This window comes from Algoriphagus sp. UBA3586, from assembly GCF_002376385.1.
GTDB lineage: Bacteria > Bacteroidota > Bacteroidia > Cytophagales > Cyclobacteriaceae > Algoriphagus > Algoriphagus ornithinivorans.
Map to the genome: position 1 here is coordinate 151,326 of NZ_DFMT01000013.1, position 44,208 is coordinate 195,533.

Below are 44,208 nucleotides of genomic sequence, written 5' to 3' on the forward strand. Positions count from 1 at the left end.
TAGATTTAGGTAAACCCAAAATATTCCCCATGAATCTTGCTCTCCTGCTTGTCCTTTCAGCCATCATTCTGATTCTTGCATATAAATTTTACGGAAGCTATGTGTACAAGAAATTTGGACTTTCCGATGAGAATAAAGCGCCTTCTCATACGCTCAGAGATGGTGTAGATTATGAGCCAAGCAAGCCAATAGTGGTTTTGGGGCATCATTTTGCTTCGATTGCAGGGGCTGGGCCTATCGTAGGCCCCATCATCGCAGTTACTTTTGGATGGGTTCCGGCAGTTCTATGGATTTTGATTGGGGGAATATTTTTTGGTGCAGTTCATGATTTGGGGAGTATGGCAGCTTCCTTGCGAACTGAAGGTAAGTCCATAGGTGTGATCATCAGAAAACAAATAGGCCTCCAAGGAAAGCAACTTTTTGTCATTTTCAGCTTCTCTACCTTAATTCTAGTTATTGGTGTTTTTGCAGATATTATTGCCAAAACTTTCGTCAGTAATCCCGGTGTAGCATCCGCCTCTATCTTTTTCATTTTTTTAGCCATTGCATTCGGAATGGTCAACAGAGCGGTAGGAGATAAAAAAATCACCTTTGTAATTATAAGTGTGGTAGGAGTTATATTAATGTACTTTTTTGTGTACCTCGGCATGCAAGTTCCATTTGTATTGGATTATAAAATCTGGATTTTAGCCTTGCTGGCTTATGCATTTATTGCTTCTGTCACACCCGTTAGTCTACTGCTTCAGCCAAGAGATTACCTCAACAGCTTTTTACTCTATGGGATGATGATCGCAGCCATCTTGGGTGTTTTCATTGCCAATCCTGAAATTAAAATGAGTTCGGAGGTGACAGTTTCCACGGAAAATCTTGGCTATATATTTCCTGTTTTATTCGTGACTATCGCCTGTGGAGCAATTTCGGGCTTTCACTCTTTAGTAGCCTCAGGTACTACTTCCAAACAATTGGACAAAGAATCTGATGCCAAGGTCGTAGGATTTGGAGGGATGCTAATAGAGTCCTTTTTGGCCATTATATCAGTTGGTGCAGTAGTGGTATTGACCAAAACAGAGTACTTGGAAAGACTGGCAGGAGAAGGGCCTGTTTCACTCTTCTCAACTGGTTTAGGTGGAATGATTGCCAGTTTAGGAATTTCTGAATCTTTTGCTGTAGGTTTTGTGGCCCTGACCGTATCCGCATTTGCCCTGACTACGCTCGACACTTGTACCCGTTTGGCTAGGTTTACCTTGCAAGAGTATTTTGAAGACCTTCCTCAGCCCAGTGCCAAATACATCTCCAATAATCGATTTATTAGCACAGGTTTAGTCGTAGTTTTTTCTGTTCTTCTGTTACTTTCGGGAGAGTTTACCACCCTTTGGCCAATATTTGGGTCAGCTAACCAACTGTTAGCAGCCTTAGCACTCTTAACGATTGCAGTGTGGATGATTCGAAAAAAGAAAAATGCACTCTTCGTTACGCTTCCCATGTTTTTCATGTTTACAGTAACATTGGCTTCTTTGGGTTTATTTGCATGGAAAAACTTTCAGGAAGAAGTCTATGTCTTATCCATCATCGCTGCTTTACTTTTTGTTTTGGCCATTTCGCTGTTGGTATTGGCAACCAAGAGTATCAAAAAAGAAATCAAAGAGCCTTCTAAAGCCCTTTGATTTCTACTTAATTTATAAAGTATTAAAAATCTGAGGCACCTTTTTAGGTATTCTCCAGGCTAGGGAAAAATTGATCACATAATCTGCAAAGGCAGCATCTCCATGTCTTTTGTTTTCAGGAGTAGAATCAGCTATATCAGTAAGACTTCTAGTTCTATTTCTTACCAAAGCTAAAGGCACAGTCAATGTCCCAGTTAGATTTTTGAGCATATAGCTTGCTCCCGGTTCTACCGAAATGACATAGCCAGGTCTACGAAAGCCATCACTTTCTCCCAATAAATCGCTAACCGGAATGCCCTCTATTCTACCACCAAGCAAGAAGCCTAAACCATGAATTTGTTTCATAGAATAAAAAGCCCCTCCCCGAAGCGCATATTGATCAGGAACGCTCATAATGAATTCACTTTCTCTGCTTCTAAAGGTCTTTGTACCATTGGTGTTTTTTGGGTTAAAGAGATAGAAACCACTGTAGTACGCGAAAAGGGAGGAGTTTATACTCCAGATACCCTGAAAATCCACATTGAATCCGAACCCACCATCTCCTAACTGTATAGATTGATCAACAGGCCGAATTTCAGGTTGACCTCCTACACCTACATTGTAGAATGTATCCTCTGCCCGGAAATTTCCACTGGGAATTTTGATCCCTAAACCGACAGCCATATTTCCTTTTCTTTTTTCTGACTCGGGAAACAACCAGTAGCCAGCACCAATTCTAATATCACCCAAACCCGAACTGTATGTAGTGTGACGTTCAGTTCTTCCATGTTCATATAGAGAGGAGCGTTCATTATATGCAAAAGGGATAGAAGCCAGCGCATAAATTCTTGAAGTAAAGGAATAACTGACAGTAAGGTCCATCCCATGAGACCAATTGATCACCTGCGTTCCATTCTCTATCCTTTCAGGCTCCTCATGAGTTCCCCGGAAATGACGAAACGATTTAAAATATCGGTAATTAGCACTGATGTTCCAATCTCCTTGATTTTGAAAATTACCTTGTCCCACAGCATTGCCAACTCCAGAAAATTGGCGAATGGCTACGCATCCTTGAGCATAGCCAAATTCCGGGAATAGAAACAAATAAGCTCCAATTATCCCGGATAGAAATAATTTTTTCATGATAAATAACGTAATAGGTTGAAAAGGCAACAGGATACTGAAGCCTTAAAAAGAAGTAGATAGAGCTAAATGCCCCGAAGATGAAGTTCAACCTAAAAACTGGGGAGGTGGGGAATCAAGTGTATAAAATGGATTTTGATAAGGTGAAAAAATAAACCCTAGTGTTGTAACAGAAGCCTTTGAATTGACCCCTTGAAATTCATGCGAAACTGTTTGAATATAGTCTTTTACAAAACTTTTGAATGATTTTGAATTAGACTGTTCTGAATCAAAATCGCCGTCTGTAACTGCAGAAATCCATTTTTGAACAGTGGATTCTAGTGATTTTCTAGCAGTATCTGGCACATAAATAATTTCCAAGGAATCATTTTGGTACCGCTGCTTAATAGCTCTATAAAATTTCCCGTCTTTTTCGAAGCGCGTATTTGTATTTTGAAAGTGCTCTTGATTGGACATGTAAGGTGCCGAAAGTGGAATGACCATCATTCGCTCTTCCAATCCTTCTATCTGATCTGTATAAATTTTTTCTATCCACTTGGATTCTAAATGGTATTGATGAGAATAATAAAATAGATAGTAGCCAAAATGATAACTGGCAAAGCAAACCAAAAGCAATATGGATACTACTGATCTCAAATGGATAAATTTTCAGAAATTACTTATAAAATTCTGACATTATCAAAGGATGTATATATAATATTCTGAAAATCCTTAATTACACCATTTACTATATTTTTTTGAATGACTGGACACTTCTACTTCGCTCAGAGCAGTCTATTGAAGACAGAAGACCCAGCCACGGTTGGCAGGCGAAGCTCCAGGATTCTAATCCTCTGAGCTGACAATAAGCGGTATTTCCCTTTAACGTTAGAAAAGCCTTTTATGCACGAAAAAGAAATAGCAAAAGAGATAAGATCAAAAAAGGTATTCCGTAGATCTTTAAAACCTTCAGCCTATTGAACCTATCTAAAAACCACAAAACGATAACTGGCCTAATCAAACCCAAAATCAATCCCAGTAGGGCTAATGCCCAAAGCATAATGATCAAAAAGAGTATAGCTTCTAACATCCTTCGAAAATAAAAGGGGCTGTCCCAAAAAATCGCTCAAATGTCAGCCTGAGTGGAGTCGAAGGCCATTTTTTTCGATATGGCTCATATTTCGACTTCCCTCAATGTGACAAAATCACTTTTGAGACAGCCCCTTACCTTATAAGTAATTACTTATTTTTTTCTTTTGATTTCTCTCATCTCATAACCTTCGATGGTATCATCCACTTCGATATTATTGAAGTTTTTGATGGAAATACCGCATTCGTAACCGGCTTTCACCTCAGCTACATCGTCTTTGAATCGCTTCAACTGATCGATTTCACCTTCATGAATTACAATACCGTCACGGATCACGCGGATCTTATTTTTTCTAGTGATGTACCCATCCGTTACATAAGAACCTGCAACCGTTCCAACTTTAGAGATTTTGAAGACTTCTCTCACTTGGATATTACCGGTGATCACTTCTTCAAACTCAGGCTCAAGCATACCTTCGATCGCATCCTTGATCTGGTTGATCGCATCGTAGATGATGGAGTAATGACGGATTTCGATTTCCTCCTGCTCTGCTAATTTTTTAGCATTGGAAGAAGGTCTTACTTGGAAACCGATAATAATCGCATCTGAAGCAGAAGCCAATAAGACATCGGATTCGGAAATTTGTCCTACACCTTTATGTATGATGGAAACTTTAACCTCCTCTTTGGATAGTTTCAGCAAGGAATCCGAAAGTGCTTCTACCGAACCATCCACGTCACCTTTGATGATGATATTCAATTCTTTGAAAGAACCGATTGCCAAACGACGTCCAATTTCATCCAAAGTAATGTGCTTTTTGGTTCGTAAGCTTTGCTCTCTTTGTATCTGTTCTCTTGAGTTGGCAATTTCACGGGCTTCTCTCTCAGAATCGTATACTTTCACTGTATCACCAGCTTGAGGAGCCCCACTTAGACCCAACACCTGTACAGGAGTAGATGGTCCAGCTTCTTTCATCTTCTTACCCTTGTGGTCAAACATGGCCTTCACACGACCATAATGTTGACCAGCAAGCATTACGTCTCCAACTTTAAGAGTACCCGCCTGAATCATCATGGTAGCTACATAACCTCGACCTTTATCTAAGGATGCTTCGATTACTGTACCAACAGCATTTTTATCAGGGTTGGCTTTCAGTTCAAGAATTTCAGCCTCTAGTAGAACTTTCTCAAGGAGTTCGTCTACACCTTGACCTGTTTTGGCAGAGATGTCTTGGGATTGGTATTTACCACCCCATTCTTCTACCAATAGATTCATATTGGCAAGTTCTTCCTTGATTTTATTTGGATTCGCATTAGGCTTATCCACTTTGTTGATTGCAAAAATCATCGGAACACCAGCCACCTGTGCGTGGTTGATAGCTTCTTTGGTCTGAGGCATGATGCTGTCATCAGCTGCAATTACAATAATGGCAACGTCTGTGATTTTAGCACCTCTAGCTCTCATCGCAGTAAATGCTTCGTGACCTGGAGTATCCAAGAAGGCAATTTTATGCCCTGTTTTGGTCATTACATCGTATGCACCAATGTGCTGTGTAATTCCTCCCGCTTCATCCGCAGTTACTTTTGACATTCGGATATAATCCAACAAGGATGTTTTACCGTGGTCAACGTGACCCATGATAGTGACGATCGGAGCTCTTTCCTCCAAATCCTCCTCAGAATCTTCCTCCTCTACTTCGATTTCATCTTCAATAGACTTGGTAAACTCTACATCGTACCCGAACTCATCGGCAATAATAGTAATCGCCTCAGCATCCAATCGCTGGTTAATAGAAACGAACATCCCCAAAGACATACAGGCGGAAATAATCTGGTTCACAGATAAATCCATCAATGCAGCCAGGTCATTAGCTGAAATAAATTCAGTAACCTTTAGGATTTTGGTTTCTTCGTTATCTACATCAACCTCACGTTCACGCTCGGCTTTTTTATCTCTTCGGCTCTTCTTACCTCCGGATTTATTTCCCTGAAGTCTAGCAAGAGTCTGTTTGATTTGATCTTGGATTTCCTTTTGGGTAGGTTCAGCCTTTTGGGTTCTACCCTGCTGTCCTCCTTTTTGTCCTCCCTTTTGACCTTGGTTTCTATTTCCTTGGTTATTCCCCTGATTTCTATTTCCGCCACTCTTATCTATGCGTTTTCTTGGACGCTTCTTATCTCTGGCTCTTTCATCAGAAGAGGCTACAGGACCTCCTTTTTTCTTAGATTTCTCAACCGGCAATTCAATTTTGCCTAAAACAGTCAATCCTTTCAAGGAGTCTGCCTTTGCGGAAATCACTTCGCTAGGAGCTGGCTTTTGTACCTCTTTTTGCTCTTTTCTCTCAACTTTAGGCTGAGGAGGAGTTTCTTTCGGCTTTTGTTGATGTTGCGGTTTTTGAGCTGGTTTTGCTTCTGTCTTCGGCGCTTGAGGCTCTTTTCTGGCCTCAGGTTTTGGTGATGCTTTTACTTCAGGAGCCTTCGCAGGTGCCGCAGGTTTAGGAGCCGGATTCGGCTTCTTATTCAAATCAATTTTTCCTAGAACTTTGATACCCTCGAGCTTTGGAGCTTCAGGAGCAACTTTTTCAGGTTCTGGACTTGGAGCCGGAGCAGGTTTTGGCTCTTCTTTCTTCGCCTCAGGTGCAGGCGCAGGTTTTGGCGCAGGTTCCGGAGTTGGTTCCGGAGCTGGCTCTGGCTTGGTTTCAGTCTCAAGGGAGACTGTTTCATGCCTCTTCCCTATCGAGAGGTGGGAAGCCTCTTCCTTTTCAAGTGCTGAGGACTTGAATTCCTTGGTCAACATATCTACCTGCTCCATGTTGATTTTAGAATTCGGATTGTCCTGCACATCAAAGCCTTTTTTGGCCAGTGTCTCGACGATGGTTGCCGTACCCACGTTGAGTTTTCTGGCTATTTGGCCTAATCGCATCATTTTTTCTTCTGACATAAGCAAAAACCTCTTTCGAAATCTTATTTAAAATTGGGTAATTATTCGGGTATTTAACCCATTACTGTTCAAATTCTTGTCGGAGAATTCTGAATATTTCGTCGATTGTTTCTTCCTCCAGTTCAGTTCTTCTCAACAAATCTTCTTTGTTCAGAGCCAAAACACTCTTGGCTGTATCTAAACCGGTTTTCTTCAACTCATCGATGATCCAAGCCTCGATTTCATCATCGAATTCTGCTAGGTCTACATCTTCCTCCTCATTTTCGTTCAATTCACGGAACACATCAATTTCGTAACCAACCAAACGGCTGGCCAACTTGATGTTATATCCTCCTTTACCAATTGCCAAAGACACTTGGTCTGGCTTCAAGAAAACAGAAATTCTCTTAGTCTCTTCATTGACAGTCAATGAGGAAACTTTGGCTGGACTCAATGCTCTAGATACATACAAGTCCAAGTTGTCTGTGAAATTGATCACATCGATATTTTCGTTCTGAAGCTCACGCACAACTGCATGGATTCTGGAACCTTTCATACCAACACATGCTCCAACTGGGTCAATTCTATCATCATAGGATTCAACCGCAACTTTCGCTCTTTCTCCTGGTTCTCTCACGATTTTTACGATGGTGATCAAGCCATCATAGACTTCAGGAACTTCGTTCTCAAAAAGTCTTTCCAAAAAAACCGGAGATGTTCTGGAAAGGATAATTTTTGGATTTCCGTTCATCATATCCACTTTGTGGACAATTGCCTTCACGGTATCACCTTTTCTAAATCTATCCTTCGGGATTTGTTCTCCTTTAGGTAATATCAATTCATTTCCTTCACCGTCCATCAAAAGGACTTCTCGACCTAGGATTTGGTATACTTCAGCAGAAACGATTTCTCCAACCTGCTCTTCGTATTTATTGAAAAGGATATCTTTCTCCAAATCTTTGATTCTTTGGATTAGAGTCTGACGAGCCATCTGTACTGCTCTTCTTCCAAACTCTTCCAATTCAATTTTTTCATATACCTCTTCACCGATCTCAAAATCAGGTTCAATCTTGCGGGCATCTGTTAAGCTGATTTTATCAAAATCCCAGATATCCTCAGAGTTATCGTCAACTATTTCCCTAATACGGAAAATCTCCAAGTCTCCCTTGTCCGCATTGATTGTCACATCGAAGTTCTCATCAGTTTCGAACTTCTTGCGAATCATGGCTCTGAAAACATCTTCCAGAATACGGATCATGGTTGGTCGATCCACATTTTTAGATCTCGCAAATTCAGCGAAGGATTCTATTAAGACTTTGGCATCCATTTTATTTATTTAAAAGATACTTGTACAACTGATTTTTTTATGTCTTCATAGGAGAGGCTCACTTCCTCTTCCTGGGCTTTTTTTCCTTTTTCTTTTTTGCTCACCAACATGGTGATGTTGACATCGTCAGCTTCTTTGAGTTTCCCTTTTACTTCCTGTCCTGACACCAATAATACTTTCAATGTTCTACCGACATTTTTTATATATTGCCTCTTGCCGGTCAAGGGGAAATCCACTCCAGGTGAAGAAACTTCTATTCTATATGCATCCTCTATCAAATTCTGCGATTCAATTTCATCCGAAACCGCCCGGCTCACCTTGGCACAAGTCTCAATAGTTACCCCCTGATCTGCATCAATGAGGATATTGAGGGTACTTTGATTCCCCTTCTGCCCCAAACTTAAGTCCACAAGAAAGTGGCTTTCATCTGGAAGATGCTTCTCAACGATTTGTGCTAATGTTCCTTTTAAATCCGACATAGTATGCATAATGAAAGAGGGGACATGGTGTCCCCTCCAGAAACTTTCGAATACGGCACAAAGGTAAAATAATTTTATTCGAAAAACAATTAGCACTAAAAATCAAGCGAATGAATTAAATGTAATGGAGTCTTTTCCAAAAAGGATTGATTGCTAAAAGATTAATTAACTTGCCTTAAAGAGATTTCTTTAAATTTAAATTCAAAAAATATCGGGAATCACTGCATTTTATGGGATGAACATAATAATTTTGCCGACCCTCGTTTAATATGCATCGATTCATGTTATATTAAACCATAAACCTCAATTTCAAAAAGCCAATCATACAAAATGGGATTATTTGATTTTTTCTCAAGCGATATAGCCATTGACCTAGGTACTGCCAATACCCTGATCATACACAAGGACAAAATCGTGGTCGACGAACCGTCTATTATCGCAATCGACAAAACCAACAACCGTGTACTCGCTGTTGGTCGCGAAGCCATGAACATGCATGAGAAAACCCATGAAAATATTAAGACAATCCGTCCATTAAAAGACGGAGTAATTGCTGATTTCTACGCTGCAGAGCAGATGATACGAGGCTTGATCAAAATGATTCCAGGCCAGAAAAAGGGAATGTTTCCGCAGTCTCACCGCATGGTGATCTGTATTCCTTCCGGAATTACTGAAGTTGAAAAAAGAGCCGTTCGTGACTCAGCCGAGCATGCCGGTGCAAAGGAAGTCTATATGATTTTTGAGCCGATTGCAGCTGCAATTGGTATTGGTATTGATATCGAAAAGCCTATGGGCTCCATGATTGTAGATATTGGAGGTGGAACTACAGAAATCGCTTTGATTGCTTTATCGGGAATTGTAGCTGATCAATCTATTCGAGTGGCGGGTGATACTTTCACCAAAGACATCTTGGATTACATGAGACGCCAGCACAATTTATTGATCGGTGAGAGATCTGCTGAAAAAGTAAAAATTGCCATCGGGTCTGCATTGACCGAGTTGGATGATGCTCCAGAGGATTACGAAATCAGAGGTAGAGACTTGATGACCGGAATTCCGAAAGTGATAAAGGTATCCTACTCAGAGATTGCTTTTGCTTTGGATAAATCTGTTTCAAAAATCGAAGAGGCCGTTCTCAAAGCTTTGGAAATTGCACCACCAGAACTATCCGCTGATATCTATGACAACGGTATTCACTTGACCGGTGGTGGAGCACTTTTAAAAGGTTTGGATAAGCGATTACATCAGAAAACCAAACTTCCAATTCACATTGCCGAAGATCCACTTAGAGCTGTCGTAAGAGGAACAGGCACTGCATTGAAAAATGTACAGAATTTCAGAACCGTATTGATGACCTAAACCCTGAATGCTACGCATCCTCCAATTCCTTTATAGTCTCAGGTCTTTTCTTCTTTTTGTTTTGCTAGAAGTAGTGGCAGTCTGGATGATTGTCTCTAATAATTCCCCCCAGGGCGCAGCTTTCTTTAATTCTTCAACAGCTCTGACAGGTTCAGTCTTAAAAACCCAATCCGATGTTGTAGATTTTTTTACTTTGGCTGAAGCAAATAAGGAACTGACAGAACAGAATGCTGCCTTGCTTGAAAAGCTGACTCGGATTAATCCTCCTGTGGACAGCGTTACCTTTGAACTTGACTCCGCCTTTGAAGCAAGCTTTAAGTTTAAAAGTGCTCGAGTAATTAGTCAAACCCTCCGTTTTGCCCAAAATCACATCACCATTAATAAAGGTGAAAAGGATGGCATCAAGCCCGGAATGGGAATCTTCAATCAGGATGGTGTCGTAGGAAGAGTCAAAACTGTTTCTAAAAACTATTCCGTGGGGATTTCCTTATTGAATACCGGCTTATTGATATCCTCCAAAATCAAGTCTAATGACGTTTTTGGTTCGGTGAATTGGGACGGCAAAAATCCGGACGAGGCAAAATTGCTCTATGTACCTAGACACGTAAAGGCAAGTGTAGGAGATACAATTATTACTTCTGGTTTCAATTCCATCTTTCCTAGCGGGATACAAATTGGAACCATCAAAGAGATTAACCCTGGAAAAGAGCAAAACTATCTGGATATCTTGATTGCACTGAGTGCTGACTTTAGCAGAATCAATTATGTGTATCTGGTAGAAAATACTCAGATTGGGGAATTAGACTCCTTATATCAACAAGCAGAAATCCGCAATGAATATTAGAACCTTCATTTCCTTTTTCCTGATGGGACTGATATTAGTCGCAGTACAGATTTTCCTTCTTAAAAATCTGGCACTCTTTGGGGTAGCTCTTTGCTTTCTCTATTTATTAGTCATCTTTTCCCTTCCGGTTTCTATTGGTCATATTTCATTAATTCTCTTAAGTTTTGGAATTGGATTGTTTATTGATGTGTTCTATGATACAATGGGTATACATGCAGCTTCAGCTACATTCATAGGATTTATTAGGCCGTATTGGCTGAAAGTTATCAGTCCTACGGGAGGTTATGATGACAATAATGAACCTACCCTGAAAGAAATGGGTATGGGATGGTATTTTACCTACGCGGCACCTATGATTTTTTTCTTTTCATTGATCTTTTTCTCAATCGATCAATGGGGTACAGGAGGATTTTTTGGAGTATTGAACAAAAGCTTCTTTTCCTCGACTTTAACTTTCCTTTTGGCTATACTTGTACAGTTGCTTTTCTTTAAAAAAAGAAGGGGTATTTAATGAACGATCAGAGACCTGTAGTTATTCTAATCTTCATTTTCCTGGTTGGCGCAGTTTTATTGACAAAACTGTTTATGATTCAGGTGGTGGATGACAGCTTTATGAAAAAGGCTGAACGGAATGCTATTCAGCGTGTGGTAGACCATCCCTATAGAGGCTTAATTTATGATCGTAATGGGAAATTATTGGTTTACAATAATCCTATTTTCGACTTGATGGTTGTCCCGAAAGAATTTCAAGTCAAAGATACGACCCGGTTTCTGGAGCTATTTGGCATTACCAAAGAGCATTTGATAGAATCCTATAATGCAGCTAAAAAATATTCATGGGTGAAACCCTCACCTATGATTAAGCAAATTTCTACCACAGATTTTGCAAAGATTCAAGACTTTTTGATTGACTATCCAGGCTTGTTTATAATGACCCGCTCGGTGAGATCTTATCCAGAGCCCATTGCCGCACATGCCTTGGGATATATTGGGGAAATCAGTGCCGGGCAACTCGAGCGTGATACCTTAAAATATTACTCTCAAGGAGATTATGTGGGCCTAAGTGGAATTGAGCGCTATTATGAAAAAGAGCTCCGTGGAGTCAAGGGGGTCAAATACAAAATGGTCAATGTGCGGGGGATCGATAAAGGACCTTTCAAAGATGGTGAATACGATACCGCTTCTGTAGCAGGAATCAACCTGACTTCAACAATTGATCGGGAGCTTCAAATGTATGGGGAAATGCTCATGCAGGGCAAAACAGGCTCTGTGGTTGCGATCGAACCAAAAACAGGAGAGATCCTGGCTATGATCTCAGCGCCTTTTTATGACCCCAATCAATTGACTGGATCAGATTTTGGAAAAACCTATACTAGACTCAACAGACTAGAGACAAAGCCTCTTTTCAATCGCCCCATCATGGCAATGTATCCTCCGGGCTCTATTTTCAAAATCGTGCAAAGTTTAATCGGATTGCAGGATGGAATTCTAGTTCCTGAAACAACCTTTGCCTGCAATAGATCTCTCGTTGCTTGTCACAATCACCCATCGCCTGTGAATTTATTCGGAGCGATTCGAAACTCCTGTAATCCTTATTATCACCAGGCATTCCGGAAAATCATCAATAGAGAGATTTCCAGCAACACCTTCAAAGACACCGAAATCGGCTTGAATGATTGGAGAGAAAAGGTAATGAAATTTGGACTAGGCTCGCCTCTAGGAGTAGATATGGTTGGTGAGAAAGGTGGAGATGTACCTTCCAGCAAACTTTACAATAGAGTCTATGGAGAAGGAAGGTGGAAATACTCTACCATTTATTCTTTATCTATTGGACAGGGGGAATTACAGGTAACTCCTTTACAGATGGCCAATTTGGCAGCGATTTTTGCAAACAAAGGATACTATTACACCCCTCACTTGATCAAAGCAGTAGACGGAGATCCATCTAAGATACCTGCCCAATATAGATACAAAAATGAAGTGGGGGTTGATGCCAGACATTTTGATCTGATTCAAAATGCAATGGCAGAGGCGCTTTATGGAACAGCCAATAGAGCTGTGATCAAAGATTTGGTCATTGCCGGAAAAACAGGAACTGCTCAAAATCCACATGGTGAGGACCACTCAGTTTTCGTGGCTTTTGCACCCAAGGATGATCCTAAAATTGCCATCGCGGTATATGTGGAAAATGCTGGCTGGGGGGGTAGAGCGGCCGCGAGTACTGCTTCCTTGATGATAGAAAAATATATCAAAGGAGAAATTACCAGGCCTGCGCTGCAGGAATATGTCTTGGCAGGAAATTTTATTTATTAAATGAGAGAGTCTGATATCCATATCAACCGAGTCGATTGGGTGACCGTATTACTATACTTTGCTTTAGTAATGATCGGTTGGTTCAATATCTATGCAGCGGTGTATGATGGACAGGCTGAGAAAAGCATTTTTGATTTCTCGATTAACTCCGGGATGCAGTTGGTTTGGATTTTCACTGCAATCGCCCTGATTACAGTAATCATGGTCGCAGACCATAGGTTATTTGAAAACCTATCCATCATCATTTACCTCATATTCATAGGGATTCTGTTAGTCACTCCATTTTTTGGGAAAGAAGTGAATGGCCAAACTCTGTCCATAGGGTTTGGATCATTTAGAATTCAACCCGGGGAATTTGCAAAATTTGCTACTGCGCTCGCTCTGGCAAAAATCATGGAGCGCCCCACTTTTGATCTCTCTAAAACTAAAAATCAGCTAGTAGCATTCGGAGTGCTTATGCTACCTGTACTTTTAATCCTTTTACAACCGGATACAGGTACTGCGATGGTTTACTTTTCCTTTCTAATCATGTTTTATAGAGAGGGACTTCCACAGCGATACTATATTTTAGGCTTGGCATTTATTGCTTTGAGTTTACTTTCTCTGGGAATAAAAGAGAACATTTATATCGTCTTCGGAATTACCGCCCTCGTAATCTTTTTGATTTTATTGGGCAAAAAATCCTGGCAGAGAATTGTCGCTTTTTCCTTAATTGGCCTAGGAGCAATTGCCTATAGCTACAGTATCGACTTTGTTGTATCCAAACTTCCGGAACACCAGCAAAACCGGATAATGGTTCTGTTCAATCCTGATTTGGATCCTCTGGGTGTAGGTTGGAATGTGACTCAGTCAAAAATTGCCATTGGATCCGGAGGGCTTTGGGGAAAAGGTTATTTGCAGGGCACGCAAACCAAATTTGACTTCGTTCCAGAACAACATACTGATTTTATCTTCTGTACTTTGGGAGAAGAATTTGGATGGATTGGAAGCTTAGTAGTGATTTTACTCTTTCTCGCCCTACTCTACCGTTTGGTAGTCATGGCTGAGCGCCAAAAAACAAGATTCTCCAGAATCTATGGGTACTCAGTGATTTCTATCCTGCTATTTCACTTTATGATCAATATAGCTATGACCATTGGGCTTTTCCCGGTAGTTGGAATTCCATTGCCTTTCTTTAGCTATGGAGGTTCTTCTCTTTGGTCTTTTACGGTATTGCTATTTATTTTTATCAAGCTTGATTCTTCCAGAGCTCAGCAGCTTGGAAGAATCAATTGATAAGTTTTAATCCAGAAATCTTCTGTAAACGAGTTGCAGAAACTCCTGAACCTCTTCACTGGAGCCTTCCCAACCCAATTCATTGACATAACGCTGATTGATCAATTCAATGGCCTGATCAAAAGAATTGCAGTTATCGATGGATTTCAAGGCATGGTTTAATAGGTCAGCGTTTCCATCAAAGAGCTCTTTAGTAAACATAAAGCGCTGATTGATAGCTAAACCCTCAGACAATTCGCCAATAACACCCTTCATCCCTCTGTAGGTTTCTGCAGAGAATCTATGCTTGAGTTCTGATGAACTGATAGAAGAAGAAGCACTTTTTGGCGCAGGCCTTTCCATAGTAACAACCACTTTAGGCTCTTCTTTGATCTCAGTTTTGGGCTTCTCTGGGGAAGGTGAGGTTTCTTTCTCTACCTCATCAAAAAATGAATGCTCTTCTTTATTTGACAACTCTTGCTCGGGTTCTTTTCCCAAATTACCAGGTGCGTCATTTTGAATGAGATAGGCATCGAGGTCAAAAACCTTAACATCTCCCAATGTGGCAATCAATAAATTAACTGATTCCAAATTTTCAGAAATCACCTGATAATTTGCAGCAATTGCTCTTTTGTAAGCCGACTCATCATGCCCGAATCCCGCTTTGTCAATCAAAAAAGAAATTACCTGAGTATTCCATTTGTAATACTTTTTATTCTCTTTTAAATACTCATTGATTTTTCCAGATGGAGCTTTTTCTATTTCTTTTTGATAAAAAGATACAGGATCTGTGGCTACCTGAACTGACTGCATTAAAGCATACTTGACCAGTGGCTGAAGATGACCTTTTTCCACTTTGATTCTTCTGGAAAGCACATTCATAAACTGAGTCAAAGCCTCATGTACGCTGATATCTCTGTAATCAAAATAAGGATTACTCTTGAGCTTATTCAATTCTTCCTGCCAAAGCTCAAATAGCCTTTTGATCACGAAAAAGTTAACCTGAATGGAGCTGGTTAACTGAATGATATCCTGACCTGTGATAAACTGTTTGCCTGAATAATACCGCTCACAAACTATGGAGGCGTACTCTTCTGCATATTTTTCTAAATAATTGCTGTTAATTTGAACTGTCATTGAAGATAGCGTTTACAAAAGTCAACGAAGAAATGCCCAGAATAGTCATAGAAAATCTATTTAATCGTGAAATTAATTTCGAGGCAATTGATCGTAAAGTTATTGAATTAATTCATGAAAATAATATTGACTGGATGCATGCCTGTGGGAAAAAAGGGAGATGCACCAGTTGTAAAATGATAGTCTTGTCCGGAATGGAAAATCTAAACGATCCCAACGAACGAGAACTTTTTTATCGGAAACAAAACCGATTAAGACCCAACGAACGATTATCTTGCCAATCCATTTTAAAAAAGGGCGAGCTACATATCAAAGTAGCTGAAATCAATAAGTTTCCTCACGTAGAATATAGCGAGTAGGCATGTTCATAGAACCTTCCATAGGCAGAAAAAACAATCCTGAGAAAAAAGGTCAGATAGAAGTGATTTGTGGATCCATGTTTTCTGGAAAAACAGAAGAGCTGATCCGAAGATTAAACAGAGCAAAAATCGCCAGACAAAAAGTTGAGATTTTTAAGCCTAGCATTGACAAACGATATCATGAGGAAGACGTGGTTTCTCATAATGAGAACAGCATTCGCTCCACTCCGGTAAATTTCGCAGAAGACATATTATTACTCAGTGGCAACTGTGATGTCGTGGGGATAGACGAAGTTCAGTTTTTTGATGATCAGATTGTCACGGTTGCACAAAAATTAGCCAATCAAGGGAAAAGAGTGATTCTAGCTGGATTAGATATGGATTTTGAAGGCTTGCCCTTTGAGCCTATGCCCAAATTAATGGCAGTGGCAGAATTTGTCACAAAAGTTCATGCCATCTGCATGAAATGCGGCGACTTAGCAGCTTTTTCCCTGCGCCTTTCTGATGCGAGGCAAAAAGTGATGTTAGGCGAAAAAGACAGTTACGAGGCGAGATGCAGAAAGTGCTTTTTTGAGGATAAAAAATAAAAAGCAAAATGCTGAAGAAGACAGAGGGAGTTGTATTGAGTGCTATTCGCTACAAGGAAAGCAGCATCATTGTCAGAATCTTCAGCCGTGAATTAGGCCTTAAATCTTATATTATTAATGGGGTCAGAACTCAGGGTGCCAAATCTAAAGCAGCCTTATATCAACCCATGACCCTTTTAGATTTGGTTGTATATGAAAAAGAAGGAGCTGGTTTGCAAAGAATATCAGAAGCAAAAATAGATTATGCCTATCAGCTAATCCCGTTTGACTTCGTACGATCAGGCATTTTGATGTTTATGGCGGAGGTTTGTTCCAAAACACTCTATGAAAACTATCAAAACGAATGGCTCTTCGATTTTTTAAAAAGTAGCTTAAAACAATTGGACCAAAAGAATATTGATATCAAGCACTTCCCATTGGTATTTTTAATCCAAGAAGCCAACTATCTAGGCTTCGGTCCGGAAATAGCCTCAGAATATTTAGAAGAGAGTAGAACTCTTCCATTCAGTCCAGAAGAATTACCCTTAGTCCATGAATATTTGGAAAAGTTGATAGAGGAAGGTTTTTTATGTGACTTTAAGGTAGGAATCCAGATCAGGCGAAAATTATTAGACTATTTGCTCAATTTTTATAGTGAGCAACTCGATAATTCAAGTCCTTGGAAATCAATGGCTATCCTTAGGCAACTGATGGCTTGATCAAAAAGATCTTATTTATTTCTCCTTGTAATGCCAAAAATTTGCGTATTAAAATTGGAAGGCTTAATATTGTGCTATCACCGTGAATGAGCAAGTCAGCCCACTTTGACTTGAGTTTTTCCTGCAGACCTTTTTTGCTCAGAAAATCATCCACGATTCCATATTCGCATTTTACCACAAATTATTTATTTCATACTCTCTTTATGTACAACATAGAAGAACTCAGAATCAGGCTTTTATCTGAACTGAAGGAGATCGCTGAAGAGTTAGGTGTCAAAAACCACAAATCACTCAAAAAAGACGAATTAGTCTACGCCATTTTGGATCAACAAGCAATCACCCCAGAGCAGGCCCTCCCTAAGAAAAAGCCCTCCATCGCAGAAGCTCAAGAACCTGAAGCTTCCCAACCAGAAGAAAAAAAGTCTGGAAAGCCTGAAAGCAAAGAGGAACCTGAATTCAAGCCTAAGTTTAGAAGACAGAACGTAACAGAAATTCAGGCAGAAGAAGACTCAAAAAAGGAAGAAAAAGCTGAAAAGCCAAAACACAATCCAGAGCCAAGGCCGAAAAAGGAAGCAGAGCCTGCAAAAGCTGAAAAGAAAGAAACTCAGGATAAGGCTGTTGAGGAAAAAGAAAACAAGACTTTTCGTCCGAGAAGAAAGGTTTTTGAAGAAGTAAATGTCTCCGAAGACACGGAAACTGAGGAAAAACCGAAGGCGCAGGAGCAAAAACAGCGAGAACCAAGGCCTGAACAGGAAGTGGAACTTCCAAAAAGAAAAAACTTCAAGTCTCAGGATGAAGTAATGGCACCTGCGGCAGAAACCAGTCCTCAAGGCTCTAGAAAAAAGACCTTTGTCAATCCGCGTGAATTTGATGGAGTTATTGAAAATGAGGGGGTTTTGGAAATGATGCAGGAAGGTTATGGTTTTCTGAGATCTTTGGATTACAACTACCTCGCTTCTCCTGATGATATTTATGTATCTCCTAGTCAAGTGAAACTTTTTGGCCTTAAAACAGGCGATCATATCAAAGGATCCATCAGACCTCCTAAAGAAGGTGAAAAATATTTTGCCTTGTTGAAAATAGGCACTGTCAATGGGAAGACTACTGACGAAATCAGAGACAGAATTCCTTTTGAATATCTTACCCCATTATTCCCTGAAGAAAGATTAAATCTATCCACCAAATCTGATGGGTATTCCACCAGAATTTTGGATTTGTTTGCTCCTATTGGAAAAGGACAAAGAGGGATGATTGTAGCTCAGCCTAAAACTGGTAAGACGGTTTTATTGCAGCAGATTGCTAATGCCATCACACAAAACCATCCTGAAGTTCACTTGATGATCTTATTGATTGATGAGCGTCCTGAAGAAGTGACAGATATGGCTAGATCTGTGCGTGCGGAAGTGATTTCTTCCACATTTGATGAGACCGCAGACAGGCACGTCAAAGTATCCAATATCGTTTTGGAAAAAGCGAAAAGAATGGTGGAAGTCGGGCATGATGTTGTAATTCTATTGGATTCAATCACCAGATTAGCGAGAGCGCATAACACAGTGGTTCCAAGTTCTGGAAAGATCCTTTCCGGTGGAGTGGATGCGAATGCATTACACAAACCAAAAAGATTCTTTGGGGCTGCCCGAAACGTAGAAAATGGAGGTTCATTAACCATCATTGCGACCGCCCTTGTGGAAACAGGTTCGAAGATGGATGAAGTAATATTTGAGGAGTTCAAAGGTACTGGTAACATGGAACTGGCCTTGGATCGAAAGCTTGCGAATCGAAGAATTTATCCGGCTATTGATGTTCTTAGCTCAGGAACGAGACGAGAGGACTTATTGATGGATAGAGAAGAGATGCAAAGAGTTTGGATTTTGAGAAAACTGATGAGCGATATGACCTCTCAGGAGTCTATGGAATTCCTGCTTCAGCGAATGAAAGGTACCCGTGACAATGCTGAGTTTTTGATCAGTATGAATGGGTAAGGAAAAGAGAGAGAAGACGGAAGACGGAAGACGGTAGATGGAAGACAGAAGACGGAAGACAGGAGTCGAAAGTCTGAAAAAACCAAAGGCCAAAGCTTCTCTTTCAAGTTTCAAAATCTAGACTTAATTACTATTTATAAACCGGCTCGGAAGAGTCGGTTTTTTTTATAAATGGTAATACGAAAAGCTGAAATATTATCTAGATGTAAACTTTCTTTATTCCCAGAATTGGAAATTCTTTCTTTGACAAAAAGTAATTTAGATTAGTCGGGAGCATTTTTTAGGATTAGAGGATACTTTTAGCAATAATAGATAATCGCAGTTTTTTTCTATAGTTAGAAATCCAATATCAAGTAAATTTGGCAGGAAAGACTATTTAGTCCCGTAACCCATCAAATATGTAAATTTATTAGGCACAAGTTTTGGTACAAGGAAAAAAAATTGATCAATCAATTTTAAAGAAAAATAAACCTGATTTACTCTTCTCCAATTTTAATAGGAAATCACAATAACAAATTAAAAATTTTGAAATACGTTTTTTTGTACATTTATAGTATTCCTCACTACTCGGAGATTAAAAAAAATGCAGTTGTCGAATTACATATTAGCAATGGTAAACCTTTTCTTCCGATCGCATTTCAACTGTGTGTTTGGAATTAAAAGTAATTTTTGCGTGATTGGACACAATAATTTGGTTTGCATGCAGTTAAGGGAATTTTTTGGAGAGAAACTCAAGGCTTACATTTTTTCAAAAGTTAGCTTGATTTCTCTTTTTTTGGGCTTGGTATTTTTAAGTGGAGCTGGAGAAGTTTGGGGGCAGATAGCTCAAAGAGGTACTGCGACAACTGCAACCAGTGGTAACAATACACTTACCATCGCTCGACCCAGTGGACTTCAAGTTGGTGATTTGATGATTTCGACAATTCATCAAACAGATAATGATGACGAAACACTCAATCAGGCCACACCTCCTGCGGGATGGACATTTATTGCTGGTTCTAGATATCGTACTGATGATGATGACGAATGGAGGGTAGACTTTTTCTATAAAATAGCTACCGGAGCCGATTTAAGTGCGGCTAATTTTGGATTTGACGGTGATGGAGACGCTGACGATATGCAAGGTGCAATAATTGCTTTTTCAGGGGTGGATACTACCAATCCATTCGATGCCACCGGAGTAATTCAAACTAATGGGAATTCCCAAACTGTTACCGCAAGTTCAATAACAACAGTTACAAGTAATGCTGCAGTGGTGATGTTGGCGGCAATCAACGACAACAGATCATTTAATGGTAATTGGTCCACAACCGATCCTGGGGTATTGACAGAGGTATTTGATGAACCATTCAATGCTGATTTGGATATGGGGATCGGGGGAGCCTGGGCAATAAAATCAAATCCAGGGTCTACAGGAAATGGCACTGTAACCATAAGTAATAATGCTCGAAGTGCAGCAATTTTATTAGCCCTCAGACCTGGTTGCACAGCGATAGCCAATTCCGGCTCAGCTATGGCGGCAATTTGTCAAGGTGGAACTTCCATCGCCTTGGGTGGAAGTGTCTCAGGATCGGCCACCGGTGGAACTTGGTCATCCAGTGCAGGAGGAACTTTCAGCCCAAATGTGAACACTCTAAATGCAACTTGGACTCCACCTGCAGGTTATTCTGGTACAGCTACCCTAACCTTGACCACAACAGGTGGCAGCTGCAGCGATACCGATTCAAAAAACATTACCGTCAACCCCAACCCAACCGTTAATGCGGGACCTGCTTTGGCAGCCATTTGTCAAAGAGGTACTTCCGCTGAATTAGGAGGTTCGGTTGGAGGTAGCGCTACTGGTGGAGTTTGGTCTGATGGAGGAATTGGAGGAACTTTTAGCCCTAATGCAAATTTTCTAAATGCCACCTGGACTCCACCCGCAAGCTACAGCGGTACAGCTACTTTAACTTTAACTTCCTCAGGCGGCTCATGTGGCACGGTAAGCGCCTCGAAAAATATCACTGTAAACCCAGGAGCAACAGCAAATGCTGGAGGGGCACTAGCTGCGATATGCCAAGGTCAAACATCAGCTCAGATGGGTGGAAGTATTGGAGGGGTAGCCACTGGAGGAACTTGGTCTGGTGGAGCCGGTTCATGGACCAATGCAAACAATCCTGCTACCGCTACTTATACCGCAGCACTAGGAGAATCCGGTTTAATCACACTCACTTTAACTACCTCGGGAGGAACTTGTGGTTCTACATCCGTATCAAAAACCATTCAGGTCAACGCCCTTCCCCAAGCCAACCCTGGCCCGGCTTTAGCGGGTATATGCCAAGGCCAAACTACTCCTGCCATGGGTGGATCTGTAAGTGGATCTGTCTCTGGGGGAATTTGGAGTGGAGGAACTGGTACTTGGACAAATCCTACGAATCCAGCAAATGCCACCTACACGGCCGGAGCCGCTGAAACAGGAACTATAACCTTAACTCTGACCACTACAGGAGGAGCTTGTGGTGTTGCTACAGCTACAAAAACTCTTACAATTACTTCCGGTCCAACAGCAAACCCCGGCGCAGCCTTAGCAGAAATATGTGATGGAGAGACTTCAGTCCCAATGGGTGGAAGTATTGGTGGAGCCGCTACAGGTGGTGTTTGGACTAACCTAAACGGAACTGGAACTTGGACCAATGCCAATAGCCCGGCCAATGCTAGGTACACCGCCGGAGCAAATGACAGTGCATTGGGCCTTATCACCTTACAACTTACAGCGAGTGGTGGATCTTGCAGTCCCGCTGTAGTAACAAAAACCATAAGAGTAAACCCAGGAAAATCGGTAACTCCTGTAGCTTCAGAAACCGTCTGCTTTTTTACTGGAAATATAAACCGTACCCATAGTACTACTGGGGTAACGGGGATTGGAACAATCACCAATCTTCCTGCAGGTGTCAGTGCGACATTTAATTCTTCTACCGGTCAAATTAATATCACTGGTAATCCCACCGAACTCGGTACATTCAATTATAGTATAGAATTATTGGGCACCTGCGGAGTGGCTTCTGCAACAGGAACTATCATTGTTGAAGATTGTGGCTGTGTAGAGACCTTGGATTTCGCTACCAATCCTTCAGGCACATGGGTTGTTCCTAATGGAGTAACACAAATTATCGTGGAAGCCTGGGGAGGTGGAGGAAGAGGTGGACTTAGAAGTGGAAATGAAGCTGGAGGCGGAGGCGGAGGTGGTTACTCAAGATCAATTTTAACTGTAAGCCCGGGAAATTCATTTAATTATTCTGTTGGAAGGGGTGGAAATAACTCCAACATAAATGGTGGCAATACTACCTTTGGTACAGGCTTACTTGCACGGGGCGGAACCGGTGTTGGTAATTCTGGAACTGGAGGTGCTGGAGGTTCCGTTGGAACTGGAAATGATGTTGCCTATGCAGGAGGACGAGGCGGCGACCAATCCGGATCAAGTAGTGGTGGTGGTGGATCTTCCGGCTATGCTAATTCAAATGGGGCAAATGGTGGAGTAATTACTCCAGGAACAATTCCAGCTGGAAGAGAAGGGGGAAATGGGGGTGCGGGAACCAATACACAAAATACTAGTGGTCAGCCAGGCCAAGTTCCAGGAGGTGGCGGAGGTGGTGCCAGATGGGATGGGTCAAGTTCTTCGGTTTTTGGTGGTGAAGGTGGTGCCGGTCGAATCAAAATTTCTTACACCTTAACAGCCGGTATTGTTAATGGTTCGCAATCTATTTGTGAAGGTGGGACTACCACCTTTACTTCCACCATGGCAGGGGGAGTTTGGTCATCAACTAATCCTTCCATAGCGACAGTAAATCCCTCCACTGGCGTAATTACCGGAGTAAGCGCAGGGGCAGCGACCATACGCTATACCATTACAGGCTGTAGTGTGGCTACCTCTTCCAGAACAGTTTTCGTAAATAAGCCCATCAGTCCAGGAACTATCAGTGGAAATCAAAATATCTGTATAGGAGGAAATACTCAACTTTTATCATCTACAGCCTTCGGTACCTGGTCCTCGGCAAATCCTTCTATAGCCACAGTTTCCACAACAGGTTTAGTGACGGGAGTTTCTGCCGGTACCGCTGTTATTATTTACAGGCTTCCTGCCAGTGGTGGTTGTCCAGCTCCCGAAACAAGCATTAGCATCACGGTCACAGCACCACCAGATGCAGGAACCTTGAGTGGAACCCAAGAGGTATGTGAAGGGGGAACTAGAACCTTTTCCTCAACAGTTTCAGGCGGTATCTGGTCATCTGGAAATCCTGCAGTAGCAACAGTAAACCCATCAACTGGAGTTGTGACAGGTGTGTCAGCAGGTTCAGCAATCCTGACCTATACAGTTGCCGGTTCAGGAGGTTGCCCGGATGACTTTGAAACCCGATCTATTACCGTAACTAGAGCGCCCAATGCTGGGACATTAAGCGGAGCAAATGAACTTTGTGTAGGACAGAGCTCTACGTTTTCCTCCACTTCGCTGGGAGGAACTTGGACTTCAAGTAATCCAGCTGTAGCCTCCATAAATAGTTCTACAGGTGTTGTTACCGCTATTTCTGCTGGAACAACAACTTTTAGCTATACAGTTCCAGGATCGGGAAGCTGTGCCTCTGTTGTAGCTACCCGTAACCTTATAGTGAATGCACTACCAACTCCTACATTTACTGCACAACCCACCGGTGTCGTTTGCATTGGAGAGGAGGTTACGTATACTACTCAATCCGGACAATTGAATTATGATTGGCAGATATCCGGTACTGCGGGGGTTGATTATTCCATAAATTCAGGCGGTACCAGTACAAGCAATTCCCTCACACTAACTTGGTTAACTCAGGGTACAAAACAGGTATTCTTAAGATATTCTAATTCCAATGGATGTTTGGCTTCCGCCTATATTAATAGTTCTGTTTCCGTTAGTCCTCTACCAAGCCCTTCATTCAATATCGAGCCATCAGGCGATGTTTGCTTAGGCCAGATAGTGACCTATACCACACAATCAGGACGTGCAAATTACTCTTGGAATATTACAGGGATTCAAGGATCGGATTATAACATAACTGCAGGAGGGACCAATACCAATTCTATTTCTATAGAATGGTTAACGACAGGATTCAAAACCGTTACCGTTAATTATGAAAATGGAAGTGGATGTGCTGGAACAGGTCCCGCATCAAGTACTATCGATATTTTTTCATTGCCGAATCCAACATTTACAATTGCACCTTCAGATCCAGTTTGTATAGGTCAAGAAGTTACCTATACTACCCAATCTGGCTCAGATTTTTCAGATTATGATTGGACAATTTCAGGGGATGAAGGAACTGACTATTCTATTGTCTCTGGTGGAACTCATGAAACAATCACACTAATTTGGCTTACTGATGGGCAAAAAACCGTATCGGTGAATTATGAAAACTCCAATGACTGTGAAGGGATCTCACCTGCAATTAGCACCATCAATTTAGACCCACTTCCTGTCCCAACCTTCACTACTGAGCCTTCAAATCCAGTTTGTATTGGTGATCAGGTCACTTATACCACTCAAGCGAGTCAGTCAAACTACATCTGGACAGTTTCTGGAGTTTCTGGAACGGATTATAACATTACCGCTGGCAGTACCGGGACTGGTAGCAATACCGTCACCATTGAGTGGTTGACCGATGGGGATAAGACGGTGACGGTCGGTTATACCAACCCAAATGGCTGTGTAAGTGCAACAGAAGCTTCGAATACAATCACACTGGATCCTCTTCCAGTTCCCACCTTTACTGTGGAACCATCGGATCCTGTATGTATCGGAGAAGATGTCACCTATACCACAGAGTCAGGACAGTCGAATTATAGCTGGACCATATCCGGTACAGCGGGAAGCGATTACAACATAACTGGGGGAAGTATTGCTACTGGTAGCAATACGGTAACTATTCAGTGGTTGACTGATGGAGCTAAAACGGTTACAGTAAATTACACGGATGCAAATGGATGTACTGGAATTGCCCCAGCTTCAAATACCATTAATCTGGCCCCTCTTCCCTCTCCAAGTTTTACAGTAGAGCCATCCAACCCGGTTTGTCTGAATGATGCCGTGACCTATACCACCCAGAGTGGTCAATCGGACTACACTTGGAATATTTCAGGTTCAGAAGGAGTTGATTACACTATTACAGGGGGAGGAATCGGAACAGGAAGTAATACCGTCACTATTCAATGGTTGACTTCAGGAACCAAGACAGTGACCGTCAATTATACAGATGCAAATGGTTGTTCGATTCCAACTCCAGCTTCGAATAGCATTGAAATCAGCACACCCGTTTCCATCGATCCTGAGATTGATCCGGGTCAGTTAGGGGATACTGAGTGTTTTGGAGATGGATTTGACCCTATCAATATTACCGCCACAGGTTCAGCTCTATCTTTCCAATGGTATCGCAAGCCTGATAATTCAGACATCAGTATTAATCCGGGTACAGCAATATCCGGAGCTACTTCAGCCACCTTTATTCCTCCTTCTTCTCCTGAAGGTATTTCATACTATTATGTGGTGGTGTCAGGAATTTGTGGAGCTGCACAAACGTCTGACCTAACCGGCGCCTATATCGTTTCTCCGTCCGGAACAGCGATTAACCTAGACCTTGACTCGTCAGCTCCCGATGAAGTATTCTGTTTAGGAGCAGGAACTTTCTCCCAACTAACAATAGCCGCGACAGGTGATGGTGGCGTACCAGCAACTTACCAGTGGTATCAAAATACAACTCCCGATAACACTTCTGGCGTTTTACTTTCCGGCGAAACAAATTCTACTTTCACCCCTCCTTCTGACGCGAGTGTGGCTGATGGGTTGCCAAGATACTATTATGCCACTGCAACTAGCCCAAGCTGCGGAACAGTTACATCATCCATATCAGGTGCTTTTATTGTCAATCCTTTGACGAATATCGATTCTGAGGATCTTGTCGGAGATACAATTTGTGAAGGTCAAGGTCCATTTAGCCCAATTTATGTCAACGCTTCAGGGACTGGTTCATTGTCCTACCAATGGTACACCAACACTACCGGAGTGATCAACCCGGGTGTTGATACTCAAGTAGGATCTGATTCAAATGAGTTTACTCCTCCATCTGACAATGCCGACGGAATTCCAAAGTATTATTATGTGGTAGTCTCAAGCTCTGGAGGATGCGGGCCGGATCAGACATCCAGTATTTCTGGAGCTTTTGTGGTAAATGAATTGCCTGTTCCGACTTTGACTCCTGCTCCTTCAGGTGAGATTTGCGTTGGTTCCTCAATAACCTACACCACCGAGTCAGGACAATCCAATTACACTTGGACTGTTCAAGGAACACAGGGTACTAACTATAATATTACCTCTGGAGGATTAGGCTCTTCCAGCAATACAGTGACGATAACTTGGTTGACCGCCGGGACAAAGGTAGTGTCCATCAATTACTCCAATGCAAATAATTGTAGCGCGGCTTCTGCAGTCAGCAGCTCTGTGATTGTAAATCCTCTACCCGTACCGACTTTCACGTCAGCTCCACCTTCTGCAGTTTGTGTGGGAACTTCAGTCACCTACACGACAACTACCGGTCAAAGCAATTATATTTGGACCGTTCCAGGTGTGGCTGGCACTGATTACAACATTACATCCGGAGGTATTGGGTCTTCCGACAACACAGTTACATTAACTTGGTTGACAAGTGGAACTAAAATTGTATCGATCAATTATACCAATGCCAACAGCTGTACTGCCGCCACTGCCACCACCAACTCTACTCTGGTAAATGCACTTCCAACACCAACTTTCACTTCGCCTCCTCCTGCGCAAGTTTGCGTAGGTTCTCCAGTAACTTATACCACTCAATCTGGTCAATCCAATTATATCTGGACTATACCGGGGACTGCTGGTACTGATTATAACATCACAGCCGGAGGAATCGGAACGTCAAGTAATACGGTAACACTTAGATGGCTGACCGCAGGTACAAAAGCTGTTTCGGTTAATTATAGAAACGCAAACAATTGTACTGCTGCATCAGCTGTGGTCAATTCAACAATTGTCAATCCGCTTCCTACGCCTACTTTCACCACAGCTCCGCCAGCTCAAGTTTGCGTGGGTACCTCTGTGACCTATTCCACTCAATCAGGACAATCAAATTATACCTGGACCTTACCGGGCACATCGGGTACAGACTATACCATTACGGGAGGAGGAATTGGACCATCAAGCAATTCAGTAACGCTGACTTGGTTGACGGCTGGTTCAAAAAATGTTTCAATAAATTATACCAATTCCAATAATTGTACAGCGGCAGCTGCAGTGGTCAATTCTACCATCGTTAATGCACTTCCCGTACCGACTTTCACGACACAACCTACCTCGGATGTATGTGTGGGAACTACGGTAACTTATACTACTCAATCAGGTCAAAGTAACTATGTATGGAGTGTTCCGGGTGTTGCAGGTACTGACTTTACGATCACTGCTGGAGGAATAGGCCCATTTGATAACTCAGTTACCCTGACTTGGAGGTCAAGCGGCACCAAAAACGTTACAGTCAATTACAGTAATTCCAATAATTGTACAGCAGCTTCAGCGGTTTCTAATACCTTGAATGTAATCGCACTTCCTACTCCATCATTTACCAGTGCCCCCACTACCGACTTGTGTGTAGGAGCTCCTGTTACCTATGCCACACAACCTGGGCAGACAAACTATATTTGGACCATACCTGGAACTGCCGGAACTGATTATACCATTAATTCTGGTGGTATAGGAGCTACCAACCATTCAGTTACCCTAACCTGGTTAACAAGCGGTACTAAAGACGTTTCAGTCAACTACAGCAATGCTGGAGGATGTACGGCGGTATCCGGAATCACAAATTCCATCGATGTCAATGTTACTCCGGTGATATCCAACATCACTGGAACTACTATTTGTAGTGGAGCAACATTTAGTGTCACTCCTCTTAATGGCACCAATGGTATAGTTCCTGCTGGCAATACTTACACATGGACTGTAACACCTAATAGTAATATAACCGGCGAAACTAATGTTGCCAGTCCTCAAACAAGCATTTCCCAGACATTGACCAATACTTCATTGGTGGATCAAACGGTTACCTATACTGTTACACCTACCACGCCAGATGGCTGTACTGGAAATACCTTTGAAGTGGTTGTGTTGGTTCGTCCTCAACCGACAGTAAATGCAATTCCCAATCAAGACATCGGTTGTTCTGGTCAATCTACGACGGCTGTGAATTTTACTGGCAATGGAGTTGCAGGAGTAGTTTATAATTGGACAAACAGTAACCCATCTATAGGCTTACCTGCCTCCGGTACCGGAAATATTCCATCATTTGTGGCTGAAAACCCAAGTTCTGGACCGATAACGGCCACTATTACCGTGACACCTACTGTGAATAATTGTCCGGGTCCATCACGATCATTCACTATTACAGTTGACCCTACACCGGTAATTACCTTGCAGGCTGATTACTGTGCAGTAGATGGAAGTGTACTTTTGGTTGCTAGTTCAAATGTCACTGGGACTACTTGGCTATGGAATACCGGAGAAACAACTTCTTCGGTGCTTGTCAATATCGCTGGATCTTATTCCGTGACAGCCACATCACCTGATGGATGTACCAGTACATCTTCAATCAGCATTGCAGAGGAATTAATTGTGGATGGTTCATTTACAAACTTTGATCCTGCAAATCCTAGTTTCTTTACGGAGTACACTCAAAATCAAGCTTATTATGTAAATGGTAATCCTGCAACGGGATTATGGCCAGAAGGATATTATGCCGTAAATGTCAATGCACACGGAAGCACCACTACAACTCCTCAGGGATATCATACTAACTTTTTTGGAAGGGACCATACGAATAATGCTACTGGGCCTAGGAATTTCATGATGGTGAATGGAGGTGCTTTAATCGGCAGCCCGCTTAGACAACCAGTTATTTGGAGGCAAGAAGTCACCGTGGAGCAGTTTACGGAATACTATTTCTCAGCTTGGGCCATGAATTTAAATCCAGCATCAAATGCTAGACTTCAATTTAAAATCAATGGTCAATTAGTTGGAACGGTATTGGACTTATCGACTGCCCCTGAACCAACTAGTCAAGCTCAGGTAAATTTGAATAACTGGAGAGAGTTTAGGTCTAATCCAAGCTGGAGTTCGGGAACTGCAACGACGGCAGTAATTGAAATTGTTAACTTAAACACCGCTCTAGGAGGCAACGATTTTGCATTGGACGATATTTCATTCGGTACCCTTTCACCATTCATTAGACTCACTTCTGCCGTAGGCACTGATGATAGCCAGGTGGTGTGCGAGGATTCTCCAATTGTAGATATTGAATATGCCGTTGGGGGAGGATTGGATGGTCCAGTTGTTACCGGTTTGCCAGTAGGAGTGACCGCTACTTGGAACGGTAGAAATTTGAGAATCAATGGCTCTCCAACCACACCAGGAGAATATGCCTATGAGGTATTTACTACAGGTTCATGTCAACAAGTTCGGGCCGAAGGGTTAATCATAGTCAAAGATGTACCGGATGCAGGTATTATAGCAAGTGATCAAACTGTTTGTGAAGGTGATATTCCAGCTACAATTACCGGAAATACATATACTCCTCAAGACGCGGGAGCTGTTATTTCCTACCGTTGGGAACAAAATACCAACCTAGGAACTCCAAACTGGGTAGACGTACCCAGCAATCCTTCAGGAGCCTCCTTTGATCCTCCTTTACTTTCAACTACTACACAATACAGGAGGTACACGATTTCTACTGTAAATGGCCTTTCTTGTGAAGGTCCTCCCTCTAACCCGGTTACCATTACCTTGCAAAGCGAACCTTTGGCAGGAACTATTGCAGCAGACCAATCCATCTGCGAAGGAGATGATCCAGCAGCTTTTACCAGCACCGCATCTGGTACAGGAGATGGAAATATCAGCTATATCTGGGAGTATAGAAATTCATCTAACTCAACTTGGACATCTATCCCGAGTGCAACAGGAGCTACTTATGATTCACCGGCCTTAACAGAAACGACAGAATTCAGAAGAATAACCGTCTCAACTCTGAATGGTGTTCACTGTGTTTCCTCACCTTCTAATACAGTTACCGTTACCGTTACTCCAGAGAATACCGTAGACCCGGTTAATCCAGATCCACCATTGTGCCTGGATGTGCCTCAACCTGTTACCATTATTCACACCTCAACTGGGGCGACGGGAATTGCAAATGCAGGAGTAGCAGGCGCAAATGGTTTACCACTGGGTGTGAGCGCCGCGTTCAATTCGTCTACCGGAGATATAACCATCTCGGGTACTCCAAGTGAGGTGGGCGTTTTCAATTATAGTATTCCTTTGACCGGTGGTTGTGGCACAATCAGCGCGACAGGAACCATCACTGTGGATAATCCAACCTACCCTATTTCGAGTATAGAGGTGGACAATCCTGCAGTCGGCTCTACCCCTCCATACGTTTCCACATTTACGTTATTTAGCACGGAACTCAGTCCTGGAGATTATGAAATAAATTACAGCACAAGCGGTGCGAATCAGGTGGCAGATCAAACGATTACCGTTACGGTCACCACAGCTGGTCAATTTACATTTCAGTCTCTCCCATATTCTAATGAAGGGACAACTATCCTTACCATCAACTCCATCCAAGGAGTGGGTGATCAATGTCCTTATTCAGTACCCAACAATAATACCACTCCATTTGGGATCAATTGCAGCACGGAATATCTCCAAGCAGGTGGAAATGCAACCTACTCTGCTCCTGCGGGAGTATCCGAAATCACTATTCAAGCATTTGGCAATGGCACAGGTGGAAATACCGCTATTGAGACAATTACAGTAATACCTGGTGGCCAGATTTTCTTGGTATTTGCAGGCTCGGATATCTTTGCGACACAAGTACCGCCTTCTGAGCCTTTAGCCGACCGGTTAGCTCAAGCCATTGTGTCAACTACTGGCCCAAGTGGTAGGTTTGTCATTACCTATGATTGTCCAGACCCATCTCCCTGTAGTGGAACAGGAGATGTATACCAATACACAGACTCTGAAGGCTATACAGTCATTCGAATTACTGGTGATTGTTCTTCTTGGACATGGAATGCGCCTGATGGATTGGATGAGTTTGAAGTGATGGTAGTCGGCGGCGGCGGAGGCGGCGGTTTTGGAAATGCTGCTGGCGGTGGCGGCGGAGGAGCTGTTATTTATCAGCATTATACCGCTATCAGTATGAATGGCCAACCGGGATTACAAGGTGCTGTATTCCAAGTAAGCCCAGGTGGACAAGGTTTAGGTGCGACCAGTGCTAATCAACAAGGTGGAGATGGAACTGGGTCAACTTTTACCGGTCCAAGCTTTACCTATTCAGGTGGAAATACTTTCAATGACCTAAGTGCTGCAGGTGGCGGAGGTGGTGGCTCCTCCAATACAGACTCAAATTTACGAGAAGGAAGAGCTGGCGCTTCCGGAGGTGGTGGAGCAGCCAGTGGAGCCAATCCTTCATCTGGAGGTGCAGCAATGTCTGCATATGGAAGCGATGGCGGTAATGCATTTGTTCTAAGTGCCGGAAGCTCTGGAGCCGGAGGAGGAGGAAATGCTTCAAGTGGTGGTAATGGTACTGGGAATGCATCTTTAATGAGTGCAGGTTCAGGAGGAAATGGAGTAGAACAACGCATCTCAGGTGAGGCCGTTTTCTATGGTGCCGGAGGTGGAGGCACCTCTTCAGGTGCTACTGTCAATGCACCGGGTATGGGAGGAAGTCCTTATACCGGAGCTGGTGGGGCTACCTTCTATGCAGGGGGAAGAGGAAATAATACTGGTTTAGGTCTACCTGCCACCACCTACGGGTCGGGCGGAGGTGCCGGGAGGACAGGAGGAAGCAATGGCTTCCAAGGAGTAGTCTATATCCGCTACCCTAATTTCAGGATTTTACCTCTGGATTACCTTTATTTTACAGTTATCTACAATTCTTCCCACAGATCTGGCGATCTGGCCTGGGCCACTGCAAAAGAGTGGGAAAATGACCGGTTTGAAATTGAGCGTTCGGACAACAATGTTAAGAATTGGAATAAAATCGGGGAAGTAGAAGGCGCTGGATATTCAGACGGATCAAAAGAATATCAATTTAGAGATTTTGACCTTCCACTGGCCGGCGGTCTCCTTTACTATCGCTTAAAACAAGTGGATTTTGACGGAAGCTTTACCTACAGCAATACCAAGTCCATTCAGGTTGAAGCCTTGCCAGGAGTAACTAGATTTAGAGTGTTCCCGAATCCGACTTCAGGTTATCCATTTGAAATAGAATTGATGGATGACAGTTTTTATAATGATGAGGAGATCACTTTGCGAATCATCGCTGCCACAGGCCAATATCAAAGCTTTAAGGTCGAGGGACTGAAGGATATGGGAACTCAAATATCTGAATGGTTCCAAACCAAAGCTGCGAGCGTTTATACCTTAGAAATCTCCTGGGGCGATCAAAAAGAATATCACAAAGTAATTCTTCAAAGGTAAATCCGAAACTGATTTCAGTCTCGTAAGTCTAGGTGTGCTTATCTTAATTTAGTAGAAGAAAGCAAATTGGATTGATCTATACCTAAAACATTTTCTCTTGGTTCAAAATTTCTAGGACTTCTATGATCAATAGCGAAGTTGGAAGGTAATCGATCTACAAGATAACTCGAAACTATGCATCAGTCTTGACTTCAATAACATTTCAGGTCAGAAGCTGAAAGAACTAGGTTTTCAAATTCCAAAACCTTTGAACTAACTCTATGAGCCACTCTTTTCGAATTATCAAAATGTGCACCAGCCAATTGCTTTTTCATCAAGCCAAGTACTATCTGGGCTTAGATATCAAAATTTTGAGGAATAAAAAGAACCGTTCAGTTAACTGGCTGTTATTTAGATATAAATTCTACTCTTCCGGAGGATTTCCAAAGAAAGTTTCAATCTTACGAGGTTTGTCAGCAGGGATTTCTTGTAACTTACTAAACAACAGGCTACTCAAATTTCTGAAAAGAAATATTTATACTTTCATCACTATTTTTTTTGCATTTTATATTGCTATATTTGTTCCCGAAACAAATCACCCATTTATTTGTTTTCATAACACCCTGTTATTCTTATAACTTCTTACCAGTCAATCAAGCGAAAGCATGAAAAAAGGAATTTTCCTATTTTTTCTAATTTTTGTTAGTACCCATTTTTTGGGTATGGAAAAAGCGTGGGGGCAATGTGGGCCATGCACCATTACTTTTTCTGGGAATGGAAATCCTACACCAAATCGTAATATTCAAGATGGTGATGTAGTATGTATTTTAGGAAATAGATCCAGCAGAATCAATCTTAGAAATAGAGACGATCTGACGATTTGTATTGCAAACGGTGTAATCTATTCAAATGATTTTGCCAATTTAAATGGGGACGATATTACAATAAACAACTATGGGCAGTTTGGAGACCCTGGCACCAATAGAGACCTTCGAATTAGAGAAAGTCAGGTCCTAAATAATTTTGGCTCAGTCTTTTTTAGAAATGTAACCAATGAAGGCTTAATCAATTCAAGTAGCGGCACCTTAACCGTTGAGCGAGATTTAGAGAATGATGAAGGTATCCTAAATCTAGGTAATACCTCTGTAGGAGGGGATTTTATAAATAATAATCTAGTCACTTTAGCAGGATCATTAACCGTTGAAGATGACCTTGACAATGATGATAACGATGCAATCATTCGACCTCTAAACACCAATCAGTGTAATACCATATCCGTTGGTGGTGATATTGATACTGATGATGGAAGAATAACTGGAAACAATCTTACCGGACCTTTTAAAGCACCCTTGCTAGTAAACAAATCACCAGATGATGGAAATCTGACAGGGGGCGCAATCGTAGACCCCAGTCTTGATTGCTCTGACACTAATGGACCACCTAGTGGCGGCTGCTGGCAATATATTGACGACGGAACTGTCTCAGGTATTGTAATTATTGAATTTTTTGATGACTGTGTTTGGGAAGCGCCTACTGGATTATTAGAATTTGAGGTACTTGTAGTAGGAGGCGGAGGCGGGGGTGGAGCCGATGCTGGAGGAGGTGGCGGAGCTGGGGGTTTAGTCCATGCCAGGGCTTTAGTATCTGAAATTGAGTCGGAGGGACTTCCAGTTAATAGTTCGTTTAATATTGATATAGGACCAGGCGGTGATGGATCAACTACCGATGAGGATCCAGGTCAGGATGGCAGCTCAACGACATTTGATCTCGGTGGAATTTATGAAGTCATAGCTGCAGGCGGTGGTGGAGGTGGTTCATCTGATAGTGAAGGAGCTAATGATGGATTCGATTCATCAATCAGTTCCACAACTGGTTTTTCGGTTGTAGGTGGAAATCTTTTTGGAAGCTCCGGGGGAGGTGCGGGAAATGATGGAAACAATGGTGATAGAGGACAAGGGGGTACTGATGGAAATAGAGGAGGTAGAGGGGATGAAAATGCCGGTGGCGGAGGTGGTGGAGTTGAAGGAGATGGTCAAAACGCTGATGAAGAAGAAGGTGGTAACGGTGGTGGAGGAATACAAATAATGATCTTCGATGACAGAATATATGCTGCGGGGGGCGGCGGTGGAGGTGTAGATAGTGGCGGCACCGGCGGCAGCTCTGTCGGAGGAGATGGAGGAGAAGAGGATGAAGATGGTGAGGATGGATTAACGCCTGGTTCTGGTGGTGGTGGTGGTGGAGAAGATGCGAATGGAGGAGTTGGTGCTGATGGAGTGGTTATCGTCAGATACGAAATTGCAAGAATCCTTCCTGTCGAATTCCTATCGTTTCAATCAACCTATCATCTAGCCAAAAGAACAGGTCTTCTTGAATGGTCTACTTCAAAAGAATGGGAAAACTCCCACTTTGAAATCGAGCGGGCAATTAACACTGTAAAAGAGTGGGAAACTATTGGGAGAGTTGAAGGTCAAGGGTATAGCCAAAGTCCTGTTTCATATTCTTTCGAAGATACCCAGCTACCTGCAGCGGGAGGTATGGTATATTATCGAATCAAGCAGGTTGACTTCGACGGAAAATCCTCTTATTCGGTCACTCGGTCAGTGCGAGTAAATCCCGTAGCAAGCAACCTTTCTTGGGTAGCATACCCAGTTCCAAGTCAGGTCGGAACTGCTATCCAATTAGAACTTTTAAATCCGGAAGCTTACCATGATGAGTTAATAGGTGTTACAGTCTCTTCCGTCACTGGAGTAGCTGAAACCTTTCTTTTCAGAAATCCTAATGAATTGCAAGAGTCAATGGCCCAAAAACTGGCACAAATGCCTAGAGGGCTTTATTTAGTAAATATTTCTTGGGGAGAAAAATCCCAGCAAGTGAAGCTGTTAATTCAATAAAAATTTCGGTCGGGCTAAGGTAATTTTCCACACAAGATTATTCCGCTTTTATTTCCTTAAAAAATAGAATTGACCTAATAAATAGCCTGAATTCATAAGCATCTGAATATAGGATAAACTTGCAAAATACACACGGATTTGATCTCCACAGCAGGTTTTCCATTTTTGAGTTTCTAATTAGTACTTGGAGAAGTATTTTATTCCTCCTCTTTTCTTTTTGGCATTTGTGGTTGCCCTAACCCCATACTTCCTTTCAATCCTGTAAGAGTTGCTTTCCACCAAGTGTTGAAAATAAACTTGGTTTTATCTCTTTTGAAATAAATATCAGAGGAAACGATATTTCCCAAGAGCCTTCTTGGGTTGTTATTCTTAATTAAGGTATTGGCTAAAAATGATTCAAATGCCACTTTCCCTGTTCCTTTTTCCAAGGTCAGGGAATCCAATAAATCCACCTTCAATCCTTCGTATAGAAAGGTCATTTTTCCAATTGCCTCTTCCTCTGTCAATTTGAAATACCAATCAGCCGAATTCACTTTTCCCGATCGAGCCTTTACAAATGCTCCTTTACTTAAAATATCATTGACATATTCCAGTGGCATTTCTCCCATTTTGAACGATAAATTAATGGGAGATCCATCTGAAAAATAATAAGTAGAATTCATTTCAACTTTTCCTTCTCCCATCAATTCGCTTGTAGCTATTACTTTGAAAGAGTCAATAGGATGCTTTTCCCCTTCCAAGCTCATTGCAAATGGGACAATGGAAGCATTCATGTCATGAAAACTGACTTGACCTGGAAGCTGAGCTCCCGGACTGAATTCATGATATCGTATTAAACCGTTTCTTAATTGAATGGAGTCTACTAAAGCACGGATGGACGCATTCTTTAATAAGTCTTGAGGCATAGGTTTGTAAGCATTAGGTCGGATAGGCAATCGCTTATCCCTGAATACATCCAAACGCATCCCTTCTACATTAAGCTTTTTTGCTTGGTAGCCTTGGTTGGCAAAGATGCGTTCAAAATTTAAGCCTTCAACAGTTACTCTATCCAAAAAAAGATCAATTGCATCAGTCTGATAGCCCTTTTTCCTCAAGTAATTATACCTTCCCATCGCTGGCCTAAACCTCACTTTATCAAATACTAAATTCTCATCCGAGTAGGAAAAGCTACCAATGGAAAACAACTCCATACTATCCGGTAAATAATAATTATAATCTTTGAGACTAAACTCCAACTGCTTCTTGAAAAGTAATTCTGGACTGATATTTTCTTCTAAATCCAATAAATCCAGATCCAGCTTCTTTAATGAAAGGTCAACATCCTTGAAAGCTAGTCCATTTAATGGAGTATTTGATTTTGAAAAAAACTCAAAATTGCCCTGATTCAAGTTGATGTTTTGCAGCAATATTGAATTAACCAAACCATCTTTGATCCTGAACTCTTTCAGGTTTTCTTTATTTATTTGGGTGGATGTACTGTCCAAAAAGATTTTAAAATCAGGTTGCAAAATCCTTAATTGGGTTAAATCAAAAATTCCTGACTCCTGAATTTGCTCTAATTCATTATTTCTTAAGCCAATCTCCTGGATTTTCCCTTGAAAAACCGGTCCATCAGTCAAATTCAAAGGCTTTAATGGCAGGATTTCTATTCCGGATAGAATGGTCTCATCTTGCTCTGTATCAAACGTCAAATTGGATAGTCTTACAGAGTGCACACTATCTGGCAGGGCAAAAGAAAAGTCATTGATCCCTATTGAGATTTGCTTAAAAAGCCCGGATAAATCCATCTCTCGATTGGCTTGCTCATCCAAATAGAAGTCTGCAACTGTAATATCAAAGGAGGTTTGTAGGGATTGGAGATCGGTTTGGCCTTGTATGTAATTCAATCTGAAATCAGAATTCAACGCACTAATCTCTCCAACCTTGATAAAATCTAAACTCCTTCTAACCCGCGGATTTATCGGGCTGTTTTTTGACTCTATAGCAGGATTGATTTCCAAACTGATCGTACTGCCGACTACATTAAGTTTGTCTAAATCCAATCGGTTATCGAATAAAAAGTCCTCCAAATCGATCCCTTCAAAGCTCACCTTCGGTAAAATCAATGACAAAGACAACTTACTCCTCAGATTGTCACCCGGCATCAAGCGCAATGTATCAATAACCAGCGTTCGGTTTTTTGTATTAAAAACCAAATTACTGGTCGTAACATCATAATCTCCTCTTGCCAGAGAAAAGGAATAATCAGCCAAATTCAAAATGATCTCGTCCGAAAAGAAGGTCTTGGATTCATCATAATTACCAAGATTATCCATATAAAAACCCTTCAGCGTAAGGGATAAATCTTCTTCCACGAAACTAATCTCCCTTCTCCCCGAAAGATCTGAAAAGTTGAATTTCCCTTCCTGGAAACTGACAGAATCAATGGAAACTATGGCAAAATAGGACTCCAATAATTCTCTTATCCCTTCAGCAGAATCCAACTGATTTGCTTCTCTTTTTTGAGAACGATCTCTGTACTTGGTGTAGGTAAGTTCAGGTCTAGGAACCAAAATTTGCTTGATATATAATTCCTGATCAAGCAAAGCCTTTTTGATATCAACTCCCTCTACACGAAATGAAGGCACCTTCAAATCAACTGCCACAGTTTTTTTATAGGTGTCAAGCACAGATTGGATATTCGCCCGAGATTCGGGTTTCAGAGAAAAATTCTGAACATCGATCAGTGATTTTTTAGAGTCAATAATGATTTTATCAGCACTGAAAATGTGTAAGTTATCTCTCAGTTTGAGCTTGTATTTATCCAAACTTAAAATCATTTCATCTGCCAAAAGTATATCCCGAAGTTGCATGGCAGTATCAGGAGAAAAGCGGACATTTTCCAAAAACAAACTGAATTGGTCAAAACCAATATCATCAGACCGAATACCTGATTGATTTTGAAACTGCACCTCTCCTTGCCTCAAATCAAATTCACCAATATTCAACTCATTCAGATAGCCCATTAAAAGAGAAGCCCCCCTCCCCTTTCTTTCCTCTATTCCTGAGTCCGCTTCCAAATCAGTTACCTGTACTTTGGGGGAGATAATTTCCAACTTCTCCACATCCAAGACTCCCTGATTATATAACTTTTTCAAATTTGCCTCAGAAAAAAGTAATTCATTCAGCCTAATATCAATTAACTGATGTGGTCTTTTGGTTAAAATAGTACTGTCTCTCGGTTTTATTTCAAATCCCTGTACTTGAATTCTATCTAAAAAAGAGGAGGCCATAACTTTTTCTCCCTTGATCAAATGAACCTGATCCGACAAGTACAAGGTTAAATCTCCCAACTCCATGGAAGCATCTTCTCCATAGAAAAACTGATTTTTCTTTCTGGTCTGGTCATCTCCCAAGTAAAACTTGACCATTTTGAAATTCAGATCCGAAACCTCAATTCTATTTTCCAGAGAATCCTCCAAGTGATAGGTCAAGAATTTTCCTTTATTAATGGATAATTCCTTCACATAGAACGACTTTAACAAGCCAGAAATCAGATCATTTAAGTCACCATTTTGATTTTGATTGTTTTTGGGATTATCAGATCGGATCACCTTAAAATCCGGGCTGTTCAAAATAATCTCATCGATTTCCAAGTCCGATTCCATAAAGGCCTTATTCAACTCTACATTACCTACCCGAAGTTGATCAAGGTCCATATCATAATATGCAAAACTCTCTATCGACTTATCTGATCTAAGCTGGAATTTCTCAATCTGAATTTGATTCTCCAGTGAAGTCACGAAGACCTCATCGGCATAAATGGTGTGGATGCCATCAGGCAAAAGAAACTCAACCTGATCCAAATCAAATTCAAATCCCTTTGCATTGAAAGGAGTCTCCCATTCTTCGGAACTCGTCCAATCAATATCCTCAATGATCAATCGAGTATTTTTTGCATTGATAGACTTTTGACTCAAAAAGTTTAAAAAGAATAAGTCTGCATGATCTATTTCTACTCTATTGATAAAAATCCCTCCAAAAGGAATTCTTTGAATACTTTTCTTGATTTCATTTTCTAGTCTCTTTACTTGGGAAACTTTTAAACTATCTCTCTCTTTTGCATTGGAAATGGTAGACTCTGAAAGCTCTAGGTTGAGGTTTGGATTATCCAGTTTTATATTTCCTATAATAAAAATCTTTTCAGACCAATCGTACCAAATATTTTTAAGGGCTAATTCGTCAAGAGTAAAATCAAATAGCACTTGGTCTTCACCGGCATTTTCAAGACTCACTGGCCTCATAATAATCCCATTCAGGAAAACACCTCTGCGAAGTAGGGAAAAGTTCAACCGATTGAAATCAACCTCATATACTCCGCCAGTTGCTTCATTCAATTTTGTTCTAGTCCAATTGACTAAGAGGAGGTTAGAACCGAAATAGATTAAAAATTCCAGGAAAATTAAAGCCAGAAAAACTATCATCAACACCCTCAATACCTTCTTTCGAAGAGGATGCTTGGATATTTTTTCTTTGAAGCTCTTGATCATAGCAGGATTTTGGACCAAAATAACTAAATACTCCAACAAAAAATAAAAAAAGCAGCCCTCATCAGACTGCTTTTAGCTGTAGGAGAAGGATTCGAACCTCCACGGGGTAGTTAGGCAATAGTCCGGTTTGTTCCATGCTTTATTCCGATTTCCCCACCCCCGAGACAGGAGGGCTTGTCTGCCAATTTCAACATCCTACATTATATCGTTTCGCTTTTCACAGCGATTAAATTCAAATGAAGGCGAAGATTAACTCACATTGTCTGATTGCTCATCAATGTCTCCACTGCTTAATCTTCGCTTCTTTTTCCCTGCTTTTTACAGAGAAGTGATAAATGGTTTGAGAGCTTCATATTTATTAGATGAATAACAAAACTCATTAATCGATACGTCAAAATTAGAAAAACCTCCTATTTATTAAAATTTTGATAACAAATTAATCAATTTTTTACAGTATTTTTATTTAAACACATTTTTTGTTAATCTTTTTATAACTAACCCTAAGAATTTCACTTGATGATTATGGATTTGTTAATTCCTATTTTGAAAATCGTGAATGAAGGGCGTTTCTTTTAAAAAAGGGCATAAAAAAAACCATGAAACATAATCTCATGGTTTTAGTCAATTAACAATAAACCCAAAATAACCTGCTGTAGGAGAAGGATTCGAACCTCCACGGAGTAGTTAGGCAAATTTACGAGCTCGCTAAAATGCTTTATCCCACGGCCTCCACCCTCGAGACAGGAGGGCTTGTCTGCCAATTTCAACATCCTACAGTATGTGTGTGAACTTTTAGCTTATTTGCTGTTTCAAATATACGGCGATCAAATTGTTTTTTGCAAATTATTTAAAGTTTCTGTTGTTTTTTTACAGATTATTTAATGAAATCGATTGAAAATTAGTGATTAGATAATTATAGGCTTGAATACATCGCTCTTATTGCAATATTTTTAATCTGAATCTCGATTTTTACATTATTTGCATTAAACAGGGGGTTATTTTTGATTTATATCAAAAGAATGTAATCTTAACTGTGGTTTTTTGCTTATTCGTGAGTCACATAGGATTCCCACTTTTCCAAAACTGCCAAAAAATCCTCCGGCAGTTCAGATTCAAAGAATAACTTCTCCCCTGTCTTAGGATGGATAAAACCCAGAGACTTTGCATGCAAAGCCTGGCGTGGGATGATATCAAAGCAGTTTTGAACAAAACTTTTATACTTGGAAAATTGAGTTCCCTTTAAAATCCTATCTCCACCATACATGGAGTCATTGAAAAGCGGATGCCCCAAATACTTCATGTGCGCTCTGATCTGGTGCGTTCTTCCGGTTTCCAACCTGCACTGAATTAATGTCACATATCGTAGACGCTTGATAACTTTCCAGTGAGTAACCGCATGCTTTCCCTGTGAACCATCCGGAAAGACATCCATTACTTTTCTGTCTTTGGCACTTCTTCCAACATGGCCTGTGATAGTCCCTGAGTCCTCCGCTGGTTCTCCCCAAACAAGGGCTATATACGTTCTTTCTATGGTATGATGAAAAAATTGGGCAGCCAAAAAGGTCATAGATTCCTCGGATTTGGCTATCACCAAAAGACCAGAAGTATCTTTATCAATTCTGTGAACTAATCCAGGCCTTCCCTCATTGCCTTTCATTTCAGGCAAATTTTGAAAATAATAAACCAATCCATTTACCAAGGTTCCTGACCAATTTCCATGCGCAGGATGAACCACCATTCCTGCTGGCTTATTGACTACCAGCAAATCATTGTCTTCATAGATAATATCAAGAGAAATAGGCTCTGGAATTACCTCATTATCCCTAGGGGGTTTTGCAAACATCACCTTGATTTCATCCCCAGGTTTAATCTTGTAATTAGGTTTGGTTGGCTTTCCATTGACCAAAACCCCACCAGATTCAATGTTTTGTTGCACCCGGTTTCTAGTGGCATTTGCTACCTTTTCGGTTAAAAATTTATCTATTCTAGTGAGCGTTTGTCCTTTGTCAACATTAAATCGATAATGCTCATACAGTTCGATTTCTTCGTCTTCAAATTCCTCTTCGGGTAACTTATTCATGCAACAAAAATACAAGGATGAAAATTAAGTTTACCAAAAGCCTTAAATTCCCTCATGATTTTAGCAAATCCAGTGGTCAATCAAGTGTTGGATCATCCACTCTTAGAGTCAAAAGGAGTGGAGCTGGCCATCAAACGACTCGACCTGATTCATCCGACAGTTTCTGGAAATAAATTTTTTAAGCTGAAATACAATCTGGAAGCCGCAAAAAAATCTGGTTCAAAAAAGATACTTACCTTCGGAGGAGCCTATTCAAACCATATATATTCTACTGCGGCAGCAGCATTTCAAGAAGGCCTTGAATCTATCGGAATCATCCGGGGAGAAAGAATCGAGCCTTTAAACCCTACCTTGAGTTTTGCGGAAAATCACCATATGCAACTTGAATTTATCAGTAGAGGAGAGTTTAGAAAAAAAGACCAGCCTTCCTTTGTTGAAGGATTGAGAGAGCAATTTGGAGACTTTTACCTGATCCCTGAAGGGGGCACCAATTCAACTGCTATCCAGGGAACCTCCGAAATATTAGACAAGGAGGACAGTTACTTCAGCCACATAGTTTGCGCCATTGGAACAGGAGGAACCTTTGCCGGTTTGGCAAACAGTCTATTAGGGCATCAGCAGTTATGGGGCATATCCTCCCTTAAAGGTGAGTTTATTCATAAGGAAATTAAGAATCTTCTTAGCAACTTTAGTATTTCTCCAGAAGGTACTTGGAAGATTTTCTCCAAGTATCATTTTGGAGGATATGCAGCTTACCGGCAAGATTTGATTGATTTCGTTTGGAGCTTTTATGAAAACTTTGGAGTGGTTTTAGACCCTATCTACACCGGAAAATTATTTTTTGCTGTTTGGGATTTAATCTCAAAAGATCAATTTGAAAAAGGTTCTAAAATTCTGCTGATACACAGCGGAGGGCTTCAGGGAAATGAAGGCTTTACAGAAAGAACTGGAATCAGACTCCCTAATTCTTCAAAGTAAAAAAGTCCTCATTTTCCTGAGGATGAACTTTCAAAACATTGGCGAGGACCAACCGAACAAGCGTTTTGCTGGCTAAGAACTTGGGTAACTTAGCAGCTTTCATAAAGTCTTGGAGGGTAATTTTTCCAGACTCCTCCAATAACTTCATCAGGATTTCTTCTTTTTGACCATAAGTAAAAACTATGTCCCTGGGATTTCTACCTTTCCTCAAAATCTCCCAAACTTCCTTACTAGCCTGAACAGTGCGGTCTGCGACCCTTACAAATGCCCTTTTTTTATTTTGATTTAAAATATAATGTGGCCTCTCTTGGCTTTTAAAGACCTTAAAAAGAGCAACCCCTTTTTTCTCATTGATTTTGACTGTTTCCAGTTCATAGGGTAAGGCAGGAAAAATCAATTCTTTTATAGCCTTCTGCATCACAAAGACTTCTTCCTCTATATATCTTTGTCCACTAACCGTCCCATCATCATCCACTCCAAGCAGTAAAACCCCGCCTTCTGTATTTGCCAAAGCAATCAGTTCTCTCACAATTTTATCAGGAAATGCAGCTTTTTTCTTGAACTCAAGAGTCAGCCCTTCCCCTTGTGAAGCCAATATTTTTACCTCTTGAAGTGTCATGCTTATCAGCTTTTCCCAGGGCCTCTTTTCAATTCCTCCAAACGGCTCTTTTGAGATTGCCACTCGTCTCTCAGCCTTGCAGCTTCCATAAAGTTGAGCTCTTTCGCCGCTTTCTCCATCTGTTTTTGAGTTTGAGCGATCAATTTCTCCAACTTCTCTTTACTCAAATACTGTACGACAGGATCGGCCGCCAGCTGGCTTTCTCCAGGCATAGGCTCCGCGTATACTTTTGCATTCTTCTTGGAATCCGCCACCTTCGTTTGACCCATGATTTTATCTCGAGACTTGATAACAGTGGTAGGAGTTATGCCGTGCTCTTCGTTATAAGCAATCTGAAGCGCCCTTCTTCTTTTGGTTTCATCAATGGCCATTTGCATAGATTCAGTGATTTTATCCGCATACATGATCACTCTACCTTCAGAGTTTCTTGCTGCTCTTCCAATCGTCTGAACCAAGCTTCGCTC

The 44,208-nt window shown here is 41.3% G+C and carries 23 protein-coding genes; 13 read left to right on the plus strand and 10 right to left on the minus strand.

What is annotated here, in order from left to right:
• The first annotated feature begins 29 nt into the window (after window positions 1-29).
• A complete protein-coding gene (locus B2906_RS03925; protein ID WP_219957149.1) occupies window positions 30-1,664 on the plus strand; it encodes a carbon starvation CstA family protein in 1,635 nt (544 codons plus the stop codon).
• A 12-nt stretch (window positions 1,665-1,676) separates the two neighbouring features.
• On the opposite strand, the gene B2906_RS03930 is transcribed toward B2906_RS03925, so the two are convergent.
• From B2906_RS03930 to rimP, 5 genes are all read right to left on the minus strand, one after another.
• The gene (locus B2906_RS03930) at window positions 1,677-2,786 is read right to left on the minus strand and encodes a hypothetical protein (RefSeq protein WP_219957150.1); all 1,110 of its coding nucleotides are present in this window, start codon (window positions 2,784-2,786) and stop codon (window positions 1,677-1,679) included.
• 87 nt (window positions 2,787-2,873) lie between these two features.
• On the minus strand, window positions 2,874-3,422 hold the full coding sequence (locus B2906_RS03935; RefSeq protein ID WP_219957151.1) for a hypothetical protein: 549 nt from the start codon (window positions 3,420-3,422) through the stop codon (window positions 2,874-2,876).
• Window positions 3,423-4,008: 586 nt separating this feature from the next.
• Entirely contained in the window at window positions 4,009-6,792 is a 2,784-nt protein-coding gene (gene infB, locus B2906_RS03940) for a translation initiation factor IF-2 (protein ID WP_286935638.1), read from the minus strand.
• Between the two features lie 61 nt (window positions 6,793-6,853).
• On the minus strand, window positions 6,854-8,098 hold the full coding sequence (gene nusA / locus B2906_RS03945; RefSeq protein ID WP_219957154.1) for a transcription termination factor NusA: 1,245 nt from the start codon (window positions 8,096-8,098) through the stop codon (window positions 6,854-6,856).
• 5 nt (window positions 8,099-8,103) lie between these two features.
• Window positions 8,104-8,577 carry a ribosome maturation factor RimP gene (gene rimP / locus B2906_RS03950; protein WP_286935639.1) on the minus strand — a complete coding sequence of 158 codons (474 nt, stop codon included), beginning with the start codon at window positions 8,575-8,577 and terminating at the stop codon, window positions 8,104-8,106.
• A 330-nt stretch (window positions 8,578-8,907) separates the two neighbouring features.
• Here rimP and B2906_RS03955 point away from each other — a divergent pair, with 330 nt between their 5' ends.
• The 5 genes from B2906_RS03955 to rodA are packed head-to-tail and all read left to right on the plus strand — an operon-like array spanning window position 8,908 to window position 14,368.
• Window positions 8,908-9,936, plus strand: coding sequence for a rod shape-determining protein (locus B2906_RS03955; protein ID WP_091652077.1), 1,029 nt, complete (start codon window positions 8,908-8,910; stop codon window positions 9,934-9,936).
• A gap of 7 nt (window positions 9,937-9,943) precedes the next feature.
• Window positions 9,944-10,780 (plus strand): rod shape-determining protein MreC, encoded by an 837-nt coding sequence (mreC, locus tag B2906_RS03960; protein ID WP_091652074.1) that lies wholly within the window; start codon window positions 9,944-9,946, stop codon window positions 10,778-10,780.
• Window positions 10,770-11,291 carry a rod shape-determining protein MreD gene (locus B2906_RS03965; protein ID WP_286935640.1) on the plus strand — a complete coding sequence of 174 codons (522 nt, stop codon included), beginning with the start codon at window positions 10,770-10,772 and terminating at the stop codon, window positions 11,289-11,291. The genes mreC and B2906_RS03965 overlap by 11 nt, the downstream gene beginning before the upstream one ends.
• Complete coding sequence (locus B2906_RS03970) at window positions 11,291-13,093, plus strand: peptidoglycan D,D-transpeptidase FtsI family protein (protein WP_286935641.1); 1,803 nt, start codon at window positions 11,291-11,293, stop codon at window positions 13,091-13,093. The genes B2906_RS03965 and B2906_RS03970 overlap by 1 nt, the downstream gene beginning before the upstream one ends.
• The gene (gene rodA / locus B2906_RS03975; protein ID WP_286935642.1) at window positions 13,094-14,368 is read left to right on the plus strand and encodes a rod shape-determining protein RodA; all 1,275 of its coding nucleotides are present in this window, start codon (window positions 13,094-13,096) and stop codon (window positions 14,366-14,368) included. It abuts the gene before it with no gap.
• 6 nt (window positions 14,369-14,374) lie between these two features.
• Here the strand turns inward: rodA and B2906_RS03980 are convergent, their stop codons facing one another.
• A complete protein-coding gene (locus B2906_RS03980; RefSeq protein WP_286935643.1) occupies window positions 14,375-15,484 on the minus strand; it encodes a hypothetical protein in 1,110 nt (369 codons plus the stop codon).
• A 32-nt stretch (window positions 15,485-15,516) separates the two neighbouring features.
• Between B2906_RS03980 and B2906_RS03985 the strand changes: the two genes are divergently transcribed.
• The 6 genes from B2906_RS03985 (at window position 15,517) to B2906_RS04010 (ending at window position 35,538) form a co-directional block, all read left to right on the plus strand.
• Window positions 15,517-15,843, plus strand: a complete 327-nt coding sequence (locus tag B2906_RS03985; protein ID WP_286935645.1) for a 2Fe-2S iron-sulfur cluster-binding protein — start codon at window positions 15,517-15,519, stop codon at window positions 15,841-15,843.
• Window positions 15,844-15,845: 2 nt separating this feature from the next.
• Window positions 15,846-16,430, plus strand: coding sequence for a thymidine kinase (locus tag B2906_RS03990; protein WP_286935646.1), 585 nt, complete (start codon window positions 15,846-15,848; stop codon window positions 16,428-16,430).
• Window positions 16,431-16,438: 8 nt separating this feature from the next.
• Window positions 16,439-17,128 carry a DNA repair protein RecO gene (gene recO, locus B2906_RS03995; protein ID WP_286935649.1) on the plus strand — a complete coding sequence of 230 codons (690 nt, stop codon included), beginning with the start codon at window positions 16,439-16,441 and terminating at the stop codon, window positions 17,126-17,128.
• Between the two features lie 203 nt (window positions 17,129-17,331).
• Entirely contained in the window at window positions 17,332-19,110 is a 1,779-nt protein-coding gene (gene rho, locus B2906_RS04000) for a transcription termination factor Rho (RefSeq protein WP_286935651.1), read from the plus strand.
• Window positions 19,111-19,810: 700 nt separating this feature from the next.
• Window positions 19,811-32,668: a PKD-like domain-containing protein gene (locus B2906_RS04005; RefSeq protein ID WP_286935652.1), complete on the plus strand. Its 12,858-nt coding sequence runs from the start codon at window positions 19,811-19,813 to the stop codon at window positions 32,666-32,668.
• A 644-nt stretch (window positions 32,669-33,312) separates the two neighbouring features.
• A complete protein-coding gene (locus B2906_RS04010; protein WP_286935654.1) occupies window positions 33,313-35,538 on the plus strand; it encodes a glycine-rich domain-containing protein in 2,226 nt (741 codons plus the stop codon).
• Between the two features lie 197 nt (window positions 35,539-35,735).
• Here the strand turns inward: B2906_RS04010 and B2906_RS04015 are convergent, their stop codons facing one another.
• Window positions 35,736-40,067, minus strand: a complete 4,332-nt coding sequence (locus tag B2906_RS04015; protein WP_286935656.1) for a hypothetical protein — start codon at window positions 40,065-40,067, stop codon at window positions 35,736-35,738.
• A 1,045-nt stretch (window positions 40,068-41,112) separates the two neighbouring features.
• Entirely contained in the window at window positions 41,113-42,147 is a 1,035-nt protein-coding gene (locus tag B2906_RS04020) for an RluA family pseudouridine synthase (RefSeq protein ID WP_219957167.1), read from the minus strand.
• 54 nt (window positions 42,148-42,201) lie between these two features.
• Between B2906_RS04020 and B2906_RS04025 the strand changes: the two genes are divergently transcribed.
• Window positions 42,202-43,125, plus strand: a complete 924-nt coding sequence (locus B2906_RS04025; protein ID WP_286935657.1) for a 1-aminocyclopropane-1-carboxylate deaminase/D-cysteine desulfhydrase — start codon at window positions 42,202-42,204, stop codon at window positions 43,123-43,125.
• On the opposite strand, the gene B2906_RS04030 is transcribed toward B2906_RS04025, so the two are convergent.
• Window positions 43,109-43,744 carry a helix-turn-helix domain-containing protein gene (locus B2906_RS04030; protein ID WP_286935658.1) on the minus strand — a complete coding sequence of 212 codons (636 nt, stop codon included), beginning with the start codon at window positions 43,742-43,744 and terminating at the stop codon, window positions 43,109-43,111. The two genes, B2906_RS04025 and B2906_RS04030, sit on opposite strands and share 17 nt — an antisense overlap.
• Window positions 43,745-43,749: 5 nt before the next feature.
• On the minus strand, window positions 43,750-44,208 hold a 459-nt coding region (locus tag B2906_RS04035; RefSeq protein ID WP_286935659.1), incomplete at its 5' end, for a UvrB/UvrC motif-containing protein.

Excerpts from the sequence above, each read along its gene's own strand:
- B2906_RS03925 (WP_219957149.1), top strand. The coding sequence starts at position 30 with ATGAATCTTGCTCTCCTGCTTGTCCTTTCAGCCATCATTCTGATTCTT.
- B2906_RS03930 (WP_219957150.1), bottom strand. The coding sequence starts at position 2,786 with ATGAAAAAATTATTTCTATCCGGGATAATTGGAGCTTATTTGTTTCTA.
- infB (WP_286935638.1), bottom strand. The coding sequence starts at position 6,792 with ATGTCAGAAGAAAAAATGATGCGATTAGGCCAAATAGCCAGAAAACTC.
- nusA (WP_219957154.1), bottom strand. The coding sequence starts at position 8,098 with ATGGATGCCAAAGTCTTAATAGAATCCTTCGCTGAATTTGCGAGATCT.
- rimP (WP_286935639.1), bottom strand. The coding sequence starts at position 8,577 with ATGTCGGATTTAAAAGGAACATTAGCACAAATCGTTGAGAAGCATCTT.
- B2906_RS03955 (WP_091652077.1), top strand. The coding sequence starts at position 8,908 with ATGGGATTATTTGATTTTTTCTCAAGCGATATAGCCATTGACCTAGGT.
- mreC (WP_091652074.1), top strand. The coding sequence starts at position 9,944 with ATGCTACGCATCCTCCAATTCCTTTATAGTCTCAGGTCTTTTCTTCTT.
- B2906_RS03965 (WP_286935640.1), top strand. The coding sequence starts at position 10,770 with ATGAATATTAGAACCTTCATTTCCTTTTTCCTGATGGGACTGATATTA.
- B2906_RS03970 (WP_286935641.1), top strand. The coding sequence starts at position 11,291 with ATGAACGATCAGAGACCTGTAGTTATTCTAATCTTCATTTTCCTGGTT.
- rodA (WP_286935642.1), top strand. The coding sequence starts at position 13,094 with ATGAGAGAGTCTGATATCCATATCAACCGAGTCGATTGGGTGACCGTA.
- B2906_RS03980 (WP_286935643.1), bottom strand. The coding sequence starts at position 15,484 with ATGACAGTTCAAATTAACAGCAATTATTTAGAAAAATATGCAGAAGAG.
- B2906_RS03985 (WP_286935645.1), top strand. The coding sequence starts at position 15,517 with ATGCCCAGAATAGTCATAGAAAATCTATTTAATCGTGAAATTAATTTC.
- B2906_RS03990 (WP_286935646.1), top strand. The coding sequence starts at position 15,846 with ATGTTCATAGAACCTTCCATAGGCAGAAAAAACAATCCTGAGAAAAAA.
- recO (WP_286935649.1), top strand. The coding sequence starts at position 16,439 with ATGCTGAAGAAGACAGAGGGAGTTGTATTGAGTGCTATTCGCTACAAG.
- rho (WP_286935651.1), top strand. The coding sequence starts at position 17,332 with ATGTACAACATAGAAGAACTCAGAATCAGGCTTTTATCTGAACTGAAG.
- B2906_RS04005 (WP_286935652.1), top strand. The coding sequence starts at position 19,811 with ATGCAGTTAAGGGAATTTTTTGGAGAGAAACTCAAGGCTTACATTTTT.
- B2906_RS04010 (WP_286935654.1), top strand. The coding sequence starts at position 33,313 with ATGAAAAAAGGAATTTTCCTATTTTTTCTAATTTTTGTTAGTACCCAT.
- B2906_RS04015 (WP_286935656.1), bottom strand. The coding sequence starts at position 40,067 with ATGATCAAGAGCTTCAAAGAAAAAATATCCAAGCATCCTCTTCGAAAG.
- B2906_RS04020 (WP_219957167.1), bottom strand. The coding sequence starts at position 42,147 with ATGAATAAGTTACCCGAAGAGGAATTTGAAGACGAAGAAATCGAACTG.
- B2906_RS04025 (WP_286935657.1), top strand. The coding sequence starts at position 42,202 with ATGATTTTAGCAAATCCAGTGGTCAATCAAGTGTTGGATCATCCACTC.
- B2906_RS04030 (WP_286935658.1), bottom strand. The coding sequence starts at position 43,744 with ATGACACTTCAAGAGGTAAAAATATTGGCTTCACAAGGGGAAGGGCTG.